This is a genomic window from Pseudomonas entomophila L48 (assembly GCF_000026105.1).
Taxonomy (GTDB): domain Bacteria; phylum Pseudomonadota; class Gammaproteobacteria; order Pseudomonadales; family Pseudomonadaceae; genus Aquipseudomonas; species Aquipseudomonas entomophila.
On sequence record NC_008027.1, the window covers coordinates 1,436,029 to 1,493,234 of the forward strand.

Genomic DNA, 57,206 nt, shown 5'->3' on the forward strand with positions numbered 1-57,206 from the left:
AGGTTGCCCGCAACAAGCTCAAGCCAGGCGACCTGCTGTTCTTCAGCACCAACGGCCGTGGCCGCGTGAGCCACGCCGGCATCTACCTGGGTGACAACCAGTTCATCCACTCCAGCAGCCGCCGCAGCGGTGGCGTGCGTATCGACAGCCTGGGCGATCGCTACTGGAGCAAAACCTTCATCGAGGCCAAACGCGCGCTCGCCATGGCGCCGACCACGATCTCGCGCAATTGATTTGATATCAAAATGCTGTACTCTCGCACGGCGGCGTAGCTGAAAAAAGCTCGCCGCCGTGCGCATTTACAGAAAGCGTCTAATCTAAATTCTCAACTCTTTTTACCTTCGGCTGCGGCCGGAGGGTTCCTGACAGGACGTTCACATCATGGCGATGTTGGCGCGCTTCGCACTGCTCTCCTTCCTGGCCCTGCTCGCGGCCTGCTCCGGCCGTGCGCCTGCTCCGGCGCCCATGGCCAAGCCTCCCATGGTGTTCAATCAATCAGTTTCGTCGCCAGCGGCGGACGATGTCCTGTTCCGGGCCATCGGGCTGGTGGGCACGCCCTACCGCTGGGGCGGCAATACACCGGATTCCGGGTTCGATTGCAGTGGGCTGATCGGCTATGTCTACCGTGATGCGGCGGGTATCAGCCTGCCGCGCTCGACCCGGGAGATGATCGTCATGCGCGCACCCAACGTGGACATCAATGCGCTGCAGTCCGGAGACCTGGTGTTCTTCGCCACCAGTGGCGGTTCGCAGGTCAGCCATGCCGGCATCTATGTCGGTGAGGGGCGTTTCGTACACGCACCCTCAACCGGTGGGACCGTGCGCCTGGACTACCTCTCCAACAGCTACTGGGCCAAATCCTACCTGCAGGCCAAGCGTGTCTTGCCGCCAGGGCATCTGGCGCAGAATCCCTGATACCCGATGGCATTCCACTGCGTTTGTAGGAGCGGCTTTAGCCGCGATGAAGGCAGCGCGGTGTCCGGCGCCCGTTTCATGGGTGATCGCGGCTAAAGCCGCTCCTACAGAAGTCGTATCAGAGAATGGGTTTGATCTTGCTCAATGAGAGCGGGTAACCCCACAAACATCTACCGCGTCTTCTGCTGCCCACATAGCCAGGATGTCCGTCTCATAACGACATCCTGGGAGTACTCATGAGCAGCATCAAGGACCGCGTGGCGCGCAGCCTCGACGCATTGGAAGCAGGGCGGCCACTGGTTCGCCTGGTGGATGAGATCATTCGCGAATACCCAGACCCGTATGTGCTGGCCACCCAGCATGCGCAGCGCATCGTGCGCAAGCATACGGGCAAGGCGATCGATCCGCGCTTCATCTGGTGGCATCAGTTCGAAACGGCCAGCACCAGTCATCGCAGTTTCACCGGCTGGCAGCACAGTGGCCCGCCGCAGAAATCGCTGCACCTGGTCGAGTTGGTGATCAAGCGCTTCGATGCCAGGTTCCAGGAAGCGCCCGATGAACTCGACCTGTATGGCGGCTTTTATCGCCAAGGGCGGCAAGCCAAGCATTTCGACGAGCGCAACGAAGTGGCCATGCTTGGCAGCAAGGTCCAGGAAGATTTGTGGGCATTGGATTTCGCGGTGGCCTATCGCGCCGATATCGTCCGCTTCTGGAATGCCTACTCGCAACATTTTCGCGTATTGGCCAAGATCAACATGCTGGGGCAGGGCGCGATGGCCGCTCGCTCCGCTCGAATCAGCCGGAGTGACTGGGAGCAGTTGCGGGCGATGGTCGCCGACGGCCTGGTCGATGGTGTGCTGCCGACACTGGCCAAGCTCAAGCAGGACAGCACCGCAAGCCCGTTGCCTGTCAGCCGTTATGTACTCGATCAAGGTGATCGGGGCTGTCTCTACAGTTTTGCGATGGCCGGTGGTCGAATCCTGTTATATCGGCCCTGGGCCAGTGAAGCGTTCAAGAGCTTTGCCTCGGAGCGGGTCATGGCCGGGTGGTTGCGTGAGCAACTGCAGGATGCGGATACCCTGAACAGTTATGTCAAGGCAGCCCATACCGATGCTCGCGACCCTTCACGTGCCCACTCGGTCCGGACCCACCTGAAAAGTCTGGCTGACAGTGCCTCCGAAGAGGCGGCGCTGGTCCTGCTCGATTACCTGAAACGATCGATCACAGTCGATATATTCACTCACTTGGCCAGCCAGGCCACTACCGAGATGAACGACAACGCCACGGCGATGCTGGGCAACGCCGAGTTACGCAAGGCGATGTGGAGCGGTTATCTCTCGGCGTTCATCAAGGTCTTTGGCGGCTTCGCGCCGATCGGCTGGCCAATGACGCTGATGCTGCTGGGGGCCAGCCTCGGCAAGGTGGGCCTGGATATCGAGGCGGCCATGCATGCTGCGGACGAACAGAGCCGCAAGAGCGCATTGCGCGAAGCCATGCTCGACAGTCTTTTCGCCGCCCTGAACATGACTGACCTGGGATTTGAGTCGAGCTTTGCCTCGCTGGCCTACAAGGCACCGCCCGACGAGGTGGGGGCCAATCTGAGTCAATGGGAAGTATCCACGTCCACCACGCTTGCGGTTGAGGGTGGCGAGAGCAATCAGTTGATCACTGGCGATTTGGGGCGCTCCGGACGTCTGCGAGGCATCAGGGTCGGCTCCGACGGCAGTTGCTGGATTGTCCTCGACGGTTTGTCGTATCGGGTGCGCTACAACCATGACTTGCAGGTCTGGCAGGTTGTGCCGGCCCACAATCCGTTCGCCTTCGGGCCCCTGTATCCGGTGCGTCTGAGCGAATCCAACGAGTGGAAGTTGCTGGTGCCGCCACGTCTGGTCGGTGGCGCACCACCGGTGGTAGAGCACATGCCCAGCACCATGTCGCGGTTCTGGAACCGTCACCTTACCGTCGATTCTGCTCGCAGCGGAGCGTCTGCCGCCAATGCGCTGCGCCGCCAGAAAGCGTTGCTGGAGTCACGCTCGATTCCGCAGCTGGCGCGTGATCAGGTGCCTGACCTGGATGAGCGCGGCCTGGATTGTGTGCAGGTCGATGGCGTGGCGCAATACTCGTACCGCTACGACCGGCAGTACTTCAACTCCTTGATCGAGTACTACACCAGCGATGAGTCGAAGGTTAACGACGTGTTCCGCTCTGGTACCTATCGATACGATGACGAGGACGAATACATCGTTGATCTCGTCGATACCCTGGACCAGTTGCCCAAAAGCAACGAAGTGAATCTCTATCGCGCAGGCAATGGTACGCGGGGCACAAGCGGTCAGCACTTTCGTACCGGCCGCCTAAAGCTGGGTGATGTGCTGGTCAACACCGACCTGACTTCATTCACGGAGAATCCCTACAAAGTCGCCGAATTTGCGTCCGCGCCTTCCTTGAATGCGCCCGGGAATCTGCCAGGCGTGTTCGATGACACATCGGTGGTGTTCGAGCTACCCATGAGTCATTACCAGGACGGTACCCCGATCAGTGCGTTTTCCCTTTATTGGGATGAGGGCGAGACACTATTCCAGCCAGGTCATTACTTCCGGATCGATAACTTGGAGCAGGTCTACGGCGAGCACTACCGTTTCATTCACGTCACCCTGCGCCAAGTGCCCAAGCCGGCCTCGGGGCCTGTCTACGATCTGCGCACAGGCTTGCTGTTCGACAGTGAGGTGTTCAAGGCGCGTTTGCATACGCCAGAACTGGCGGAGCGCTTCTTCCCGGCGGTTGAGCCGCAAGCCGCGCCCGTTGACTCTGCGGTGGTCAGGCCTGCTTGAGTAACAGCGCCACCCCGGGATAGTACTGCCCCAGTTCGTTGTGCAACTTGCGGTAGGCGTAGGGGAAATACCAAGCCAGGGCGCAGGCCGTGTGTTTCTGCAGGTCGTCCACCAGGTCCTGCAGTTCTTCAGGGCTGGCGTGCTGGCCGGCCTTCCAGGGGGTGACGAATAGCGCGCCAGCCTTGAGCTGGCTGGCATAGGCAATAGGCTTGGCCAGGGTGGCGGTCTCCTGCAGGGCTGCCGTCAGGTCCAGGCGGGCGATACGGGGCCAGCGTTGGCTGGCGTGCAGGTGCACGGTTGCGTCGGCGCTGCTGATCGACAGGTCACAGCGCCCCTCGCGTTCACCCTCGTCGCGTTGCTTCTTGCTCGCATACTGCTCCAGCGCCACCAGCTCCCCTTGCCAGGCAGCCGCCGCGAGCACGCCGACGTTGGCGGCCGCGCCATGCCAGTAGGGCGCTTCGTTGTCACCCTGGATCTGGTTGAAGCGGTCGATGCAGTCGACCCAGCGTTCGAGGGCCGGGCGCAGGAACTCCAGGCTCGGGTTGTTGATGATCAGGCCTTGCATGCTGCGCTCTCCTTGTCATTGTGATCGAGGTCAGCCCAAATGGTGGCTATGTGATATCACTGCTTTGATTGTGGCACAAGCTGGCGGATCGGCCATTGATCCATGCCAGATCGGCCCTCGTTCGATTGACGCTCCCAGTACAACCCTCTAACCTTCGCGGCGTGTTTCAGGTGCCCTGTGAACCCAGGTTCGGCAGGGTGAAACTGGGAAGCCGGTGGGCGCCAGCAAGGTGCGATTCCGGCGCTGCCCCCGCAACGGTAGATGAGTCGACGGCTGCGCAAGGCCACTGGATTTCGTGATCCGGGAAGGCGCACGGCCCGGGCATGGCCCCACTCATGAGCCCGGAGACCGGCCTGTCACTGCCAACGGCATCACGGAGGGTGATGCGCGGAGCGATGTGGCCTGCGCCACGGTCCCTGCGCGTTCTCCGTCTGCCCGCCTATTACCTGTCACCCGCTGGTGGCAGCCTGCGGAGAACCCTGATGAGCGAATCCACCGACCGCGACGAACGCCACCTGGCGCGCATGCAGCGCAAGAAGGCGATCATCGACGAGCGCATTGCCAATTCCCCCAACGAGTGCGGCCTGCTGCTGGTGCTGACCGGCAATGGCAAGGGCAAGAGCAGTTCGGCCTTCGGCATGCTTGCCCGTGCCTTGGGCCACGGCATGCAGTGTGGCGTGGTGCAGTTCATCAAGGGCCGCAACAGCACCGGCGAGGAGTTGTTCTTCCGCCGTTTCCCCGAGCAGGTGCGCTACCACGTGATGGGCGAGGGTTTCACCTGGGAGACCCAGGACCGCCAGCGCGACATCGCCGCCGCCGAGGCCGCCTGGGCCGTGTCGCGCCAACTGCTGCAGGATCCAACGATCCAGTTCGTCGTGCTCGATGAATTGAATATCGCCCTCAAGCACGGTTACCTCGACCTCGACCAGGTACTTTCGGATATCCAGGCGCGCCCGCCGATGCAGCATGTGATCGTCACCGGCCGCGCAGCCAAGCCCGAGATGATCGAACTGGCCGATACCGTGACCGAGATGGGCATGCTCAAGCATGCGTTCCAGGCCGGTATCCGCGCGCAGAAGGGCGTCGAACTGTGAGTGACGCTCGCCACTGCCCGGCGGTACTGATTGCCGCGCCGGCTTCCGGCCAGGGCAAGACCACGGTCACCGCCGCCCTGGCCCGCCTGCACCGCAACCTTGGGCGCAAGGTGCGGGTGTTCAAGTGTGGGCCGGACTTCCTCGACCCGATGATCCTCGAACGTGCCAGCGGCGCGCCGGTCTACCAGTTGGACCTGTGGATGATCGGCGCCGATGAGAGTCGCCGCTTGCTGTGGGAGGCGGCCGGTGAGGCCGACCTGATCCTGATCGAAGGCGTGATGGGGCTGTTCGACGGCACCCCGTCGAGCGCCGACCTGGCGCGCCACTTCGGTGTGCCGGTGCTGGCGGTGATCGACGGCACGGCGATGGCCCAGACCTTCGGTGCCCTGGCCCTGGGGCTGGCGCGTTACCAGCCCGACCTGCCGTTCGCCGGCGTGTTGGCCAACCGGGTCGGCAGCCTGCGTCATGCGCAGTTGCTCCAAGGCAGCCTGACCGAGGGGTTGCGCTGGTACGGCGGGCTGTCCCGCGAGCGCGGCATCGAATTGCCCAGCCGTCATCTCGGCTTGGTGCAGGCCAGCGAGCTGAATGACCTGGATACGCGCCTGGATGCCGCCGCCGAGGCACTGGGTGCCAGTTGCGATGCGGCCTTGCCGCCACCGGTGGGGTTTGCCGCGCCGGAGCGGGCAGGTAGCGAGGCTTCACTGGCCGGAGTGCGCGTTGGCGTGGCCCGCGACGAAGCCTTCGCCTTCACCTATGGCGCCAACCTTGAGCTATTGCGCAATCTTGGCGCACAGATCGAATTCTTCTCGCCGCTGCATGACCGTGAGCTGCCAGTAGTGGACAGCCTGTACCTGCCAGGCGGCTACCCGGAGCTGCATCATCATGCCCTGGCGGCCAATGCGCCCATGCTTGAGGCGATCCGCAGCCACCATGGGCAAGGCAAGCCCTTGCTGGCCGAATGCGGTGGCATGCTTTATCTGCTCGACGCGCTGACTGACGTGGCGGGCGAGCGGGCCCCGCTGCTCGGCCTGCTGCCGGGCGAGGCGACCATGCAGAAACGCCTGGCGGCGCTGGCCCTGCAAGCGGTCGAGCTGCCGGAAGGCACCCTGCGCGGGCATACCTACCACCACTCGCTGACCGAGACGGTGCTCGAACCGATTGCCCGTGGCCTGAGCCCCAATGGCGGGCGCGGCAACGAAGCGGTCTACCGCCTGGGGCGCTTGACCGCGTCCTACGTGCATTTCTACTTCCCTTCTAACCCCGATGCGGCGGCGGCGCTGCTGCGACCATGAACGAACATGCCTACAGCGAGGCCGAGCGCGCGGCCATCTACCGCGCCATCGGCGAGCGTCGCGACATGCGCCATTTCGCCGGTGGCGAGGTCGCGCCGGAGCTGCTCGGCCGGCTGCTGGCCGCCGCTCACCAGGCCCCCAGCGTCGGCTTGATGCAGCCATGGCGTTTCATCCGTATCAGCCAGCGCGACCTGCGCACGCGCATACAGGCGCTGGTGGAAGAGGAGCGCGTGCGTACCGCCGAGGCGCTGGGCGAGCGCGCCGATGAGTTCATGAAGCTCAAGGTCGAAGGGATCAGCGACTGCGCCGAGGTGCTGGTAGCCGCGTTGATGGACAACCGCGAGCCGCATATCTTCGGGCGCCGCACCCTGCCCGAGATGGACCTGGCCTCGCTGGCCTGCGCCATCCAGAACCTGTGGCTGGCGGCCCGTGCCGAAGGGCTGGGCATGGGCTGGGTTTCACTGTTCGATCCGCAGGCTTTGGCTGAGCTGCTGGGCATGCCGGCAGGCGCCAAGCCGGTGGCGGTGCTGTGCCTGGGGCCGGTGAGCGAATTCTACCCAGTGCCGATGCTGGTGCTGGAAGACTGGGCTGAGCAACGGCCGTTGCATGAAATGCTCTACGAGAACCAATGGGGAGACCGGCCATGAGCGTGGCCCTGCTGACGGTCGCAGGCGTGGCCCTGGATGCCTTGCTCGGCGAGCCGAAACGGCGGCATCCGCTGGTGGGCTTCGGCAACCTGGCCAAGAGCCTGGAGCGGCGCTTCAATGCCGGCGGCCGTGGCTGGCGCAGCCACGGCGTCAGTGCCTGGTTCCTGGCCGTGGTGCCACTGACCCTGGTGGCGTTGATCCTGTCCTGGCTGCCCTATATCGGCTGGATCGTCGATGTGCTGGCACTGTACTGCGCGCTTGGCCTGCGCAGCCTGGGCGAGCATGTACTGCCGGTGGCCCAGGCATTGCGCCAGGGCGATCTCGAAGAAGCGCGGCGACGGGTCGGCTACCTGGTCAGCCGCGAAACCCGCGAGCTGGACGAGCCCGCCGTGGCCCGGGCGGCCACCGAATCGGTGCTGGAGAACGGTAGTGATGCCGTGTTCGCCGCGCTGTTCTGGTTCGTGATCGCCGGAGCACCCGGTGTGGTGCTCTATCGCCTGAGCAACACCCTGGATGCCATGTGGGGCTATCGCAATGAGCGCTTCGAGCGCTTCGGTTGGTGCGCGGCGCGGATCGACGATGGGCTCAACTATATTCCCGCCCGGCTGGTGGCGCTGACCTACGCGCTGCTGGGCAAGACTCGGCTGGCCCTGAGCTGCTGGCGCCGGCAGGGACCGCAATGGGACAGTCCCAACGCCGGCCCGGTGATGGCATCTGGCGCGGGCGCACTGGGCGTGGAACTGGGTGGCCCGGCGGTCTATCACGGCGAGTTGCATGAGCGCCCTCGCCTGGGGGACGGGCCGATGGCCGATGCCGACGCCATCGGGCGTGGCTGGAGCCTGGTGCAGCGCGGTGTGTGGCTGTGGTTGCTGGTGATCTGCCTGGGAGGCTACGTGAATGCTTGAGCACGGTGGGCGCCTGCTGCGTGCGGTAAGACACTACGGGATCGCCCGTGAACACTGGCTCGACCTGTCCAGCGGCATCGCCCCGTGGAGCTACCCGATCCCCGCGATTGCACAGGATGCCTGGGCGCGCCTTCCGGAAACCGAGGACGGCCTGGAAGAGGCGGCGCGGCAGTACTATGGCGTACGCCAGTTGCTGGCGGTAGCCGGCTCCCAGGCGGCGATCCAGGCGCTACCGCATTTACGTGCGGCAGGCCGGGTCGGTGTGCTGTCGCCGTGTTATGCCGAGCATCCGCATGCCTGGCAGCGCGCCGGGCATACGCTCGTCGAACTGGACGAAGCCCAGGTGGAGGACGCGCTCGACAGCCTCGATGTGTTGCTGCTGGTCAACCCCAACAACCCCACCGGGCGCCGTTTCCCCCGCGATCAATTGCTGGCCTGGCACACGCGACTGGCCAACAGGGGTGGCTGGTTGCTGGTCGATGAAGCGTTCATGGACAACACGCCTGAACACAGCATCGTCGACTGCGCCGAGTGCCCCGGGCTGATCGTGTTGCGCTCGTTCGGCAAGTTTTTCGGGCTCGCTGGCGTGAGGCTTGGCTTCGTGGCCGCCGAAACGGCACTGTTGCAACAGCTGGCCGACCTGCTGGGGCCCTGGACGGTCAGCGGCCCGACGCGGATGATCGGCCAGGCCTGCTTCGCCGACATCGTCGCGCATCAAGGGCAGATCGAACGGTGTGCGCGGGCCAGCCAGCGCCTGGCCGCCATGCTGCAAAGCGCCGGCCTGGCGCCGAGCGGTGGTTGCGACCTGTTCCAGTACGTGCGCAGCGAACGCGCCGCGCATCTGCATGATTTTCTCGCCCGGCGTGGCATCCTCGTCCGCTTGTTCGAGCAGCCTCCCGCCGTGCGCCTGGGCCTGCCCGCCAGCGCGGCGGACGAACAACGCCTGGCCCAGGCCCTGGCGGACTACCAGAAGGATTCGGCATGACCACCCTCATGGTGCAAGGCACCACCTCCGATGCCGGCAAGAGCACGCTGGTCACCGCCCTGTGCCGCTGGCTGTTGCGCCAGGGTGTCGCCGTGGTGCCGTTCAAGCCGCAGAACATGGCACTCAACAGCGCGGTGACCGCCGACGGCGGCGAGATCGGCCGGGCCCAGGCGGTGCAGGCCCAGGCCTGTCGGCTGGCGCCGCATACCGACATGAACCCGGTGCTGCTCAAGCCCAACAGCGACACCGGCGCCCAGGTGATCGTGCACGGGCGCGCGGTCACCAGCATGAACGCCGTGGCCTATCACGACTACAAGGTCATCGCCATGCAGGCGGTGCTGGCTTCCCATGAACGCCTGCGCCAGGCCTATCCGGTGGTGATGGTGGAGGGGGCCGGCTCGCCCGCCGAAATCAATTTGCGCGCCGGTGATATCGCCAACATGGGTTTCGCCGAGGCCGTCGACTGCCCGGTGATCCTGATCGCCGATATCAACCGGGGTGGCGTGTTCGCCCATCTGGTCGGCACCCTGGAGCTGCTGTCGCCGAGCGAGCAGGCGCGGGTCAAGGGCTTTGTCATCAACCGTTTCCGGGGCGATATCGCCTTGCTGCAACCGGGCCTGGACTGGCTGGAACAGCGCACCGGCAAGCCGGTGCTGGGCGTGCTGCCCTATGTCACCGACCTGCACCTGGAGGCCGAGGACGCCATCGACGTGCGCCAGGCGGTCAAGGGCGAGCGTGTGCTCAAGGTGATCGTCCCGGTGTTGCCACGCATCAGCAACCACACCGACTTCGACCCCTTGCGCCTGCACCCGCAGGTGGACCTGCAGTTCATCGGCCCGGGCCAGCCGATCCCGCCCGCCGACCTGATCATCCTGCCCGGCTCCAAGAGCGTACGCGCCGACCTGTCGCAGCTGCGCGAGCGGGGCTGGGACAGTGCCATTGCCCGGCACCTTCGCTATGGCGGCAAGCTGATCGGCATCTGCGGCGGGTTGCAGATGCTCGGTCATGAAGTGCATGACCCGCTGGGCCTGGAAGGGGCGGCAGGCTCCAGCGCGGGGCTCGGCCTGCTCGACTACAGCACCGTGCTGGAAGCCGAGAAGCAGCTGCGCAATGTCGCCGGCACCCTCGGCCTGGAGCAGGCGCCGGTGTCCGGCTATGAGATCCATGCCGGTGTCACCCACGGCCCAGGCCTGGAGCATCCGGCCGTCCAGCTGGACGATGGCCGCAACGATGGCGCCATCAGCGCCGACGGCCAGATCCTCGCCACCTACCTGCACGGGCTGTTCGAAGGCAGCCAGTCGTGCGCCGCGCTGCTGCGCTGGGCCGGGCTCGCGGATGCCCAGGCCATCGACTACGAGGCCCTGCGCGAGCGCGATATCGAGCGCCTGGCCGACCTGGTGGAGCAGCACCTGGATACTGAACGCCTGCGCCAACTGTGCGGGGTGACCGCCGATGCGTAGCCTGATCCTCGGCGGTGCCCGCTCCGGCAAGAGCCGCCTGGCCGAACAGTTGGCCACGGACAGCCGCTTGCCGGTGACCTATATCGCCACCAGCGAACCCCAGGACGGCGAGATGAGCGAGCGTGTGCGCCTGCACCGCGAACGCCGCCCGACCGACTGGGGGTTGATCGAGGAGCCCCTGGCCCTGGCCACCGTGCTGCGCGCCGAGGCCGCTGAAGGGCGCTGCCTGCTGGTGGATTGCCTCACCTTGTGGTTGACCAACCTGCTGATGCTCGAAGATGACCAGCGCCTGGCCCAGGAGCGCGATGCGCTGCTCGACTGCCTGGAGCAACTGCCCGGCACGATCATCCTGGTCAGCAATGAAACCGGCCTGGGCGTGGTACCCATGGGCGAACTGACGCGACGCTATGTCGACCATTCCGGCCTGCTGCACCAGGCCGTGGCCGCGCGCTGCCAGCGCGTGGTGCTCACCGTGGCCGGCCTCCCTCTCATGCTCAAAGGACCTGCTCTATGACCCAGATGTGGTGGCGCGATGCCTGCCAACCCCTCGACACCGCCGCCATGGACCAGGCCCGTGCCCGTCAGCAGCAGCTGACCAAACCCACCGGCTCCCTCGGCCAGCTCGAAGGCCTGGCGATTCGCCTGGCCGGGTTGCAAGGGCGGGAGCGCCCCACCGTGGAACAGGTGGCAATCACGATATTCGCCGGTGACCATGGCGTGGTGGAGGAGGGCATCTCTGCCTATCCCCAAGCCGTGACCGGGCAGATGCTGCGTAACTTCGTCTCGGGTGGTGCGGCGATCAGCGTGCTGGCCCGCCAGTTGGAAGCAAGCCTGGAAGTGGTCGACCTCGGCACGGTCGACCCGTCGCTGGACCTGCCGGGCGTGCGCCATCTGCGCTTGGGCGCGGGGACTGGCAACTTTGCCCGTCAAGCAGCAATGACCGACGCCCAGTTGGCTGCCGCCTTGCAAGCGGGTCGCGACAGCGCCCTGCGTGCGCTCGAGCGGGGTGCCCAGCTGTTCATCGGCGGCGAGATGGGCATTGGCAACACCACGGCCGCCGCCGCCCTGGCCTGTACGCTGATGGGGTGCCCGGCGCGTGAGCTGAGCGGGCCAGGTACCGGCCTGGACAGCGCCGGTGTGCGGCACAAGGCCGAAGTGATCGAACGTGCCCTGGTGCTGCACGGCCTGCGTGCCGACGAGCCGCTGCGTGCCTTGGGCCATGTCGGCGGTTTCGAGATCGCCGCGCTGGTGGGCGCCTACCTGGCCTGTGCCCAGCACGGGCTGGCGGTGCTGGTCGATGGCTTCATCTGCAGCGTCGCTGCCCTGGTGGCGGTGCGCCTCAACCCGCAGTGCCAGCCTTGGCTGCTGTTCGCCCATCAGGGGGCTGAGCCTGGGCACAAGGCCTTGCTTGCCGCCTTGCACGCCGAGCCGCTGCTGGCCTTGGGGCTGCGCTTGGGCGAGGGCAGTGGCGCTGCCCTGGCCGTGCCGCTGATTCGCCTGGCCTGTGCCCTGCACGGGCAGATGGCGACCTTCGCCGAAGCCGCGGTGGCGGATCGCCCGGCATGATCCTCGACCTGCTGCGCCACGGCGAGACAGTGCTTGGTGGTGGCCTGCGTGGCAGCCTGGACGATGCCCTGACACCGCTAGGCTGGGCGCAGATGCGCCAGGCGGTGGCCGAGGCCGGCCCTTGGGATGTGCTGGTCAGCTCGCCGCTGCAACGCTGCGGGTTGTTCGCTGATGAGCTGGGCGCACGCCTGGGGCTGGCGGTGCAGCGTGAGGCGGATGTGCGCGAGCTGCATTTCGGTGACTGGGAAGGGCGCAGCGCCGCGCAGATCATGCAGGCCGAAGCCGATGCCCTTGGCCTGTTCTGGAGTGACCCCTATGCGTTCACGCCGCCCGGCGGCGAGCCGGTGCTGGCGTTTGCCGAACGGGTACAGGCGGCAGTCGCCAGGCTGGCGCGTCAGCATGCGGGCAGGCGTGTGTTGCTGGTCACCCATGGTGGCGTGATGCGCCTGCTGCTGGCACAGGCCCGTGGTTTGCCACGAGAGCAACTGCTGCAAGTCGAAGTCGGGCATGGCGCGTTGAAACGGCTGGTCTGCGAAGGCGACCAGTTGCGCGAGGTGGATTGAGATGCTGCCGTTCTGGATCGCCTTGCAGTTCCTCAGCAGCTTGCCGGTACGCCTGCCAGGCATGCCAACACCGAATGAGATGGGCCGCTCGCTGCTGTTCTATCCCGTGGTCGGGCTGCTGTTCGGCTTGCTGCTGTGGCTGGCCAGCCATCTGCTTCAGGGGGCGCCGGCGCCGCTGCATGCGGCATTGCTGCTGGCGCTGTGGGTGCTGCTCAGTGGTGCCTTGCACCTGGATGGCTTGGCCGACAGCGCCGATGCCTGGCTGGGCGGATTCGGTGATCGCGAGCGCACCCTGCAGATCATGAAGGATCCGCGCAGCGGGCCGATTGCCGTGGTCGTCCTGGTGCTGGTGCTGTTGCTGAAGTTTTGTGCGCTGTGGGTGCTGGTCGAGCGTGGTACGGGGGGCTGGTTGGTGCTGGCGCCTGTGGTCGGGCGGGCGGCGATGTTGGGTTTGTTCATGGGCACGCCCTATGTGCGCAAGGGTGGATTGGGGGCGGCCTTGGCCGAGCACCTGCCGCGCCGGGCCGCTGGGTGGGTGCTGCTGGGCAGCGTGCTGGGTTGCGTTGTGCTGGGGGGCTCGCCCGGGCTTTGGATGCTGCTGCTGTCGCTTGGGGTGTTCTTGTGGCTGCGGCGGCTGATGTGCAAGCGATTGGGCGGTACCACCGGTGACACGGCCGGGGCGATGGTGGAGTTGCTGGAGCTGGCGGTGTTAGTGGGCTTGGCGTTGATGGTCTGAGCTTGGTGGGGCAGTACCGGCCCTTTCGCCGGCAAGCCGGCTCCTACAGGTGATATGCACTTGCCGGCGAAAGGGGCGTTGCCTGCTGATACTTCGGAAGTTTCCGTGGGTAGCCTGGCTTATCCTCGGACGTCTCTTCTTTTTGCCTGGAGTACTGCATGCGCCACTGGATCTTCGCCTGCTTGCTGGCCCTCGGCGCGTCTCCGCTGAATGCCGCAGACCTCATCGACTTCTGGAGCACGCCACGCCACGGCGGCAACAGCTTCAATCGCCTGCCGCCCGACCAAGCCTATTTCGATGCGCTCAAGGGTTATGGCGCCAGTTGGGTGCGGCTCTCCTACGACAAGTGGCGCCCGGCCCGGCGTGATTTTCTGCTGGGCGATGCCGACGATTACCAGGGGCTGGTCGAGGCCGATCTGAAGCAACTGGTTGCTGTGCTCGACCGCGCCCATGCTGCTGGCCTCAAGGTCGTGATCACACCACTGTCGCTGCCCGGCATGCGCTGGGCGCAGAACAACCACGGCCAGTTCGACGATCGTCTGTGGCAGGACAAGCGCTTCTGGGAACAGTCCGCGCGCTTCTGGCGTGACCTGGCTCGGGCATTGAAAGACCATCCCGCCATCGCTGCCTACAACTTGGTGAATGAGCCGGCTCCGGAGAAGCAGGGCGGCCTGGTCGAGCATGCCGATCCTGGGCAGATGAAACGGTGGTATGCCCAGCACAAGGGCAGTGCACGTGACCTGCCGGCCTTGTACCGGGAACTGCTGGCGGCGGTGCGTGAAGCTGACAGCAAGACTCCGGTGATGCTCGATGCGGGCTGGTACGCCGCCGCCGATGCCTTCAATTACTGGCCCGAGGCCCTGGACGATCCTCGTGTGCTGTACAGCGTGCACATGTACGAGCCCTATGCCGCGACCAGTGCGCCGAACCTGGCCCGTGAACACCCCTATAGATATCCCGGGGCGGTGCCCTTTGCCGGGCAGACGCAGCAGTGGGGGGCGAAACGGGTCGCGGACTACCTGCGCCAGCCCCTGGCCTGGGCTGACGAGGCCAAGCTGCCGCGTTCACGGCTGGTGGTCGGCGAGTTCGGCTGCATGAGGCGGCTCCCCGGCTGCAGGCAGTACCTGGAGGATGTGCTCACGGTGCTCGACCGTGAACAGCTGCACTGGGCGTTTTACAGCTTCCGTGAGGACAGCTGGGATGGCATGGACTATGAGCTGGGCACGGCCAAGGTACCTTGGCGCTATTGGCAGGCCGTCGAGCAGGGCCTGCCTGATCCTGTCGAACGCGAGGCCACAACGGCATTCGAGCCGATTGCCCGACGCTTGCGGCCTTGATTGCCATTCTGAAACTTCTTGCAACATGCAAATAGCGGGTATATACACGTATTTATGCTGACCAGTGAATGCATCTGCACCCATCTGCGCCGTGCCGCCCGTGGGGTGAGCCGCCACTATGACGAAGCCCTTGCCGGCTTCGGCATCAATGTTGCCCAGTTTTCGCTGCTGCGGCACCTGCAGCGGCTCGACCGCCCCAGTATCACCAGCCTGGCCGAAGCCATGGGGCTGGAGCGCAGCACCCTTGGGCGCAACTTGCGGGTGCTCGAGGCTGATGGGCTGGTGCAGCTGGCTGAAGGTGACGACCAGCGTAACCGCGTGGTCCTGCTCAGCGAACTAGGCAGGGCGCGGTTGGAAGCAGCGCACCCGGCCTGGGCGCAGGCCCAGGCACAGCTGGTCGAGCAGTTGGGCGAGGGGCAGCGTGACGCGTTGGTACGGATGTTGGAACACCTGGCGTGATTCATCATGATTAAAAGCGGGTATATACCCGCATAAACCTTGCGATGTGCTGGAGAAAACGACAATGACTTCCGTGTGGCGGACCAGCGGGTGGGTGTTACTGGGGGCGGCGCTGATCCTGGCGTTGTCACTGGGTGTGCGGCATGGTTTCGGCCTGTTCCTGGCGCCGATGAGTGCCGACTTTGGCTGGGGGCGTGGCGTATTCGCCTTTGCCATCGCCTTGCAGAACCTGATCTGGGGTCTCGCCCAGCCATTCTCCGGGGCCCTTGCCGACCGCCTTGGCGCGGCGAAGGTAGTGATCATCGGCGGTATTCTCTATGCTGCTGGGCTGTTGCTGATGGCCGTGTCCGACTCGCCTTGGTCGCTGTCCCTGAGCGCCGGCCTGCTGATCGGTATCGGCCTGTCCGGCACTTCATTTTCGGTGATTCTCGGTGTGGTGGGGCGCGCGGTGGCGCCGGAAAAGCGCAGCATGGCCATGGGGATCGCCAGCGCGGCGGGGTCGTTCGGCCAGTTCGCCATGTTGCCGGGTACCCAGGGGCTGATCCAGTGGTTGGGCTGGTCGGCGGCCCTGCTGGTGCTGGGCTTGCTGGTGGCGTTGATCGTGCCGTTCGTCAGCCTGCTGCGTGATCGTCCGCTGCCCAGCCAGGGTGTTGAGCAGACCCTTGGCCAGGCGCTGCGCGAGGCCTGCACGCATTCCGGTTTCTGGTTGCTGGCCCTGGGCTTCTTCGTCTGTGGTTTCCAGGTGGTGTTCATCGGGGTGCACCTGCCGGCCTACCTGGTCGACCAGCACCTGGCGGCGACCACTGGCACCACGGTGCTGGCGCTGGTGGGGTTGTTCAATATCGTCGGTACCTACACGGCGGGCTGGCTCGGCGGGCGCATGTCCAAGCCGCGCCTGCTGACGGGGCTTTATTTGCTGCGTGCGGTGGTGATCGTGCTGTTCCTCTGGGCACCGGTCACTCAGTTCAGCGCCTACTTGTTCGGTATCGCCATGGGCCTGCTGTGGTTGTCCACGGTGCCGTTGACCAATGGCACCGTGGCCACGCTGTTTGGTGTGCGCAACCTGTCCATGTTGGGCGGCATCGTGTTCCTGTTCCATCAGTTGGGCGCGTTCCTGGGCGGCTGGTTGGGGGGCGTGGTGTATGACCGGACTGGCAACTACGACCTGGTCTGGCAGATCTCGATATTGCTCAGCTTGCTGGCGGCCGCTTTGAATTGGCCGGTGCGCGAGCGCCCGGTGGCGCGCTTGCAGGCCCAGGCGGTATGAACCGTTTGCTGGGGCGGGCACTGCTGGCCCTTGCCGCGCTGCTGGTGTTGGCCTTGGTCTGGTGGGGCTGGCAGAAGGGCGGGTTGGCGTTGATGCAGTTGGGCATGAGCCTGTGTTAGGCGCTACCCTGCACCTTCAGGGATTGTCTTGCAGGAGAACTTCATGATGCGTGCATGCTGGCTGACGATACCCGTGCTGGCCCTGATGGCCGCCACCTCGAGCTGGGCGGCGGATTGCCCGGCACTGCTCCAGGGCAGCCTGCCAGAGTTGCGGGGCAAGGAGCAGATCGACTTGTGCGAGCGCTTTGCCGGCAAGCCGCTGGTGGTGATCAACACTGCCAGCTATTGCGGGTTTGCCCCGCAGTTCGAGGGGCTCGAGGCGACGTACAAGGATTACCACGGCAAAGGGCTGGAAATGCTCGGGGTGCCGTCCAACGATTTCAAGCAGGAAGATGCCGATAGCGACAAGACGGCCAAGGTCTGTTACGCCAATTATGGTGTGACCTTTACCATGACCAAGGCGCAGCCGGTGCGGGGTAAGGATGCGATTCCGTTGTTCGTCGAGTTGGCTCGGCAGAGCAGTGCGCCTAAGTGGAATTTCTACAAGTATGTGGTGGATCGGCGGGGGAAGGTGATTGGGAGTTTTTCCAGTTTGACCAAGCCGGATGATCCGGCGTTCAGGGCGGCCATCGAGAAGGCGATCGCTTCGCCGCTTTGATTGTTTGGCTGTTTGGCTGTTTGGCTGTTTGGGTTTTGGGCTTGTTGAGCATATCCATTGGCGATGGCGACGCTGAGTCACCTTTCCGCCCTTACGGCGGGTTACTTTGGTCTTGGCCAAAGTAACCAAAGCCGCTCGCTCCATCATACGGCCCCTACGCTACGCTTCGGGGTCCCTTCGCTCCGGCGCCTTCCGGGCCCGCGCGGCCTACGACTTGCTGCGCAAGTCTACATCTCGCGCCTTCGGCTAACGCCGAAGGGTGCTGCGCACCTGGCCCTCCAGACGCCTGCGCTCAGCCTCCTGAAGTCGCGAAGTTACGGGCGGCGCCTGGGCAGGCGCAGCTGTCGCTAGTTGTTTATTCGTGACCTCAAGTACGCATTCGCCGGCAAAGCCGGCTCCTACCGGACGGTGCACGCCGCTCCATTGTAGGAGCCGGCTTTGCCGGCGAACCAATGGTACAAACACCCCATCCATTGCAGCATTACGTAGCTATCAAGCTCTTTGCTCTTTGCTCTTTACTTCTGCGAGCGCGTAGCGCCTCGCCCGGCTTTTGATCTTGATGCGCGGTAGTCCAGGCGCCGCCCATTGCGACTTCAGGAGGCCGAGCGGAGTTCTTGCGTAGTGGGGCGACGGCCATGGATGGCCGTCGAGCGCTGCGCCCCAGGATGGGGCGTTCAGCGCGGTACCCACGGGAGCAACAAAGGCATGAGGGGATCCCGCAGTGCGCGGGACGGATGATGGAGCAAGCGGTTTTGGTTACTTTGGCCAAGACCAAAGTAACCCGCCGTAAGGGCGGAAAGGTGAATCAGCGTCTCCATCGCCAATGGATATGCTCACAAACCTCCAAACCCACACTCTGAAAGCCGAAGCCCCTCAACGCAAATCCACCGTCAACGCCACCAACCGAACCACCACCGGCCGCACCACCAGCACACAGGCAAACGCCACCGGCATCGCCAGCTGATAAGCCTTGAGCACACTCCCCAGGTAATCGCCATCGACCCCGCCGTTGGCCGCCGTGATCACAAAGCACATCAACATCGCCATGATCGCCGACATGTAGAAGGCGAACACATAGGGCATGGCCCCCGGCCGCAGCTTGCGCCGGCTACGTGGTGCAGACAGTTCGTTCATGGAAACCCCGTTCGATTGAGTGGAGGCGCAGGTTAGCAATGGCCGCCCGGCCCGCTGTAGACCTCGTTCGATGAGTTCTTTATAAAGAAAATCTTACGAATGCTCAGGAAAAAGCGATGGACCTGCTCAACGCTATCCGTAGCTTCATCAAGGTGGTCGAGGCCGGCAGCATCGCAGGCGGTGCCCGTGCGCTCGGGATCAGCCCGGCCGCGGTCAGCCAGACGCTGGCCCGGCTCGAGACGCACCTGCAGGCCCGCCTGCTGTCGCGCACCACCCGCAGTATGGCCTTGACCGCCGCTGGCAGCCTCTACTATGAGCGCGTCCGTGAAATCGATCGCGACCTCGCAAGGGCCGAACAGGCATTGAGCACGCCCGACAGCGAGCCCCAAGGTCGCCTGTGCATCGCATCGACCTCGGCATTTGGTCGACACATACTGGCGCCAATGATTCCGGCCTTTGCCGCACGCTATCCGCAGCTTTCAATAGAGTTGGTAACGACTGATCGCAAGGTCAACCACGCCCGCGAGGATGTCGATGTCAGCCTGCGCATCACGCCGCAGCTGGAGGACAACCTGCTGGCCCGGCACATCGCACGCATTCCCTTCATCTGCTGCGCATCGCCCGGCTACCTGGCCAGTGCCGGCTGGCCGGACAGCCCCGAAGCCTTGCGCGATCACCGATGCCTGGTGTTCCGCTACCCCGTGGACGGGCGCTTCCTGCCCTGGGGTTTCGTACGTGATGGACTGCGCTTCGAAGCGCCCTTCGGCCCGGTGCTGATCAGTGACGATATCGACGCCCTGACCCAGATGGCCCTGAACGACGGCGGCATCACCCGCCTGGCCGAGTTCATCGTTCGCCCGCACCTGGATGCCGGTCGCCTGGTGCCATTGTTCGAATTCAGTGCGCTCAGCCAACAGGCCTATGCCCAGACCGAACCCATGGATGTGTACCTGTGCCTGGCCGATCGCCACGCAATGACGATCAAGGTCCGAGCGTTCATGGCGTACCTGGAGCAACAGCTCGGCGATACCTGGCGCGTGCAGGCATGAAAAAACCGCCCGAAGGCGGCTTTTTCATGCAGCGCGAGCGAATCAGAAGCGGTAGGTGAGGGAAGCACCGAGGCCGTGAGCGCTGTTTTCGTACTTGGCCTGGTAAGTACCCTTGGTCGGGCTTGCCAGGTTGACCTTGGTGTCTTCTTCCCACAGGTAGGAGTAAGCCACGTCGATGGTCATGTCGTCGTTCGGGCTCCAGCCGGCACCCAGGCTGAAGATCTTGCGATCGCCAGTAGGGATGCGTGGTGAACGATCCTGGTTGTTGGTCGGCGACTGGTCAACGGAGAAGCCCGTGCGCAGGGTCCACTCCTTGTTCACCTTGTACGAGGCACCGATGGCGCCAGCCCAGGTGTCGTGCCAGTTCTGTTCTTCGGTGATGGTGCCGAACTGTGCGCGCAGCGCTGCCGGAACATCGTTGTTCACCGTGATGTCCTTCAGGCGGCTCCAGCGCGTCCAGGTGGTGCCTGCGTACAGGGTCCACTGGTCGTCGAGCTCGTGGGTCACCGAGAAGTCCACCGACTCAGGGGTCTTGATCTTCAGGTCGGCATCGAACTTGCTGCCGCTGTAGGGACCGATGAGCGCGTTGTTGACCTTGGTCTTGCCTTCGAGCTTGTAGTCCACCATAGAGTGGTAGGTCAGGCCGAGGCGGGTGTGATCGGTGGCCTGTACCAGGATACCGATGTTGTAGCCGACCGCAGTGTCATCGCCCTTGATCTTCACTTCACCATCATTGCGACCAGGGGTGCGCGGGTTGATGGTGTTCGAGCTCAGCTCGCCCTTGATGCGGTTGATGGTCGGACCGAAGCCGATCGAAACCTTGTCGTTGAAGGCGTAGCTGACGGTGGGCTGGAAGGTGACCACTTCGACGTGGCTCTTCTTGCCCCAGTAACGTGCGGCGTCTCCACTGCCGTAGTCGGTCACCAGGCCGAACGGAACGTACACACCGAAGCCGACGCTCCAGTTGTTGTCCAGCGGCTTGACGTAGTAGCCCATCGGCACCCCGACCAGCGGAACCATGTCACCATCGGTTTCCCCCCCGAGGTTGCTTCCACGGCCCGAAATATCGGATTTGGCAATGATGGCTGCGCCACCCACGGTGATTTGCTCGCGCTTGAGGCGCGACATGCCCGCCGGGTTTCCAAAGACCGTACTGGCATCATCGGCAGATGAAGAACGACCCGCGAAACCTGTCCCCATACCGCTGACACTCTGTTCGTTCAGCGCGAAACCGCTGGCAAGCAGGTGGCTGGAAGCGAGGGCAACGGCAATACCGAGGGAGGTTTTGAGCATTGCTTTTTTCATTATTAGAAACTCCTTGGGATCTCCGGGGCGAAAAGCTACCAACAAATCTCGCTCCACGCTATAGCCTGTAACACAGGAGATAGAGCGGTTTTGTAGGACAATCCGACCAAAATTGCCTTTTTTCCGGTTTTCCAGGGAGGTGAGGCTCAGGATGTCTGGGCCAGCATCGGGTCGATGCAGTGGTGCCAGGCGAGGGCGAAATCGCGCAGCCGCCCTTGAGGGTTGAAAGTCTGTCGCCAGATTCTCGCCAGCCCCAACAGGTCGTCGGCGGGCGGCAGGGGGGAGGCTTGCTCTTCGATCAGCATCCAGGCGATTGCCGTGGCGTAGCGCAGGTTGACGGTCAGCTCCAGGTGCGGGCCGCCGAGGAAGGCGTGCTGGCTCGCCAGGCCGCGGACCAGGCTGGCGAGTTCGGGGTCGCGGGCGAGAAAGTCGTCCCACACCGATTGATGGCGCTGTTCACCGATGCGGTACAAGCCATGGCCACGGCGATCATGCAGTGCCGAGCCTAGCGCCGACTGGCTTGCGGCAACGCCCAGTAACAAAGCTTCGGCGCTTTCGGAGTGGCGGTTCAGGTAGATCAGGGTTGGCCGGATCACATACCGGCTCAACTCGGTCGCAGCGATGCCCATGATGCCCTCGCCCAGGATGCCCTTGTTATGGAAAGGGCCGACGGGCGCTGGAGCTTGGCAGCTGGTGATTGGTCAGGCCCGCCGGAAGCGACCAAGGCCGCTCGAGTTGAAGTGTAGTGTGATAATCGTGGTGTAAAGGGCTGTTTTTAAATCGATTGCTGCCTGAGGGTGCGGGGCATATGCCCGCAGGCAATTAAGCCAGGCACCTTCAGGCAGTTTGGCGGGGCATGTATTCATGGGGTGAATCTGCCGCCATTCGTTCATGCGGTCAGCGATTGGCGGGTGCGCTCGATCACGGCCTGGAGCGGTTCAGCCCGGGTGTATTGGTCCGGGTAGAGGCGCTCGGAGTGACAGGCGATGCCATGTTCATCGACCAGGGTGAAGCTGAAGCTGCCCTTGCGTGGGGCAACGATAAGGCACTTCAGGGGAGCGAAGGCTTTGGAAAGGGTGCCGAAGGCAACCTGGATCTGTTGATGGTTACTCATATTGTTGGATGTTCCTGCGTAAGACACGGCTTTTGATCCGTGCACAATAGAAACGTTCCAGTGACATCTTTATTAAGGAGATGCAGAACCTGACTGGAACAGGGCAGCCAGAGGGGCGCATGCAATAGGTGGCGCTGGGCTGACTGGTAGGTACGACAGAAGGCAGGCAGCACACCGGGGCCAGGGTTCGAGGCGCCGGGGAAGATCCTGATCAATCTGAAACGTGATTCGTGCTTGAGCAGCTTGAGCCGCCGAGTGAATCATCGAATGGGCCGGTCCTGATGGGGCAGCGTTGGGCTGCGAGGACTGAATGGCCAGAATTGACTTTCAGCTGGGTACTAACAGGGCGCAACCCTACACGAATGATTCAGGGGTTGCAAGTTTTTGATGTTTATTGCGCGAAGCCGAACATTATGTCCCTTCCAGCGGCTGCTGTGAAGAGGGGCGAATACCCCGGTAATCCCTCGAATGTGCCGATTTCGTGCATCGGCGTGCCGTTTGATGGTGCACTTGTACACATTCGGGCGAGGACTTGTAACCCCCTTGCAACAGGTTGTGGATGACTCGCCAATGCCTTGACTGGGGGCTTAAGTCAATGAAAAAAAACACTAATTTTTGCTGGTGAAAAAATCGACAGTTTGACTGAAAGCCCCATTTCACAGGGGTTTGCGGGCTGTGTAGAGTGGTTGTCCACCGAGTTATCCACAGCTTCTGTGGATTGTCCCGTGCGCTTGCTCTAGGACGGGCGTGCCAGCAGTTTCATGAACTGTCCGACAATCGGGTTCCATGCTGGAAGTCGCACGTGGGCAGCTGTAAAACGTCAAGAAAAAAACATTGATTATTTTTCTGCGTGGCCAAAAGTCGAGCACGTCACGAACGTGAAAAAGGAGTAGAGTGGCGCGCCTCACGAGTCACCATCGCTGTCGGTCATGAAGCTTCGCGGTAAACACCTCGCCAGTCCTGCTGCATCCCCTGTGCTGCCCTCCCCAAAACAGTTTTCCCTGAAAGTGGCCTTGTGGCTGCTCGACAACCCGCGTCTTGGCGACAAGCCCAGCGTCAAGCACCTGGCCGGGCGCATGCTCAAGCAGCCGGCGCGCCAGGGCGTGGTGGTGGCCCAGAGCCGTCTGGGGCAGATGCTTTGCCGTGACTGTGGCAATGCCCGGGACCGGCGTATCGGCCATGAACTGTTGCGCCAGGCCGCGCGTGCCGGTGACCGCCGTGCGCAACTGGAATACGGCCGGTTGTGCCAGGCGCAGGCGCCTGAGCAGGCCCGTTACTGGCTGGAGCTGGCGGCGGGGCAGGGTTCTCAAGAGGCACGGCGGTTGTTGCGCCAATGGTTCGGCTGCTAGCTGTTGTATTGATGGTCGGGATTACGCGTTCCTCTGTAGGAGCGGCCTTGTGTCGCGAATGGGCCGCATGGCGGCCCCGGCGATCTTTGCGTCAACACTGTAATCCCGGGGGGCTGCTACGCAGCCCTTTCGCGACACAAGGCCGCTCCCACAGGGAATGCGCATGGCTTGAGATTCTCGCTGGGCGCTGAACAGGCAACCCTGCCAGCAGGCTGATAAGCTGCGCAGCAATCGTCAACGTTGGATCGGGGTAAGCATGACAGTGGATCTGACCAGCATTCTGCTGGGTTTGGTGGCCGGCGCGGTACCCTGCCTGGGTTGGGTCATGCAGGTGCAGCGTGGTCAGGGCGCGCGCAGGGCTGAGCAGGCGTTGCTTGAGGAGCGCCTGAACGCTGCGCAGATGGCCCAGGCGGGGTTGCAGGCGCAGCTCGAGGCCGGTCGTGACGAGATCAGCGACCTCAGTGAGGCCAACACCGTCAAGCAGACCCAGCTCGCTGCTCAGGGCCGTGAACTCGAATTGCTGCAGATCGACCGTGACAACGCCCGCGATGCCGCCCACGCCTGGAGCCTTGAGCGCGCCAACCGTGAAGCTGAATTGCGCCGCCTGGAGGCGCAGGCCGCACGCCTGGAGGCCGAGTTGCGCGAGCAGCAGGAGAGCCACCAGCAACGCCTTGAAGACCTGCAGGAAGCGCGTGACACCCTGCGCGCCCAGTTCGCCGAGATGGCGACGAAGATTTTCGACGAGCGCGAGCAGCGTTTCGCCCAGACCAGCCAGCAGCACTTGGGCCAACTGCTCGACCCGCTCAAGGAGCGTATCCAGGCCTTCGAGAAGCGCGTCGAGGAAAGCTACCAGCAGGAGGCCCGCGAGCGCTTTTCCCTGGGCAAGGAGCTCGAGCGCCTGCAGCAGCTCAACCTGCGTCTCTCCGACGAAGCCACCAACCTCACCCAGGCGCTCAAGGGCCAGAAGACTCAGGGCAACTGGGGCGAGCTGATCCTTGAGCGGGTGCTGGAGCATGCTGGCCTGGAGAAGGGGCGCGAGTACCAGACCCAGGTCAGCCTGAAGAGCGCCGACGGTGAGCGCTTCCAGCCCGATGTGCTGATCATGCTGCCCGGCGACAAGCAGGTGGTGGTCGACGCCAAAGTGAGCCTCACGGCCTACCAGCAATTCGTCGGCAACAACGACGAGACCGCGCTCAAGCAGCACGTGCAGTCCCTGCGCAACCATGTCAAAGGGTTGTCGAGCAAGGACTACAACCGCCTGGACGGGGTGCACAGCCTGGATTTCGTCTTGCTCTTCGTGCCGATAGAAGCGGCTTTCTCGGCGGCGCTGCAGGCCGAGCCCAACCTGTTCCAGGAAGCCTTCGACCGGCAGATCGTGATCGTCAGCCCGACCACCCTGCTGGCCACCCTGCGGGTCATCGACAGCCTGTGGAAGCAGGAACGCCAGAGCCAGAACGCCCGCGAGATCGCCGAGCGTGCCGGCTGGTTGTATGACAAGTTCGTGCTGTTCATCCAGGACCTGGACGAACTGGGTGCTCGTCTCACCCAGGTGGACAAGGCCTATGCCGCAGCGCGCAACAAACTGTGCGAAGGGCGCGGCAACCTGGTCAGCCGCAGCGAGCAGCTCAAGTTGCTCGGCGCCCGCGCCAGCAAGAGCCTGCCCAGCGAACTGATCGAGCGGGCGCTGGCGGATGAGGCGGTTACTGAACCAGGCTCAGATGCCGATTGAGCAGGGCGCGCAGGGCTGCCGGCTTGACCGGCTTGGCCAGGTAGTCGAGGCCGGCGGCGTGTACCATGGCGATTGTTTCGTTGCGCCCGTCGGCACTGATCACCACGCCTGGCACAGGTTCGCCCAGGCGCGCACGTAGCCAGCCCATCAAGCCGGTACCGGTCTCGCCGTCGTCCAGGTGATAGTCCACCAGGGCCAGGTGCGGGCGTAGCCCTTCGGCCAGCAGTGCCTCGCATTCAGCCTGGTTGCGCGCGGTCCATACCTGGCAACCCCAGCGCCCGAGCAGGCTGTTCATGCCGATCAGGATGCTGTCCTCGTTGTCGACACACAGCACCTGCAACCCGGCCAGGGGCTGGCCGGCCTGCTCCACGGGGGCCGCGACGGCGGGCGCCGGGCTGCGGGCGATCGGCACGCTGACGCGGAACACGCTGCCTTTGCCTGGCCATGAGCGCACTTCCAGCTGATGCCCCAGCACCCGGCACAGGCCATCGGCAATCGCCAGGCCCAGGCCCAGGCCTTTCTCGGCGCGGGTCTGGTGGCTGTCCAGGCGCTTGAACTCCTGGAAGATCACCTGCAGCTTGTCGTCGGCGATACCCGGGCCACGGTCCCACACCTCCAGCCACAGGCGCTCGCCCTGGCGCCGCGCGCCGAGCAGCAGCGGGCTCTTGCCGTAGCGCAGGGCGTTGGTGAGGAAGTTCTGCAGGATCCGGCGCAGCAGCTTCATGTCGCTGTCGACCCGCAGCCGGCTGCCGCGCAGGCGGAACTCCAGGCCTTTCTCGGCGGCCAGCACCTTGAACTCGGCGCCCAGGGTGTCGAACAGTTCGTTGAGGGCGAAGGGCTTGACGTCCGGGGTGACCTTGCCGTTTTCCAGGCGCGAGATGTCCAGCAGGTCGCTGATCAGCTCTTCGGCTGAACGCAGCGAGCTGTCCATATGCTGCACCAGTTGCTGGGCTTCATCGTTCATGCCCTCAGCCTGCTGCGACAGCGCCGCCGAGAACAGCCGCGCGGCATTGAGCGGTTGCATCAGGTCGTGGCTGACGGCGGCGAGGAAGCGGGTCTTGGACTGGCTGACGGCTTCGGCGCGGCTCTTGGCCTCGGTCAGCGCCTGGTTGAGTTGCGACAGTTCGTGGGTACGCTCGGCGACCCGCTGCTCCAGGCTTTCGTTGGAGTCGCGCAGGGCCTGTTCGGCTTCACGGAACGGGGTGATGTCGGTGAAGCTCATGACAAAGCCCCCACCGGGCATCGGGTTGCCGATCAGCTCGATCACCCGGCCATTGGGGAACAGCCGTTCGGAGGAGTGGGCGCGGCCCTGGCGCATCCAGTGCAAGCGCCGGGCGACATGCACCTGGGCCTCGCCCGGGCCGCACAGGCCGCGCTCGGCGTTGTAGCGGATGATGTCGGCGATCGGCCGGCCGACGCTGATCAGGCCGTCGGGGTAGTTGAACAGTTCCAGGTAGCGGCGGTTCCAGGCCACCAGGCGCAGGTTCTGGTCGACCACGCTGATGCCCTGGTTGATGTTCTCGATGGCACCCTGCAGCAAGGCGCGGTTGAACTGCAGCACCTCGCTGGCTTCGTCGGCGATGCGCACCACGTCCTCGAGCTGCATTTCGCGGCCTTCGATGGCAGCCTTGACCACCGCGCGGGTGGAGGAGGTGCCGAGCACCCCGGCGAGCAGGCGCTCGGTGTGTTCGATCCAGTCGCCGTCGGCGTTCTGGTTGGGGTTGAAGCCCTTGCCCTGGCGGTAGGCGAAGCGGATGAAGCTCTGCCGCGCCCGCTCTTCACCGACGAAGCGCGCGGCGAGCTTGAGCAGGTCGTCGATTTGCACGGCCAGCAGCGGCTTGCTGGAGGGGCGGGCGCTGGTCTGCTGGCCGATGAAGCGACCGGCCTGCCAGTGTTCGGATACCCGCGTGCGCGACAGGATCGACACCCAGGCGAACAGGGTGAAGTTGCCCGCCAGCGACAGCACCACACCTTGGGTGAGCGGTGTGATCGGCAGGTTCAGCGGGTTGCCGTGCAGCCAGGCCAGGCCCGGGAACAGCGACAGCGACCAGCCCAGGCTATGGGCGGTGATCGGCAGGACCAGGGTGTAGAACCACAGGAAGATGCCGGCGGCGAGGCCGGCGAACACACCGCGGCGGTTGGCCTGTTTCCAGTACAGCGCGCCCAGCATGGCGGGCGTCAGCTGGGTGACCGCGGCGAAGGCGATCTGGCCGATGGTCGCCAGGCTCGCAGTGGAACCCAGCAGGCGGTAGCTGACGTAGGCCAGCAGCAGGATCACTACGATGGTCACCCGGCGCACCGAGAGCATCCAGTGGCGGAACGCCTCGAACGGCCGCTCGGCGTTGTTGCGCCGCAGCAACCACGGCAGCAGCATGTCGTTGGAAACCATGGTCGACAGTGCCACCGCCTCGACGATGACCATGCCGGTGGCCGCCGAGGCGCCACCGATGAAGGCCAGCAGCGCCAGGCTCGGGTGCGCTTCAGCCAGCGGCAGGCTGATGACGAACGAGTCGGAGATCACTGTGCCCGGCAACAGCATCTGCCCGGCCAGGGCAATGGGCACCACGAACAGCGCGGCCAGCGCCAGGTACAGCGGGAACACCCAGCGCGCCAGGCGCATGTCCTGGGGCTCGATGTTCTCCACCACGGTGACGTGGAACTGCCGTGGCAGACAGATGATCGCCATCATCGCCACGGCGGTCTGCACCACCATCGAAGGCCAGTTGATGGTCTCCTGCCAGTAGCTTTCCAGGTGCACCGACTGGCGCGCCTGGGTGAACAGGTCGTCGAAGCCGTCATACAGGTTGAACACCACGAAGGCACCCACGGCGAGGAACGCCAGCAGCTTGACCAGCGACTCGAAGGCGATGGCCAGGACCATGCCGCGGTGGTGCTCGGTAACGTCCAGGCTGCGGGTGCCGAAGACGATGGCGAACAGCGCCAGCACCAGCGAGATCACCAGTGCGGTGTCCTGCACCCGGCTGCCAGTGGCGTCGGCGTTTGCGCCGATCAGCAGGTTCACCCCCAGCACGATGCCCTTGAGCTGCAGGGCGATGTAGGGCAGCACGCCGACCAGGCAGATCAGCGCCACCACCACCGCAAGCGTCTGCGACTTGCCGTAGCGGGCGGCGATGAAGTCGGCGATGGAGGTGATGTTCTGCTGCTTGCTGATCAGCACCATCTTCTGCACCACCCAGGGTGCGAAGATCAGCAGCAGCATCGGCCCGAGATAGATGGGCAGGAACGCCCACAACTGCTCGGCGGCCTGGCCGACCGCGCCGAAGAAGGTCCAGCTGGTGCAGTACACCGCCAGCGACAGGCTGTACACCCAGGCGCGCAGGCGCGGCGGCAGCGGGGTGCTGCGGCGGTCGCCGTAGAAGGCGATGGCGAACATGATGGCCATATAGGCCAGGGCGACCACGGCGATCAGCCCGCTGGACAACGACATGCAAACTCCGGAGCAAAAAATAGAACGCGGTCCCGATCAATCAGTCTGGCACGCGGGGGCGGGTTCGTCAGCGCAGACCATGGTCGCAGTGGCAGGACGTCGCAGGGGGAGGGCATGGCACATCCTGTAGGAGCGGGTTTACCCGCGATCACCGGCGGAGCCGGTGCCATGCCCTGTGCAGGCTGCATCGCGGGTAAACCCGCTCCTGCAATCGTTACCGCCTATTGCACCACGCTTCGCGTACCCAACCAATAGAACACTGCCGCCAGTATCACCGACCCGATCAACAGATAGAACACCGCCCCCGGCACCAGGTACCCCAGCGCCGCCCCCACCAGCACCGGCCCCAGCGCCGCGCCTAGGTTGCCCAGGTTCTGCGCGCCGTAATAGACACCCCGCAGGTGCTCCGGCGCAATCAGGTCGATGAACATGTATTCGGCCGGGATGACGATGATCTCGCCCAGGGTGAACACCAGCATGGCGACGCACCAGGCCAGCGCCGTGCCGGCCAGGGAGAAGCCCAGCAACCCGGCGACGAACATCGCCATGCCGGCCATCAGCCAGGGCATCAGGCGGCGCCGGTTGATACGGCGGCCGATCAGGTACTGCAGGGCGATCACCGTCACGGCGTTGGTGGTCACCAGGTATCCAACCAGCCGCGCCGCCTCCTCGGGGCTGCTGGTGACCACCAGGTACTGCGACAGGTAGGCGGTGAACTGGCCGAACACCACGGCGCTGAGCACACCGCCCAAGGTGAAGCACACCAGGCGCCGGTCGCGGGCCAGGCCCAATGCCACCTGGGCGAAGCCGGCGCTGGCCTGAACCTCGGCGCGGGCCTCCAGGCCACGAGCGCCCAGGCGGTGGTAGGTCAGGCACATGCCTGCGCCGATCAGCGCGGACGCCACGAATGGCAGGTGACCGTCCACCTCGATCATGGCGACCCCGAGCATGGGGCCCACGGCATAACCGATGTTGCTCAGGGTGTACTTGATCGCGAACACCTCCGCGCGCGCTTCCACCGGCAGCAGGGCGCAGAAGCCCGCCTTGGCAGCGATGTCGACCATGGCCAGGGTCAGGTTGATCAGCACCAGGCAAAGGAAGAACAGCGCCGCCGACGGGCTGGCGATGGCGCCGGCGAAGGCCAGCGCGAAGATCAGCAGGCTGGCGATGACCAGCGTATGGTTGCGCACGGTGTCGACCAGGTGCCCGCCGTACAGGCTCAGCAGCGAAGCGACGATCAGCGCGCCGCCGATCAGCAGGCCGATGCGGCCGACCGAGAGCTGGAAGTTGTCGGCAAGGTAGACCACCAGGTAGGGCAGGGTGATCGCTCGGGCGAGTGTCAGGGTGAAGGTGGTGAGCAACAGCAGGCGTACCGGCTTCGGATAGCCTTTGAGAGCGGCAAGCATTGCGACGTCCTGGTCTGGGTGGGGCGGTCGCCAAGCATATTCCAAGGGGTGTAGGTCGCGCTATATCTGCAAAATAGATAACAGATAGAGAAATTACCCGTTATATGGATATTCTTTGTAGGCATAAGATAACTCCACCTTACACAAGGCCAGGAGACATCCCATGCCATGCACCCAGACCCGCGCACCGTCGTGGCGCCCCTTCAGCCAATTGGCCCATCCCCGCGAGGTGATCCGCCAGTTCACCCCCAACTGGTTCGCCGCGACCATGGGGACTGGCGTGCTGGCGCTGGCCTTGCATCAAGTCCAGGTGCCATTGCTCGATACCGTGGCCCAGGGGCTGTGGTGGTCGACCATCGGCCTGTTCGTCCTGTTCTGTGTCCTGTATGGCGCGCGCTGGCTGTTGTTCTTTGATGAGGCGCGACGGATCTTCGCCCATTCCACCGTGTCGATGTTCTTCGGCACCATCCCCATGGGCCTCGCCACCATCCTCAACGGCGCACTGGTATTCGGCCTGGCGCGTTGGGGGGACGTCGTGGTGCCGTGGGTCGAAATGCTCTGGTGGCTGGACGTGGGCCTGGCGCTGCTCTGCGGCGTGGCGATTCCCTACCTGATGTTCACCCGCCAGGAACACAGCATCGACCAGATGACCGCGGTGTGGCTGCTGCCGGTGGTGGCGGCGGAGGTCGCCGCGGCCAGTGGCGGGCTGCTGGCGCCGCACCTGGTGGACGCGCACCGGCAGTTCCTGGTGGTGATCACCAGCTACGTGATGTGGGCGGTGTCGTTGCCGGTGGCCTTCAGCATCCTGACCATCCTCATGCTGCGCATGGCCCTGCACAAGCTGCCACCGGCCAACATGGCGGCCTCCAGCTGGCTGGCATTGGGGCCGATCGGCACCGGCGCACTGGGGATGCTGGTGCTCGGTGGCGATGCCCCGGCGGTGTTCGCCGCCAATGGCCTGGGCGGTCTGGGTGAAGTGGCCCGGGGGCTGGGGCTGGTGGCCGGTATCGTGCTCTGGGGCGCCGGTTTGTGGTGGTTGCTGACGGCGGTGCTGATTACCTTGCGCTACATGCGTCAAGGCATGCCGTTCAACCTGGGCTGGTGGGGCTTCACCTTCCCGCTGGGCGTTTACTGCCTGGCCACCCTGAAGCTGGCGGCCTGGTTGGAGCTTGGCTTCTTCACCGTGTTTGGCCAGGTACTGGTGGTGGCGCTGGCGCTGCTGTGGCTGCTGGTGGCCAGCCGGACTGTGCGCGGGGCATGGCGTGGCGAGCTGTTCGTGTCGCCGTGCATCGCGCAGGCGTGAGGGTGTCTCGGTAGCAGATCGCTCAGGAAGCGAAGTCGCCAGCACAACCGGCGTGGGATCAACGGTCTAGCAGTTTACGTTTGCCTTTGTGGGAGCGGCCTTGCCGAGGCGTCGGACCGGTCGGAAAGGGCTGCGTAGCGGCCCCAGGATCTCATTTCGATGCAATGATCGCCGGGGCCGCTTTGCGGCCCTTTCGCGACACAAGGCCGCTCCCACAAGGATCGCGCAAGGCTTGAGGTGGGCAAGCCCGCTTCCACTAGTGCCTTGTGCCAGCGGGCATTCCCGTGCAGATTTGTGGCTTGGCACGCCCGGCGTGCCTCCAATAACAAAGCCCAACCAGGTACAAGGACGATGAGTCACCCCTCGCAATTCACCCTGCTCGGCAAGCGGCGCTTCCTGCCGTTCTTCATCACCCAGTCGCTGGGCGCCTTCAACGACAACCTGTTCAAGCAATCGTTGATCCTGGCGATCCTCTACAAGCTGAGCCTGGAAGGCGACCGCTCGATCTGGGTCAACCTCTGTGCACTGCTGTTCATCCTGCCGTTCTTCCTGTTCTCGGCGCTGGCCGGGCAGTTTGGCGAGAAATTCGCCAAGGACCGCTTGATCCGCGCGATCAAGCTGGCCGAGATCGTCATCATGGCCATCGGCGCGACCGGTTTCGTCACCCACCATCTGGAGCTGATGCTGGTGGCCCTGTTCGCCATGGGCACCCACTCGGCGCTGTTCGGCCCGGTCAAGTATTCGATCCTGCCCCAGGCCCTGCGTGAAGAGGAGCTGGTGGGGGGCAATGGCCTGGTGGAGATGGGCACGTTCCTGGCGATCCTGGCCGGTACCATCGGCGCCGGAGTGTTGATGTCCTCCAGTCAGTACGCAGTGTTAGCCGCCGCCGGAGTGGTGGGCACCGCGGTGCTGGGTTACCTGGCCAGCCGCTGGATCCCTCGCGCCGCCGCCGCCGCGCCGCAGATGAAGCTGGACTGGAACATCTTCAAACAGTCCTGGCTGACCCTGCGCCTGGGCCTTGGTCAGACCCCGGCGGTGTCGCGCTCGATCGTCGGCAACTCGTGGTTCTGGTTCGTCGGTGCCATCTACCTCACGCAGATCCCGGCCTATGCCAAGGACTGGCTGCACGGTGACGAGACCGTCGTCACCCTGGTGCTGACCCTGTTCTCGGTGGGCATCGCGATCGGCTCGCTGCTGTGTGAGCGGCTCAGCGGACGCAAGGTCGAGATTGGCCTGGTTCCGTTCGGCTCGTTTGGCCTGACTGTGTTCGGCTTGCTCTGGTGGTGGCATTCGGGCGATGTGCCGGCCGGTGCCGTGCCCCATGACTGGCTGGCGTTGCTGGGCATGAGCCAGGCCTGGTGGATCATGCTGTCCATCGTCGGGCTGGGTATCTTTGGTGGTTTCTACATCGTGCCGCTATACGCGCTGATCCAGGCGCGTACCCCGGAAGATCAGCGGGCCCGGGTGATCGCCGCCAACAACATTCTCAACGCCCTGTTCATGGTGGTTTCGGCGATCGTCACCATCGTTCTGCTGAGCGTTGCAAAACTGAGCATCCCGCAGCTGTTCCTGGTGGTGTCGCTGCTCAACATCGCGGTGAACACCTACATCTTCAGGATCGTGCCCGAGTTCACCATGCGCTTCCTGATCTGGCTGCTCAGCCATTCGATGTACCGGGTCGAGCACCGCGAGCTCGAGCGCATCCCCGACGAGGGCGCGGCCTTGCTGGTGTGCAACCACGTGTCGTTCGTCGATGCGCTGCTGATCGGCGGCGCCATTCGCCGTCCGGTGCGCTTTGTCATGTACTACAAGATCTACAACCTGCCGGTGCTCAACTTCGTGTTCCGTACCGCTGGCGCGATCCCCATTGCCGGGCGCGGTGAAGACGAGGCTACCTACGAGCGCGCCTTCGCCCGAATTGCCCAGTACCTGGCCGACGGCGAGCTGGTGTGCATCTTCCCCGAAGGCAAGCTCAGTGCCGACGGTGAGATCGATGTGTTCAAGGGTGGGGTGAATCGCATCCTGCAGGAGACGCCGGTGCCGGTGATTCCACTGGCGTTGCAGGGGCTGTGGGGCAGTTTCTTCAGTCGTGACCCGAACAAGGGCTTCTTCAAGCGCTTGTGGTCGCGGGTAACCCTCGTGGCCGGCGCCGCCATCCCGGTGGAGGCGGCGCAGCCCGAGGCGCTGCGCGAGCAGGTCAGCCTGCTGCGTGGCGATATGCGTTGAAGGGGAGGGAAGTGAAGGTCAGCTGGCGCTGACCTTCAGGCCGACCAGGCCAGTGATGATCAGCGCGACGCTGGCCAGGCGCACCAAAGCCATCGATTCGCCGAACAGGATGATCCCGGCGATCACCGTGCCGACCGCGCCGACGCCGGTCCAGATGGCATAGGCGGTGCCCAGCGGCAGCTCTTTCATGGCCAGGCCCAGCAAGCCGAGGCTGATGACCATCGCGCCGACGGTAAGAATAGTGGGGAGTGGGCGGGTGAAGCCGTCGGTGTACTTGAGGCCGACAGCCCAGCCGACTTCGAACAGGCCGGCGAAGAACAGGATGATCCAGGACATGGTGAGTCTCCATCGTTTCAATGATGGGGCCGTCCCCGTAGCGATCACGCACTGCGTCGTGAGGTCGTCCTCACAGTGCGCACTATAGTGCACATTAATTGCAGGGGCGGCAAGCCCGAGGGATCGATGGTATCGGGTGGTTCGCCGGCAAGCCGGCGAACAGGCTTCAATATCTGGCGGATACAGCGCTTTCATCTGCCACCGGCTTTTCCATCCGCCTGAACCAGGTCGACAGCAGCGCGCCGGAAATGTTGTGCCACACGCTGAACAGCGCGCTGGGCACTGCCGCCAAGGGTGAGAAGTGCGCCGCCGCCAGCGCCGCGCCCAGCCCAGAGTTCTGCATGCCCACCTCCAGTGCCAGCGACTTGCGCTGGGCCAGCGGCAGCTTGCACAGCTTGCCGGTGAGGTAGCCGAGCAGGAAGCCAAAGCTGTTGTGCAGGATCACCACCGCCATGATCAGCAGGCCCGACTCGGCGATCTTCGCCTGGCTGGCCGCCACCACCGCGCAGACGATCATCACGATGCTCACCACCGATACCAGCGGCAGCACCTGAACCGCCAGCTGCACCCGGGCACCCAGCAGGCGTTGGGCAAGCACGCCCAGCACGATCGGCAGCATCACCAGTTGCAGGATCGACCAGAACATGTCCATGAACGAGACCGGCAACCAAGCCGAGGCCAGGAACCAGATCAGGGCAGGGGTGAGCAGCGGGGCGAGCAGGGTGGTCACCGCGGCGATCGCCACTGCCAGCGCCAGGTCGCCCTTCGACAGCCAGACCATGACGTTCGACGCCGTGCCGCTTGGGCAGCAGCCGACCAGGATCACGCCCACGGCGATCTGTGCCGGCAGCTGGAACAGTTGGCACAGCAGCCAGGCCATGCCGGGCATGATCACGAAGTGCGCCACCACCCCCAGCGCCACCCGCCAGGGCTGGCGGGCGAGGGCGGCGAAGTCGTCGAGCTTGAGCGTAAGGCCCATGCCGAACATCACCAGGCCCAGCAGCGGCACGATGGCGACCTTGAGGGCGATGAACCACTGCGGCATGAGGAAGGCCAGGCAGGCGAACAGCAGCACCCATAGGGCGAAGGTGTTGCCGACGAAGCGGCTGAGGGCGGCGAGGGCGCGCATGGGGCAGGTCCTTTTCTGTCTATTGTCTTGAAATTTTCATGGGCCCATTCGCGAGTAAACCCGCTCCCACAAGGGCAACGAGATCCCTGTAGGAGCGGGTTTACCCGCGAATGGCCGGTGCTGGCTCCCCAAAATTCAGGGCAACACCGGCAGATAACGCCCCTCAGACCCCTTGCGGAATCTCCTCGCCCCCCAGCGCCTCGAACAGCGCCGGCAGGAACTCGGTGAAGGTCATCATCATCAGGGTGAAGCTGGCGTCGAACTGCTGCTGGGCTTCATCGCCGCCGTCCTGCTCGGCCTGCTCTTGCAGCAGCTCCTCGAACTTCAGGCGCTTGATCACGGTCTTGTCGTCGAGCACGAACGACAGCTTGTCCTGCCAGGCCAGGGCCAGTTGCGTGACCACCTTGCCGGTGCTCAGGTGCAGCTGGATTTCTTCACCGGTCAGGTCCTGGCGCTTGCAGCGCACGATGCCGCCGTCTTCGCCGGTGTCGCGCAGCTCGCACTCGTCCAGCACATAGAAGCCTTCGGCGGCGTGCTGCGACTTGACCCAGTCGGTCATGGTCGCGGCCGGGGCGATCTTGACGGTCACCGGGCGCACCGGCAGCGACCCCATGACTTCGCGCAGGGTCGACAGCAGGTCCTCGGCGCGCTTGGCGCTGGCCGAGTTGACCAGGATCAGGCCCAGGCGCGGGGCAATGGCGGCGAAGATCATCGAGCGGCGGATGAACGCGCGCGGCAGGAAGGCCTGGATGATCTCGTCCTTGATCTGGTCGCGCTCCTTCTTGTAGACCTTGCGCATCTGCTCGGTCTCGATCTCCTCGACCTTCTCCTTGACCGCGTCGTTGACCACGCTGCTGGGCAGGATACGTTCTTCTTTACGCGCGGCGATCAGCAGGAATTCACCGCTGACGTGCACCAGGGGAGCGTCGGCGCCCTTGCCGAACGGGGCGACGAAACCGTAGGTGGTCAGCTCCTGGCTGGCGCAGGGGCGCGCCGGTTTGCTGGCCAGGGCGGCTTCCAGCGCTTCAGGCTCGAACGGGACATCCTGGGTCAGGCGGTAGGTCAGCAGGTTCTTGAACCACATGAGGGGGAATCTCTCCTTAATGCATAAGGCGGGCATTATTCTCCGAGCGGTGGTTCGAGGCCAGCCCTGTCAGAGGGCCAGCAGGCATATATAAGGAGGGAAAAGCCCGGCGCAGCTAGGTCTTTGAAAGGCCTGGCATTTTTTTTTGATTTTTTTGAAAAAAGTGCTTGCCAGGGTACAGGGTCCTCCGTAGAATGCGCGCCACACCGAGACGAAGGGTGATTAGCTCAGCCGGGAGAGCATCTGCCTTACAAGCAGAGGGTCGGCGGTTCGATCCCGTCATCACCCACCACTCGATGTATAGCGCGGCGGTAGTTCAGTCGGTTAGAATACCGGCCTGTCACGCCGGGGGTCGCGGGTTCGAGTCCCGTCCGCCGCGCCATATTCAGCTTCAAGGGCCCACTGAACACCCTGAAGCTACAGAGAAAGCGACCTTAGGGTCGCTTTTTTTGTTTCTGGCTTTGCACCAGAATGCCCCTGTCCGCCGCACGTGGCCAGCAGGCCCTGCGCCGGTTCTTATCGCAAGCAAGAGACCGACCATGCAGGATGCCAGCCTCTCTACGCCTTCTACACAATCCACCCCGCTCCTGGGCATCGACCTGGGCACCACCAACAGCCTGATCGCGGTCTGGCAGGATGGCGAAGCGCGCCTGATCGCCAACGCCCTGGGCGAAGTGCTGACCCCTTCGGTGGTCAGTGTCGATGACGATGGCAGCATCCTGGTCGGCCAGGCTGCCCGGGCCCGGCTGACCACCCACCCGCAGCGCACGGCGGGCGCCTTCAAGCGGTTCATGGGCAGTGACAAGCTCTACTCGCTGGGTGAGCACCGTTTCACCCCTGAAGAGCTGTCGGCCCTGGTGCTGGGCGCGTTGAAGCAGGACGCCGAGGCCTACCTGGGCTGCCCGGTGAGTGAAGCGGTGATTTCGGTGCCCGCCTATTTCAGTGACGAGCAGCGCAAGCGCACGGTGTTTGCCGCCGAGCTGGCCGGGCTGAAGGTACAACGGCTGATCAACGAGCCCACCGCGGCGGCCATGGCCTATGGCCTGCATGAACAGAAGTTCGAGCGCACCCTGGTCTTCGACCTGGGCGGCGGTACCTTCGACGTCACGGTACTCGAATACGCCCTGCCGCTGATCGAGGTACACGCCTCCACCGGTGACAACTACCTGGGCGGCGAAGACTTCACCGACGCGCTGCTGCAAGCCTGCCTGCACGACTGGCGGCTCAAGGTCGAAGACCTCGAGCCCCAGTCCCTGGCCAGCCTTCACGATGCTGTCGAGCAGCTCAAGCGCGAGGCAGGCGAGGGTAGTCGCACGTTGAACTGGAATGGCGATGGCCAGGCCCGCGAATGGGTACTGGACGACCTGAAGCTGCAAGCGATCTGGGCGCCGTTGCTGGCACGGGTGCGCACCCCTATCGAACAGGCCTTGCGTGATGCCCGGCTCAGCCCCCGCGAGCTGGACAGCCTGGTGCTGGTAGGGGGCGCCACGCGCATGCCGCAGGTACAGCAACTGGTGGCCAAGCTGTTCGGCCGCTTGCCCTACCGGCACCTGGACCCGGACACCATCGTCGCCCTGGGCGCCGCCAGCCAGGCAGCCTGCAAGGCGCGCGACGCGGCCATCGACGAGCTGATCCTGACCGATGTCTGCCCCTACACCCTGGGCATTGCCTCCTCGCGCGGCGAAGACGTCACCGGGGCTTTTTCGCCGATCATCGAGCGCAACACGGTGATTCCGACCTCGAAGGTCCAGCGCTTCTACAGCAGCCACCCCGAACAGGCGTCCATTCGCATTGCCGTGTACCAGGGCGAGCGCCCCTGGGTGCGTGACAATATCCTGGTCGACAGTTTCGTGGTGCCGTTGCAGCAGACCGGTGCGATCCAGTCGCTGGACGTGCGCTTCAGCTACGACATCAACGGCCTGTTGGAAGTGGACGTGACCTTCCTCGAAAGTGGCCAGAAACACAGCCACAGCATTGACCGCAGCCCCACCGGGCTGGATGTCGAGGCGCGCCAGGCCAGCCAGCAGCGCCTGGCACGGCTCAAGATCCATCCACGCGACACCCTGCCCAACCGCACCCTGCTGGCCCGTCTGGAGCGGGCCTGGATGCAGAGCCTGGGCGATGAGCGCGAGTTGATCGGCAGTTGGCTGGATGCGTTCAACGTGGTGCTGGCCAGGCAGCAGTCCGCCGAGATCGGCCGCGAGCGCCTGGCGTTGAGCCAAGCGCTCGATGAGCTGCGCTACTGACCGTTCAGGCGCCGCAAGGTGGCCTGCAGGCCACCTTCCATCGGCATGGCCTTGCCTGGCGGCGGCCCGTACAGGTTCGGCAGCTTGTTGCCAGGCAGGCCCAGCAGCACCAGGGTTGCGAACGGCAGCACACGGCTGATCAGCAGTAGCAGCAACAGGGTCGGTACGCCACGGCCGAGGTCGCGCAGGCGGCGCAGGCTGGCGCTGATCATCAGCACCGCGACCACCGCGATCAGTGCCGGGAACTTCAGGGCCATGGCGCTGCATGGCACGGCGGCCACCAGATGCAAGGCGAAGCCGGTGCGGTTCAGGCGACTGTTGAGCTTCCAGAATGCCCAGAAGGGGGCGGGTGGCTGTTTCAGGTCGTTGCCCAGCATGCGCTCCGCCCAGGACAACACCGCCATGCTTGCGCAGCGCAGGCCGGGGTACTGCCGGGTATCGTCCTTGATCTTCTGCAGGGCGCACAGCGCCCGGGGCTTGGGTGGCGTGCAGTCGTTGAGCAGGCCGTTCAGCGCGTCCATCACATCCTTGAACGCATGGCTGTCGATGCCCTGGCTGCGCAGGACTTCGGCCGGCGGCCGTCCGGCCTTGCCGTTCACCAGCCCACGACGCAGTGGCTCGAACCAGGCGCCGTGCAGCGCCATGGCTTCAAGACGGTTGCGCAGGCGCGTGCGTTGTTCCTCGCCCAGCGAGCGGTCGTGGTACAGCACCGCGCAGAACAGCAGGTAGCTCAGCGGGCTCTCGTCGAGCAGGCGGCCATCCTCTTTGTCCAGGCAGGCGGCCATCTGCGCGGCGCTGGGCAGGCGTGCGCTGTCGAGGGCCTGTTGCAGGGTCTGCAGGGGCGCGGACAAGGTGAGCGCTGGCAGGCTGTTGTCGCCTTCGGGATTATCGAGCGCCTGCAGGAGCTGCGCGTGCTGCTCGGCGAAGGGGTGGTCGGCGGGATACTGCATCTGCCCGGCCAATGTCGGGTCGATCAGCGTCAACCAGCGTGATTGCTGCTCCATCAGGGCGAGCATGAACAGCTGCTGGCGATGCCAGCCCCACAAGGCCTCGCCGTCAGGCATCGGAGGCAGCAGCACGCCGTCCTCGGCCAGGCGGCCCTGCAATGGCAGGGCGAATGGCGTGGTGAACAGGCGGCTTATCTCGAACTGGTTGTTGAGTGCGATCAGGGCTTGGGCCGAATAGACGCGCATGCGCCGCAACCATTCCCGGCATACCGGGCGAATGGCATCCTCGGTCAGTGCTTCGGGCAGCTCGAGCGCTGGGTCTTCGCTGGCGCAGAACCGCACCAGGGCCTGCACCACGGGCGATTGCTCGAGCCAGTGCAGGTGTTGCGCGGCCTGACGTTGGAAGCCTTCCAGGATCAGCGCGTCGAGCGGGTCCGCGCTCGGTGGGTGTGACAGGATCTGGCGCAACAGGCCTGCTTCGCCGCGTTGCAGGGCCCAGGCTTGCCAGTACAGGTGGTGCAGTTCGCGGTCGTGCTGCTCGTGCAGCAACCACGCCAGCAGCGGCAGCTCGTCATCACCGTCCAGGCGCCAATCGACAAAGGTGCCGGCAATCCCGCCAAGCTCCAGGCGCGCGGCTTCTGCCCAGCGTGCCAAGGTCTGCGGCGTCTGCGCCGGGCTGCCCCAGGCCTGGGCCGGATCGGCCAGGTCGGTGGGCCAGGAGGCGGGCATGTGCAGGTGGTCGAAGGCTTGGATCAATAACGGCAGGCGCTGCGGTTGATGGCGTGCGCACAGGTCGATCAGCCAACGCTCGGCCTCGGGGTGCTGGTGTTCGCGGTACAGTCGCAGCCAACAGTCCAGGGCTTGCTGTTCGGCGTCCAGGGCATGAGCCTGGCGCGCCAGCAGGTAAAGCAGGTCGATGTCGTTGGGCGCCTGCTGCAGGCGCTCCTGCAGTTGGCCATGGAAGGCGCGGCTGCCGATGCCCGCCTGGCTGAACTGCACCAGCAGGCGCTGCATCAGGGCGGGGTCGTCGGGGATGGCCAGGCAGGTGTGCACGTTGACGAACTGCTTGTATTCGAACAGCGGGTGCTGTTGGTAGCAATATTCCAGGCTTCGGAAATACCACAGGCTTTCCAGCTGTGCGCTGGGCGGCCAATCGCGCATCAGTGCGGTGTCGTAGGGGTCGGGCTCGTCCAGGCGGTCGAGGAAGGCTTCCACCTCATGTGGGTTGTCCAGGCGCAGCAATTGTTGCGCCCAACCCAGGCGATGGGCCAGCAGGCTGGCGCAGCGATGGGAAAGCGGACCGGCGTCGCGAAGGGTGGCGAGCAGTTGCCAGCTCAGGTCCTCCAGTTCGTCCAGTGGCAGTGTGTCCAGTTCGTCGATGTAGCGCTGCCAGGCTGGCGGATCGAAACGGGTAGCCGGCGCTTCGAGCAGGCTGTGGAAGGCGTGCAACGCAGGATGCACGGCGGCGTGCTCGGCCTCGGGTTCCAGGTCGTCAGGCGCTGGCGCGGCGCGTTCGCGGGCCAGGCGCTGGGCTTGCTCGTAGGCCTCGCGCAGTGCCTTGAAACCTTCCGGGTCGGTCTCGGGGTGGTGCGAGGGCAGCTGGCTGCGGTAAGCCAGGCGGATGGCATCGAGGTCCTGGGTTGGTTCGATCCCCAGGCGAATCCAGCAACTCATGACCAGCAGTCCTCTTCCAGCGTTATGGGGCGTTGTGGCTCGGGTAGGGGAAGGTCCCAGGGCAGCTCGGCGAACAAGGCGTGGGCACCATGACGCAGGTTGAGCAGGATGCAGCGGTTCCAGTGCTCGTAGCCCTGACGCTCGAGGTTGGCGGCCAGGGCTTCATCGCTGCTGCCGCTGGCGTTCCACAGTGCCTTTCCGAACAGGTAACCGGCCAGGTAGCTGTCCCAGCGGTTGTAGTAATGGCGGGCGCGCAAGGCCAGGCGGTAGTGCAGATAGAGGCTTTCCTCGCGGCTGACCAGGCCTTTCTTGACCCCGGCACGGAGCAGGTAGCTCATGCGCCCCAGGTCCCAGGCGCGGGTGCCGCCGGGGCCGCAGTCGGGGAAGGTGCGCGCGGCGTACTGGTGGCGGATGCGTTCACGTGGGGGCAGGGTTTCGAGCAGGGCCTGCCATTGGCTGGGCAGGCAGCGCTGGTACTGCCAGTAGGCTTCGCTCAGTTCGGTGGCGTGACCGTTGTCGGCCATGCTGAGCATGTCGAGCAACTGGGCGCGGGTGCTGATGCCCCACCAGCGCTCCAGGTCGGCCTGGTCTTCGCCTTCGAAGTAGTCGGGGGCGGTGTAGCTGGCGCCGTTCAGGGCGGCCATGGGGGCGGAAAGGGCATGCAGCCAGTGCTGGGCGGCTTCGTCCATGAGGGGTCCTGAGGTAGCTTTGGGCTGGCGCGGATTGTAATGCAATAGTCTTGCTGCGCGCTTGAGATCGAGCGCCGCCTGCGCGGCGCATCGCGGATGAATCCGCTCCTACATCGGTTGCAACGTGCCGCACCTGTGAGGCCATGGTCGCCAGCCTTGGCGCATGGCTTGAGCCAGGCGGGACGGCTTCAGCGCCAGCCGAAAAAACGCGCCGGACAAACAAGGCGAACAACTATGGCCTGTCTGGCATGGCCACGTTGCAACGGATGTAGGAGCGGATTCATCCGCGATGCGCCGCGCGGGCGGCGCTCGATTTCCCTGGCGCTGCAACTTCCTCGGCGAACATCCCGAAAGGGCTGGCAGAGGAAAATCAGCGTCCGAATGCCAATCCGTCAGCCCCGAACCTCCTCCCCCCGAAGCGTCAGCACCTCGTACCCACTCTCGGTCACCGCCACGGTATGCTCCCACTGCGCCGAAAGTGTGTGATCCCGGGTGATCACCGTCCAGCCATCGCGCAGCCCCCGGGTCCCGCGGCCGCCCTGGTTGATCATCGGCTCGATGGTGAACACCATCCCCGGTTGCAGCTTTATGCCCATCCCACGATGGCCGTAATGCAGCACCTCGGGCGCCTCGTGCATCTGCGTGCCGATACCATGCCCGCAGTACTCGCGGACCACGCTGTAGCCGGCCGCCTCTGCATGCGCCTGGATCGCATGGCCAATGTCACCGAGGGTGGCGCCGGGGCGTACCTGCTCGATGCCCTTCCACAACGCGTCGTAGGTGGTGTCGACCAGCCGCCGGGCCTCGTCGCTGATCTGCCCGATGCAGTACATCTTCGACGAGTCGGCGATATAGCCGCCCTGTTCCAGGGTGATGTCGACGTTGACGATCGAGCCTTCGTTCAGCACCTCACCCACCTTGGGCATGCCATGGCACACCACATGGTCCACCGAGGTGTTCAGCGCATAGGGGAAGCCGTACTGGCCCTTGCTCGCCGGACGCGCCTTGAGCGTTTCGACGATGAAGGCCTCGGCGCGGTCGTTGATCTGCATCGTCGTCACGCCCGGGCGGATGAAGCCGTCGAGGTGGGCGAACACCTGGGCCAGCAGTTGCCCGGCACGGCGCATCAGTGCCAGTTGGGCGGCGTCCTTGTGAATGACCTGGCTCATTGCAGCAGTTCCTTGAGATTGGCCTGTTCCTGGCGCAGCAACTGGCGCAGCAGGTCCTGGTAGGTGGCTTGCGGATGCAGCTCGGCGAGCATGCCGAGGCGGATCCAGTGTTCGGCCTGGGCGTTGATCGAGCGCGACAGCGCGGCACTGGCCACGCGCAGGTCTTCGTGGAGGTCGTCGGAGATCTTGACGATGCCCATGGTGGGATACCCGTATATATGAAACGTATACGAAGCATATCGCCTTGCCAGGCCTGAACGCCACCCAATGGTGCAACAGGCCCACTACGGTGCGACAAGACGCGATCCCGCGTAGGAGCCGGCCTTGCCGGCGAACACCGGCAAAGCCGGTGCCAAGCGCCACGGTACCTGATTCGCCAGCAGGCGCCGGTCATGGCCCGGCTTTTGCTGTCGCTCACTCATCAGGCCATCAACGTCGATGGCCGACTTTCATCACGACGAAGGCGCCGTGTTGCCCCGCTTGCCAGTGCAGGCCGGGGCAGCCGGCGCCTTTGTCGTTTCATCAGCAGGAGATCGCCGATGAGCAGCAGCGAGGTCCGCAGTGTTTGCCCTTATTGTGGCGTGGGGTGCGGCACCGTCATGAGCGTGGCCGACGGCAAGGTGGTCAAGGTCAGTGGCGACAAGCAGCACCCGAGCAACTTCGGCCGCCTGTGCACCAAGGGCCTGACCGCCCACATCCCCCTGACCACCGGACGCATGGCCCACGCCTGGCTGCGCCGCCAGCGCGACCAGGAACCGGTGCGCGACGGGTTGGACGAGGCCATCGCCGAAACTGCGTCCCGCCTGCGCGCGATCATCGACCGGCACGGGGCGGACGCCGTGGCCTTGTACGTGTCGGGGCAGATGTCGCTGGAGGCCCAGTACCTGGCCAACAAGCTGGCCAAAGGGTACATCCGCACCCGCCATATCGAATCCAACTCGCGCCTGTGCATGGCCAGCGCCGGCAGCGGCTACAAGCAGTCGCTGGGCGCCGATGGGCCGCCCGGCAGCTACCAGGACTTCGAACACGCCGAGGTATTCCTGGTGATCGGCGCGAACATGGCTGATTGCCATCCTATCCTCTTCCTGCGCCTGTTAGACCGGGTCAAGGCCGGCGCCCGGCTGATCGTCGTCGATCCCCGGCGCACGGCCACCGCCGACAAGGCCGACCTGTTCCTGCAAGTGCGCCCGGGCACCGACCTGGCGCTGCTCAATGGTCTGTTGCACCTGCTGCACGCCAACGGCCACACCGCCCCTGATTTCATCGCCCGCCACACCGAAGGCTGGGAGGCGCTGCCGGCGTTTCTCGCCGACTACACCCCTGAACGCGTCGCCACCATCACTGGCCTGCCCGAGGCCGATATCCGCCAGGCCGCCACCTGGATCGGCCAGTCGAAAAACTGGATGAGCTGCTGGACCATGGGCCTGAACCAGAGCATCCATGGCACCTGGCACAGCAATGCGCTGTGCAACCTGCACCTGGCCACCGGCGCCATCTGCCGCCTGGGCAGCGGGCCGTTTTCCCTGACCGGCCAGCCCAATGCCATGGGCGGGCGCGAGATGGGCTACATGGGGCCGGGCTTGCCGGGCCAGCGTTCGGCGCAGGTCGACGCCGACCGTGCCTTCGTCGAGCGGCAATGGCAGTTGGCGCCGGGCACGCTGCGCAGCGACGGCGGCGAGGGCACGGTGGCGCTGTTCGAGCAGATGAAGCAAGGCGAGGTGAAGGCCTGCTGGATCATCTGCAGCAACCCGGTGGCCAGTGTCGCCAACCGCCAGCAGGTGATCGACGGCCTGCGCCAGGCGGAACTGGTGATTTGCCAGGACGCGTTCCTCGACACCGAGACCAACCGCCATGCCGACATCCTCCTGCCCGCTGCACTGTGGGCCGAAGGCGAGGGGGTGATGGTCAACAGCGAGCGCAACCTCACCCTGATGCCGCGTGCAGTGGAACCGCCCGGTGAAAGCCTGGAGGATTGGCGCCTCATCGCCCGGGTGGCCAGCGCCATGGGCTATGGGCAGGCCTTCGACTATCCCGATGCCGAGGCGGTGTACGAGGAGATCCGCCGTTTCTGGAACCCCGCCACCGGTTACGACCTGCGTGGCATCGGCTACCCCGAACTGCGTGAGCGCCCACGGCAGTGGCCTTGTGCGCCGGGTCGGGAAGACGCCCGCAGCCCGCTGCGCTACCGCAACGATGGGGTCAGCCAGCAGGTGTTGCACGATGAGCAGGGCGCTCGCCCCGCATTGGCCTTTCCCACGCCCAGCGGCAAGGCGCGGTTCCTGGCACGGCCCTGGTTGCCAGCGGCCGAACAGGCCGACGAGGCGTATCCCTTCGTGCTCAACACCGGGCGTGTGCAGCACCAGTGGCACACCCTGACCAAGACCGGCCAGGTGCCCAGCCTGAACAAGCTGGAGCCGGGCCCCTTCGTCGAGATCAACCCTGAGGACGCCCAGCGCCTGGGCATTCGTGACCGGGACACGGTGGCGATCCGCTCGCGGCGCGGCCTGGCGCAGCTGCCCGCGCGGATCAGCGCTCGTGTGTTGCCTGGCGGTTGCTTCGCGCCGTTTCACTGGAATGATCTGTACGGCGAGCAGTTGGCGATCAACGCCGTCACCTGCGACGCAGTCGACCCGACTTCCCTGCAACCGGCTTTCAAGTATTGCGCCGTGGCCCTGGAGCGGGTCGCGGGCGAACGTATCGACGCCATCGACCTTGTTTCGGAGCCCGCCCGCATGCCCACCGCCACCTTGTCTCGCCTGCTTGGCCTGGATGTTCTGCCAGCACCGGAGCTGGCAGAAGACGAGCGTCATTACCTGCAAGGCTTCCTGCTCGGCCTGGGCCAGGCCCGTGCCGAAGGGGTTCCGCGCTTGCCGGCCGACGCGCCCCTGGCCCCCGCCCGACGGCTGTTCGTCGAGGGTCTGCTGGCGGCCTTGTTCAGCCAACCGCCGGCGGCCAATGAGGTCCCCAGCCATCACGTGGTATGGGCCTCGCAGACCGGCAACAGCGAAACCCTGGCCGAACGTTGTGCACAGCACCTGCGCGAAGCAGGGTTGCCCGTGCGCCTCAGTTGCATGGATGCGCTCGGCCCGGCGCAGTTGCAGGGGGCCGCCAGTGTGTTGCTGATCGCCAGCACCTTCGGCGACGGTGACGCCCCGGATTGCGCCACGGCGTTCTGGCAGGCCCTGCAAGGCGAGGAGGGCGGGCACTGCGCCACTTTGCCCTACGCGGTGTTGGCCCTAGGCGATTCGAGCTATGACCAGTTCTGTGGTTTCGGGCGCAAGCTCGACCAGCGCCTGGCCGAGCTGGGGGCTCGGCGCCTGCTGGCGCGGGTCGATTGCGAAGGGGATATCGACGAGGCCTTCAGCGGTTGGCTGGATGCCTTGATGAAGCAGTTGGGCAGTGCCATGCCGACACCCGTCGAGCCCAAGCCGGTAACGGGTTGTGGCAAGCAGCAACCGTGGTGCGCGGCAGTGTTGGAAAACCGCTTGCTCAATACTCCCGGGTCGGCCAAGGAAACACGTCAGCTGGTGTTTGACCTGCGCGATAGCGGCTTCACCTATCAACCGGGCGACGCGTTGGGTGTGTGGCCACGCAATTGCCCGGTGTTGATCGAGGAATTGTTGCTGCTGATGCAACTCGATGGGCAGGCCGCGGTCGAGCTCAAGGGGCATGCGCCAATGCCGCTCTCGGTCGCGCTGGAACACCACCTGGACATCACCCGGGTCACCTCGCAGCAGCTTGAGCGCTTCAGCCAAGGCAGCGACGACCTGCGCCGTCTGCTGCAACCTGAACGCAAGACCGAATTAAAGGGCTGGCTATGGGGGCGGCAACTGGCCGATGTGTTGCGTGCCTTTCCACAGCGCTTGTCGCTGACGGACTGGTTGGGCTTGCTCAAGCCCTTGCAGCCACGCCTTTACTCGATCAGCTCCAGCCCCAGCGCGCACCCCGACCAGGTGCACCTGACCGTCTCGACCGTGCGCTACGGGGCGCGCAAAGGTGTCTGCTCAAGCTTTCTCGCCGACCGTGCCGGTGCGCTGAAGGTGGCGATCTTCCCGCAGCCGTCGAAGCACTTCCGCCTGCCCGAGGATGACGCCACGCCGATCATCATGATTGGCCCGGGCACCGGTATCGCGCCGTTTCGCGCCTTTCTGGAGGAGCGCGAGGTGCGTGGGGCGAGCGGGCGCAACTGGCTGTTCTTCGGCGAGCAGCATGCGGCCAGCGATTTTTACTACCGCGAGCAGTTGCTGGCTTGGGAGGGCAGTGGGCATGTGCGGTTGAGTACCGCGTTCTCCCGTGACCAGCCAGAGAAGATCTATGTGCAGCAGCGCTTGCTGGAACAGGGCGCCGAGTTGTGGCGTTGGCTGGAGGAGGGCGCATTTATCTATGTCTGCGGCGACGCCCAGCGCATGGCCAGGGATGTGGACGCGGCGCTGCGCCAGGTGGTGGCGGTGCAGGGCGGGATGAACGATGAGGCAGCGGCTGCCTGGGTCGAGGCGCTGGGCAAGGCTGGGCGCTATCGGCGGGATGTGTACTGAGCGCCCCGTGATGGTGAGCCCTGCACCCAAGCGGTGCATCTGAACGGGCACGACCTCTGTAGGAGCGGCTTCAGCCGCGATCATCCGCGCAGCGGATACCAGGCACCGCGCCGCCTGCATCGCGGCTGAAGCCGCTCCTACAGGCACATTGGCACACTCCCTGCTTCAACCCTTGCACAAATGCCCCGCTGATCAACGGCGATCATCCAGGGGCCTCACACTGATGAGTACAGGCAAAGGCGCCTGGAGCTTCGGCTCCAGGCGCCTTTTTGTTTTCCGTGATCGAGGATCGGCTATGAAGGCAACAGCGAACGGCGCACCACGTGCGCGACTGGTCATCGTCGGCAACGGCATGGTTGGCCACCACTGCGTCGAGCAACTGCTCGAGCGGGGTGCCCAGGACCGTTTCGAGCTGCATGTGTTCGGCGAGGAACGCCAGCGCGCCTACGACCGGGTGCACCTGTCCGAGTACTTCACCGGTAGCTGTGCCGAAACCCTGGCGCTGTGCGAGCAGGACTTCTACACGCGCCATGGGGTGCACCTGCACCTGGGCGAAGCGGTGCTGGAGATCGACCGCGAGCGCTGCGAAGTGGTCACCGGCGAAGGCCGCTACGGCTATGACCAGCTCATCCTGGCCACCGGCTCCTATCCCTTCGTGCCGCCGATCGAAGGTTCCAGCGGCAACGCCCGGCTGGTCTACCGCACGCTTGATGACCTCGACGCCATCCGCCATGCGGCTGCCGACGCCCGCCGTGGCGTGGTGGTGGGTGGCGGCTTGCTGGGGCTGGAGGCCGCCAACGCACTGAAGTCGCTGGGCCTGGAAGCGCATGTGGTGGAGTTCGCCCCGCGGCTGATGCCGGTACAGCTCGACGCTGAAGGCGGCGCGGCGCTCAAGGCACAGATCGAAGCCCTTGGCGTGGGCGTGCACCTGTCCCGCGCCACCCAGTCGATCGGCGCGGGCGACGACTATTGCTACCGCATGCAGTTCGACGGTGGCGAGTACCTGGAGACCGACCTGATCGTGTTCTCCGCCGGCATCCGCCCCCAGGACGCCCTGGGCCGTGCCTGCGGCCTGGACATCGCCGCGCGCGGCGGCGTGGTGATCGACAACGAGTGCCGCAGCAGCGACCCGCGTATTTTCGCCATCGGTGAGTGCGCCTCTTGGAACGGCAGCGTGTTCGGCCTGGTCGCGCCGGGCTATGCCATGGCACGCAACCTCGCGGCGCTGCTGGTCGGCGACACGGCAGTCGCGTTCACTGGCGCCGACATGTCGACCAAGCTCAAGCTGCTGGGCGTCGATGTCGGCTCCATCGGCGACGCCCACGGCGCCACGCCGGGTTCGCGCAGCTACCGCTTCATCGACGAGGCCAACGCCGCCTACCGCCGCCTGGTGGTGGATGCCAGCGGCAAGCATGTGCTCGGCGCGGTGCTGGTCGGCGACAACAGCTACTACGACACCCTGCTGCAATACGCCCAGAACGGTATCGCGCTACCGGCCGACCCGGCTGCGCTGATTCTGCCGCAAAGCGGCGGCGCACCGGCCCTTGGTGCCGATGCACTGCCCGACAGTGCGACCATCTGCTCGTGCCACAACGTCAGCAAGGGCGCGGTATGCGCGGCCATCGACAGCGGTTGTGCCGACCTCGCCGCCGTGAAGGGCTGCACCAAGGCGGCCACCGGCTGCGGTGGCTGCGCGGCGCTGCTCAAGCAGGTGTTCGAGCACGAACTCACCGCCCGTGGCGTGACGGTGGACAAAAGCCTGTGCGAACACTTCGCCTACACCCGCCAGGAGCTCTACGCCATGGTGCGGGTCGAGGGCATCCGCAGCTTCGACGAATTGCTCGCGCGCCATGGTCGCGGCCCTGTCGGTTGCGACATCTGCAAGCCGACAGTGGGCTCGATCCTCGCCTCGTGCTGGAACCAGCCGATCATGGACCCCTCGCTGGTGCCCCTGCAGGACACCAACGACACCTTCATGGCCAACATGCAGAAGAACGGCACCTACTCGGTGGTGCCGCGCATTCCTGGTGGCGAGATCACCCCGGACAAGCTGATCGTGATCGGCCAGGTGGCGAAGAAATACGACCTCTACACCAAGATCACCGGCGGCCAGCGCATCGACCTGTTCGGCGCCCAGCTGCACGAACTGCCGCTGATCTGGGGCGAGCTGATCGAGGCTGGCTTCGAGACCGGGCACGCCTACGGCAAGTCGACGCGCACGGTGAAGTCCTGCGTGGGCAGCACCTGGTGCCGCTACGGCGTGCAGGACAGCGTGGCCATGGCCTTGCGCCTGGAGGACCGCTACAAGGGCCTGCGCTCGCCGCACAAGCTCAAGTTCGCGGTGTCGGGCTGCACCCGCGAATGCGCCGAGGCGCAGAGCAAGGATATCGGCGTGATCGCCACCGACAAGGGGTGGAACCTGTACGTCTGCGGCAACGGCGGCATGCGCCCGCGCCATGCCGAACTGTTCGCCACCGACCTGGACGACGAAACCCTGGTGCGCCTGATCGACCGGGTGCTGATGTTCTACATCCGCACCGCCGACAAGCTGCAGCGCACCTCGGTGTGGCGCGAAAGCCTGGAAGGTGGGCTGGATTACCTCAAGGCGGTGATCATCGACGACAGTCTGGGCCTTGGCCACGAGCTGGAGGCGCAGATGCAGCAGGTGGTCGACCGCTACGAATGCGAATGGGCCAACGCCCTGAAAGATCCGGAAAAGCTCAAGCGCTTCCGCACCTTCGTCAACGACCAGCGCCCTGACCCCGATGTGCATTTCGTTCGTGAGCGCGAACAGCGCAGGCCCGCTGCGCCGCTGCACCTGATCCCCACCATCACCGAGGAGGCTGTCTGATGAACCGTTCCAATGTTGCCGTGACACAGCCCTTGCACTGGCAGTCGGTTTGCCAGGTCCGGGACCTGGTGGCCGATTCGGGCGTTGTGGCCTGGCTCGACGGCGAGCAGGTGGCGCTGTTCTACCTGCCGGGGCTCGGGCAGGCGCTGTATGCCGTCGACAACCGCGATCCGCGGTCGGGGGCCAATGTCATCGGCCGCGGCCTGGTCGGCAGCCTGGGCGGCGAGCTGGTAGTGGCGGCGCCGTTGTACAAGCAACATTTCAGCTTGCAGGACGGGCGTTGCCTGGAGGATCCGGCGCAGCGGTTGCGGGTGTGGCCGGTGCGGGTGACGGGGGAGTACGTGGAGATCGCCCAGGGCTGAGCACCGGCCCATTCACCAGCATAACCAGCACCACATAACTCATTGACATAGCACGACCTCCGTAGGAGCCAGCCTTGCTGGCGAAGGCCACACCGCGGTCCCACGTCGAACCCGGTTCGCCAGCAAAGCTGGCTCCTACAGAGGTCGGCGCGGTCCCTGTAGGAGCCGGCTTGCCGGCGAAAGGGCCGGAACTGTCACCCATGGCCCCGCGCATTCCCACACCCACCTCAGGGTTTCCCTCATGGCCGAACCGCCCCCGCATTAGTATCATTTCGCCCTCACGGACCACCCGGGGCCTCAACGTCCCCCGCCTAGGAAGGCCCTTTCACGATGTCTGCCGCACCCGCCGATGCCGCGCTCACCACGCGCGAAATCCAGGTCGCCATTGCCCCCCTCGACACCCTCCTCAGCGAAGACCTCGGCGCCGCCGCCGCTTCCGTCGACCACTGGCTGCGGGAAATCAGCTACGGCCTGGTCGACCTGCAACTGCTGCGCCAGGCCGCCGAAAGCGTGCCGGTGATGGCCAACGCCCTGTCCTGCATGGACGCGCTGATCGACATCCTCGAACTGGTCGAAAGCCCTTCCCCCGACCCGCTGGTGTGGGTCAGCCTGGGCATCAACCTGATCGGCATCGTCCCCTATCCACCCGGCCTGTCCCGCGCCCGCACGGTGCTGCGCCCGGTGCTGCAGCTGACCCGCCAGACCTTGCGCCGCCGCCCCGGCGCGCACATCGGCGCGGTGATCCTGGAAATCATCGACGGCCACCTGCACGCCAATATCCGCGGCGCCCTGGAGCACTACGTGCGAGAGGCCCTGGCCCAGCTGCCGGCCATGCTCAGCGCTGCCGCCGACACTGCGCGCCTGTTGTTCACCTCCTTGGCCAAGACCATCGACGCCGCCGCCCGTGGCAAGCTGGATGCCGCCAGCAGCCACCGCCTGGCCCGCGCGCAGATGGCCCAGGTGGCGCTGTACGATTCGGCCCTGGAAACCGACGCCTGGCGCCTGGCCCTGTCGGCCCTGGCCAACGCCACCGAGGGCAGCCTCAAGGACGGTTACAACAGCGTCGCCCGCCACTTCAGCGGCGAGCTGGACACCCTGCTCGGGCCGCTGGTGCGCACCCTCGAGGACCTGGCCAAAGTCGTGCCCCGCCGCCTGGAAGCGCTGGGCAGCGCCGGTATGGAAAACAGCATCGCCTGGCTGCTGACCCGCTTGCTCGACACCGTGTTGGCCAACCCACGCCGCCCGGGTATGGCCGTCGCCATTCGCCCCGGCGTCACCCACCAGGCCCGGCATATCCACCCCGAAGGGCCGACCGAAGTGGTACGCAGCCAAGTTCGCGCCAACAAGCAGCCCAAGCCTACGAAGAACGGACCCTGTGCCTGCACCGGGTTCAGCATTGGTCATGTGCTCGGTGACGAGACGCTGGCCCATCAGGATTTCAGTCTGTCCGGGCCGTTCCCGGTCAACTGGACGCGGGTGTACAACTCGCGACTGGCGGCGCTCGATCAAGGTTCGCTCGGCGCCCGCTGGATCACCGAATTCACCACCTGCCTCGATGTCGTGGACAAGGGCGTGGTGTTCCACGACAGCGACGGCCGCAGCCACGATTACCCACTGCCCAAGGTCGGCAAGCCGCACTACGATCCGATCGAGTACCTCAGCCTGGTGCGCACCGCCGAGCAGCAACTGGTGTTGCTGCGTGGCCTGGACCGCCGTGAAACCTATGCCCGCCAGGGTGACCGCTTCTACCTGACGCATATCCAGCTGCGCAGCGGCGCCGGGGCAATGCTGCACTACGAGCACAGCCACAACGGTCGCCCGGTGCTGTCGGACATCAACACCTATTCCGACAACGACTCCGAAAAAGTCCACCTGCAACTGGGCACCCTGCTCGACGACCAGGGGCATATCCAGGGCCTGTGGCAAGTGGTCGACGGCACGCCGCTGCGCCAGCTGTGCGGCTACCACTACGACACCCACGGCGACCTGATCGCCGCCCAGGACGAACACGGCGCCGCCTGGCAGTACCAGTACCGCCAGCACCTGATCACCCGCTACACCGACCGCACCGGGCGCGGCATCAACCTCGAGTGGGACGGCAGCGGCCCGCAGGCCAAGGCCATCCACGAATGGGCCGACGACGGCAGCTTCGAGACCCGCCTGGCCTGGGACCCGAACATCCGCCTGACCTATGTCACCGACGCCCACGGCCAGGAAACCTGGCACTACTACGACGCCCTGGGCTACACCTACCGCCTGATCCACCCGGACGGCCGTGAGGAATGGCTGTTCCGCGATAAGCGCAAGAACGTCATCCGCCACGTCCACCCCGACGGCAGCCAGGACCGCTACACCTACGATGAACGCAGCAACCTGCTGCAGCACATCCGCGCCGACCACAGCACGGTGCACTACGCCTACGACGATCATGACCAACCGATCAAGCTGCGCGATGCCGAAGGTGGCTTGTGGCTACGGGACTATGACGAACGCGGCAACCTGGTCGAGAGCGTCGATCCGCTGGGCCACAAGACCGAGTTCGCTTACACACCGGCCGGGCTGGTCAAGGCGATCAAGGATGCACTGGGCAACGAGAAGACACTCGCCTACAACGCTGCCGGGCAGTTGCTCGAATACACCGACTGCTCGGGCAAGACCAGCCAATGGGCGTACAACGCCTTCGGCCAGCTGACCGAATTCGCCGATGCCGCCGGCAACAAGACCGCCTACGAATACCAGGCCGGGCAACTGGCCAAGGTCACCCACCCGGACAAGACCGAGGAGCGTTTCAACTACGACGCCGAAGGGCGTCTGCTGGCGCATGTCGATGCGCTTGATCGCTGTACCACCTGGACCTACAACGCGGTCGGCCTGCTGAGCGAACGCGTCGACGCCAACGAGCACACCCTGCGCTACCGCTGGGACAAGCTCGGCCGCTTGATCGGGCTGGAAAACGAGAACACCAGCAAGGCCACCTTCATCTACGACCCGGTCGGTCGGCTGCTGCAAGAAACTGGCTTCGATGGCCTGGTCACGCGCTACCAGTACGACCCGTACAGCGGCCGCCTCGCCTCGACCCAAGTCGGCCAGCGCCGGATCGAGCTGACCTTCGACCCGATGGGCCGATTGAGTGAGCGCACGGCCCGCCTGGGCAACCAGAGCCAAAGCGAAAGCTTCGCCTACGACGGCAACGGCCAGTTGATCCAGGCGGTCAACGCCGCCAGCAAGCTGCAATGGTTCCACGATGAAGCCGGCAACCTGACCCGCGAGCATCAGCACTACTTGGCCACGGGCACGCCAATGGTCGCGGTGTGGCAGCACGAATACGACGCGCTCAACCAGCGCACCGCGACGATTCGCCCGGACGGCCACAAGGTCAGCTGGCTGACCTACGGCAGCGGCCACCTGCTCGGCATGACCCTCGACCAGCACGAGATGCTGGCCTACGAGCGGGATGACCTGCACCGCGAAGTGGTGCGGCATCAGGGCAACAAGCTGATGCAGACCCAGGCCTGGGACCCGGCTGGGCGCTTGCAGGAACAGCTGCTGGGCAACCACGACGGCCAGTCCACGCTGCTCAAGCGTCAGTACCGTTATGACGCGGCCGGGCAACTGACCAACATCCATGACAGCCGTCGTGGCCCGTTGGAGTACCAGTACGACCCCGTCGGCCGCCTGCTCAAGGCCACCAGCCGCCTGGGCGTGGAAACCTTCGCCTTCGACCCGGCCGGTAACCTGCTGGACCAGAAAACCCAGGAGCTGAACCGCCCGCTGGAAGCCGACCCACGGCGCAACAAGCTGATGGACAACCTGCTGCGTGAGTACGCCGGAACCCACTACAAATACGACGAGCGCGGCAACCTGGTGCACCGCCTACACAACGGCGCCCATGCCCATTTCACCTGGGACCTGTTCGACCGGCTGGCCAGCTACAACGACGACCAGCTCAAGGTCGACTACAGCTACGACGCCTTGGGCCGGCGTTTGCACAAGCATTCGGTGGCGCATTTCTGGGATCGCCCGGAAGCGGGGACCGGCTGGAACCAGTTGCAACGAGCGAAGCGCCAACGTGAACTCGGCTGTGGCTTCACCCTGTTTGGTTGGGATGGCGACACCCTGGCATGGGAAAGCTCACCGCCACGCGACGAAGGCGACACCGGTCGTACCGTGCATTACCTGTACGAACCGGGCAGCTTCGTGCCGGTCGCCCAGGCCCTGCGCAACAGCCCGATCCGCCTGCACAAGCAACCGGATTGGAGCCAGCGTGAGTACGACTTCGATCAGGATCCGCTGTGGCACACCGAGGTGAAACCACAGGCGTTCGAGGCGATCGCCTGGTACCACTGCGATCACCTCGGTACGCCGATGGAGCTGACCGATGAACAGGGCAATGTCGCTTGGGCGGGGCAGTACAAGGCGTGGGGCGAAGTCCGTGAGGAGCGCTCGGCGTGGGCGAAACAGCAGGGCCTGGGCAACCCGATTCGCTTCCAGGGTCAATACCACGATCAGGAAACTGGGCTGCACTACAACCGCTATCGATACTATGACCCCCATCTCGGCCGTTTCGTAAATCAAGACATCATTCAGTATTCAGGAGGTATTAACCTTTATGTTTACTCACCTAACCCAATAGGATGGTGCGACCCGCTAGGCTTAGCCAAACGTAACGAGCACAAAGTTACGGGCAACACAGCTGGAGGGGATGTGATGAATCGAGGCGTTCATGTAAACATCCAAGGCCCTGGCCTCCCCAAAAAAGGACATATCGGGTTGACTCCCGATGCGTCCGGTGAGCGTATTGAGTTTGTACCGGTTGACCCAGCTACTCGCAACATGAAGCCTGGCGAATGGAAAAAAGCATGCGAGTGCATTGTTGAGTATCTTGAAGAGCCCAGCAACGTCAAGAAAATGGCATCCGCTGCCCAAGCTGGAATCGATGCCAACCCGAAATCCAATAGAGTGGAAGAACTTGCTAAGACCAGGGATATCTTGAATAAGCATCATGCTTCGAAAACGAATCCTGCACGATGAGGCGAATCATGGAACTATTTGAACTTGTCGATGTTTTTTTGCGCGATGGCTGCGTAGAAAAACCCGAATTTCTTGGCATTTCCGACTTCTCCCCGGAAACACTGGAGAATGCCGGATATTACTTGACTGGCGAGACCTGTGATTTTCACTCCTATGAAAATTACATAGATATATTTCATAAAAAAAATCCACTCTGGATACTCCACAAGCAATATTTCAACAAAAAACTCCCCATTGGCAATGCATTCGAAATAGGGCCTCGCGCCAGGCTGACAACACTCATAAAGAACCTGCCAGCATCAAGATCGCTAAAGTTCTTCTTTGATGAAACTCGAAAAGAAGGAGCAATGATGATAGATGATTATTACGTTATCAGGTTTAACGAGACTTGCTCGCGAGGCGCTTATCTTATCGAGACACTAGAAAGCTCTCTTGATAAATCTGGAGAGTATGAGCGCTTGGCAATTCGGATGGTGGTCAGCACACTAACTGAAAGTGATATGTACTCCCCCTTAAATAGAAAAGACGCCCCGAAGCCCTATAGAAAGCTGAAAATTGCACTTTGCAAACGATCCCAAGTCACACCAGAATCTGAGCATCAAGAAATTAGATGAACGAAGGAAATGCTAAATTAAAACCAAGCATTTCCAGGTTGCTTTACGGGAAGCACCGAGCAAAAATTTGGCAATTTCCGACCGAACTCTCATTCCTAGCAAGCTCAAGACTGACTACCGTTGCGACGTCTTGGGCGGCACCTACACATTCGGCGACGTAGTTCTGAGACGGCATCCGAACACAGCCTCAGCAGGCTAAATAACAGTGCAATCGGGGCGGCACCCGCCGCCCCACGATGTATGCATTGCATAATCGACCCAGCCCGTCTGGCCGCAAGGCACCCAGAACGAACCGATCCAGCCTCAGTGCCTCATACCCAGCTCTGCATCATCCATCAGCGCCTTGGCCAGCGCGCTCAGGTAATACGACGCCCAGAGCAGTTGCGGCTTTTCTTCCATGATCCCGGCAATGGTCAGGTCGCGCACGCAGCCCATCAGTTCCGAGGCTTGTTCGCGGGCGTGCTGGCAGGGGATACCGGGTTCGATGCAGAACAGCGGGGCGGTCTGGCCTTCGCCCTGGTAGAACTTGGTTTTGCCGGCAGTTGTGTTGGGGATGGTGTCGTCTGTGGTCATTGTTCAATCTCCCTGAAGTTGTTGGTGGCAGGGCGGGCCCTTTCGCCGGCAAGCCGGCTCCTACAGGTGAACGCAGCCCCCGGTAGGAGCCGGCTTGCCGGCGAACAGGGCCGGGCGCCACCTAATGCAGCGTCTGCGGAGCCTTGGGCATCTGCACCTGGATCAACGCCGATTCGAGCAGCACGCGCAGCGATTCGACTTCGTGGATCGACGCCATCATCAGGATTGTGGCCGGTGACCTGGGCTGGGCATGCACGGCCTGATGGGCCACGGTCAATGCGCACAGGGCGTATTCGCTGGCCTGGAGGAGGGTGTCTTCAAGGGAGTGAGGATGGGGTGGGTCGGGGACGATCTTTAACATGACGACCTCTTGCTGATGAGTGGGACCACCACCGTCTGCTGTCAAACAAGAGGGTGGCAGCTGTACATGGGTTGACAGACCGGTCAGCAAGAGCAAAACCCCGGCGCACACGAAGTGCCCCACATACAGCCGCCATATAAAGCAAAGCCGTTGAAGTTGCTCTTGGAAGTCGGCCTGTCAAAGCCGGTCGCTGATTCAAGCGA

Annotated in this window: 45 protein-coding genes, 2 tRNA genes and 1 riboswitch (1 of these 48 running past the window's edge); of the genes, 31 read left to right on the forward strand and 16 right to left on the reverse strand. The window is 64.4% G+C overall.

Features of this window, described 5'->3' with window-relative positions:
* From PSEEN_RS06385 to PSEEN_RS06395, 3 genes are all read left to right on the forward strand, one after another.
* On the forward strand, positions 1-233 hold the 3' portion of the coding sequence (locus PSEEN_RS06385; protein WP_044487806.1) for a C40 family peptidase. 403 nt of this gene lie to the left of the window's left edge; only the last 233 of its 636 coding nucleotides appear in the window; its start codon lies off the left edge, out of view; its stop codon occupies positions 231-233.
* Positions 234-381: 148 nt separating this feature from the next.
* A complete protein-coding gene (locus PSEEN_RS06390; protein ID WP_011532668.1) occupies positions 382-915 on the forward strand; it encodes a C40 family peptidase in 534 nt (177 codons plus the stop codon).
* A 236-nt stretch (positions 916-1,151) separates the two neighbouring features.
* On the forward strand, positions 1,152-3,746 hold the full coding sequence (locus PSEEN_RS06395) for a dermonecrotic toxin domain-containing protein (protein WP_011532669.1): 2,595 nt from the start codon (positions 1,152-1,154) through the stop codon (positions 3,744-3,746).
* On the opposite strand, the gene PSEEN_RS06400 is transcribed toward PSEEN_RS06395, so the two are convergent.
* Positions 3,733-4,311 carry a hypothetical protein gene (locus PSEEN_RS06400; protein WP_011532670.1) on the reverse strand — a complete coding sequence of 193 codons (579 nt, stop codon included), beginning with the start codon at positions 4,309-4,311 and terminating at the stop codon, positions 3,733-3,735. The genes PSEEN_RS06395 and PSEEN_RS06400 overlap by 14 nt on opposite strands.
* 151 nt (positions 4,312-4,462) lie before the next feature.
* Positions 4,463-4,682: riboswitch (cobalamin riboswitch) on the forward strand.
* 111 nt (positions 4,683-4,793) lie between these two features.
* On the opposite strand from PSEEN_RS06400, the gene cobO reads away from it, so the two are divergent.
* The 15 genes from cobO (at position 4,794) to PSEEN_RS06470 (ending at position 17,339) form a co-directional block, all read left to right on the forward strand.
* On the forward strand, positions 4,794-5,405 hold the full coding sequence (gene cobO, locus PSEEN_RS06405) for a cob(I)yrinic acid a,c-diamide adenosyltransferase (protein ID WP_011532671.1): 612 nt from the start codon (positions 4,794-4,796) through the stop codon (positions 5,403-5,405).
* On the forward strand, positions 5,402-6,697 hold the full coding sequence (locus PSEEN_RS06410) for a cobyrinic acid a,c-diamide synthase CobB (RefSeq protein ID WP_011532672.1): 1,296 nt from the start codon (positions 5,402-5,404) through the stop codon (positions 6,695-6,697). The genes cobO and PSEEN_RS06410 overlap by 4 nt, the downstream gene beginning before the upstream one ends.
* A complete protein-coding gene (bluB, locus tag PSEEN_RS06415; RefSeq protein WP_044487808.1) occupies positions 6,694-7,344 on the forward strand; it encodes a 5,6-dimethylbenzimidazole synthase in 651 nt (216 codons plus the stop codon). Before PSEEN_RS06410 ends, bluB begins: the two co-directional genes overlap by 4 nt.
* Positions 7,341-8,249 carry an adenosylcobinamide-phosphate synthase CbiB gene (gene cbiB, locus PSEEN_RS06420; RefSeq protein ID WP_011532674.1) on the forward strand — a complete coding sequence of 303 codons (909 nt, stop codon included), beginning with the start codon at positions 7,341-7,343 and terminating at the stop codon, positions 8,247-8,249. The genes bluB and cbiB overlap by 4 nt, the downstream gene beginning before the upstream one ends.
* Positions 8,242-9,234: a threonine-phosphate decarboxylase CobD gene (gene cobD / locus PSEEN_RS06425; protein ID WP_011532675.1), complete on the forward strand. Its 993-nt coding sequence runs from the start codon at positions 8,242-8,244 to the stop codon at positions 9,232-9,234. Before cbiB ends, cobD begins: the two co-directional genes overlap by 8 nt.
* Positions 9,231-10,694: a cobyric acid synthase gene (locus PSEEN_RS06430; protein ID WP_011532676.1), complete on the forward strand. Its 1,464-nt coding sequence runs from the start codon at positions 9,231-9,233 to the stop codon at positions 10,692-10,694. Before cobD ends, PSEEN_RS06430 begins: the two co-directional genes overlap by 4 nt.
* Positions 10,687-11,208, forward strand: a complete 522-nt coding sequence (gene cobU / locus PSEEN_RS06435; RefSeq protein WP_011532677.1) for a bifunctional adenosylcobinamide kinase/adenosylcobinamide-phosphate guanylyltransferase — start codon at positions 10,687-10,689, stop codon at positions 11,206-11,208. The genes PSEEN_RS06430 and cobU overlap by 8 nt, the downstream gene beginning before the upstream one ends.
* Positions 11,205-12,260 (forward strand): nicotinate-nucleotide--dimethylbenzimidazole phosphoribosyltransferase, encoded by a 1,056-nt coding sequence (gene cobT / locus PSEEN_RS06440; protein ID WP_011532678.1) that lies wholly within the window; start codon positions 11,205-11,207, stop codon positions 12,258-12,260. The genes cobU and cobT overlap by 4 nt, the downstream gene beginning before the upstream one ends.
* Complete coding sequence (locus PSEEN_RS06445) at positions 12,257-12,823, forward strand: histidine phosphatase family protein (protein WP_011532679.1); 567 nt, start codon at positions 12,257-12,259, stop codon at positions 12,821-12,823. The genes cobT and PSEEN_RS06445 overlap by 4 nt, the downstream gene beginning before the upstream one ends.
* Before the next feature lies 1 nt (position 12,824).
* Positions 12,825-13,559, forward strand: a complete 735-nt coding sequence (locus PSEEN_RS06450) for an adenosylcobinamide-GDP ribazoletransferase (RefSeq protein WP_011532680.1) — start codon at positions 12,825-12,827, stop codon at positions 13,557-13,559.
* Positions 13,560-13,717: 158 nt separating this feature from the next.
* Positions 13,718-14,896, forward strand: coding sequence for a glycoside hydrolase family 5 protein (locus tag PSEEN_RS06455; RefSeq protein WP_011532681.1), 1,179 nt, complete (start codon positions 13,718-13,720; stop codon positions 14,894-14,896).
* Between the two features lie 54 nt (positions 14,897-14,950).
* Positions 14,951-15,355, forward strand: coding sequence for a MarR family winged helix-turn-helix transcriptional regulator (locus PSEEN_RS06460; RefSeq protein ID WP_011532682.1), 405 nt, complete (start codon positions 14,951-14,953; stop codon positions 15,353-15,355).
* 64 nt (positions 15,356-15,419) lie between these two features.
* Positions 15,420-16,622, forward strand: a complete 1,203-nt coding sequence (locus PSEEN_RS06465) for an MFS transporter (protein WP_011532683.1) — start codon at positions 15,420-15,422, stop codon at positions 16,620-16,622.
* Positions 16,619-16,741 carry a hypothetical protein gene (locus PSEEN_RS27085; RefSeq protein WP_011532684.1) on the forward strand — a complete coding sequence of 41 codons (123 nt, stop codon included), beginning with the start codon at positions 16,619-16,621 and terminating at the stop codon, positions 16,739-16,741. Before PSEEN_RS06465 ends, PSEEN_RS27085 begins: the two co-directional genes overlap by 4 nt.
* A 46-nt stretch (positions 16,742-16,787) precedes the next feature.
* A complete protein-coding gene (locus PSEEN_RS06470) occupies positions 16,788-17,339 on the forward strand; it encodes a glutathione peroxidase (protein WP_011532685.1) in 552 nt (183 codons plus the stop codon).
* A gap of 873 nt (positions 17,340-18,212) precedes the next feature.
* Here PSEEN_RS06470 and PSEEN_RS06475 read toward each other — a convergent pair.
* On the reverse strand, positions 18,213-18,473 hold the full coding sequence (locus PSEEN_RS06475; protein ID WP_011532686.1) for a DUF2798 domain-containing protein: 261 nt from the start codon (positions 18,471-18,473) through the stop codon (positions 18,213-18,215).
* A 116-nt stretch (positions 18,474-18,589) separates the two neighbouring features.
* Here PSEEN_RS06475 and PSEEN_RS06480 point away from each other — a divergent pair, with 116 nt between their 5' ends.
* Positions 18,590-19,522: a LysR family transcriptional regulator gene (locus PSEEN_RS06480; protein ID WP_011532687.1), complete on the forward strand. Its 933-nt coding sequence runs from the start codon at positions 18,590-18,592 to the stop codon at positions 19,520-19,522.
* A 42-nt stretch (positions 19,523-19,564) separates the two neighbouring features.
* Here PSEEN_RS06480 and PSEEN_RS06485 read toward each other — a convergent pair whose 3' ends face one another.
* The 3 genes from PSEEN_RS06485 to PSEEN_RS06495 all read right to left on the reverse strand — a co-directional run bounded on the left by PSEEN_RS06485 (position 19,565) and on the right by PSEEN_RS06495 (position 21,941).
* Entirely contained in the window at positions 19,565-20,827 is a 1,263-nt protein-coding gene (locus tag PSEEN_RS06485; protein WP_011532688.1) for an OmpP1/FadL family transporter, read from the reverse strand.
* Positions 20,828-20,973: 146 nt separating this feature from the next.
* Complete coding sequence (locus PSEEN_RS06490; RefSeq protein WP_011532689.1) at positions 20,974-21,456, reverse strand: hypothetical protein; 483 nt, start codon at positions 21,454-21,456, stop codon at positions 20,974-20,976.
* Positions 21,457-21,716: 260 nt separating this feature from the next.
* On the reverse strand, positions 21,717-21,941 hold the full coding sequence (locus tag PSEEN_RS06495; RefSeq protein WP_011532690.1) for a hypothetical protein: 225 nt from the start codon (positions 21,939-21,941) through the stop codon (positions 21,717-21,719).
* A 929-nt stretch (positions 21,942-22,870) separates the two neighbouring features.
* Here PSEEN_RS06495 and PSEEN_RS06500 point away from each other — a divergent pair.
* Together PSEEN_RS06500 and PSEEN_RS06505 are read left to right on the forward strand one after the other, a co-directional pair.
* A complete protein-coding gene (locus PSEEN_RS06500; RefSeq protein ID WP_011532691.1) occupies positions 22,871-23,290 on the forward strand; it encodes a tetratricopeptide repeat protein in 420 nt (139 codons plus the stop codon).
* Positions 23,291-23,660: 370 nt separating this feature from the next.
* A complete protein-coding gene (locus PSEEN_RS06505; protein ID WP_162042945.1) occupies positions 23,661-25,019 on the forward strand; it encodes a DNA recombination protein RmuC in 1,359 nt (452 codons plus the stop codon).
* Here the strand turns inward: PSEEN_RS06505 and PSEEN_RS06510 are convergent.
* Together PSEEN_RS06510 and PSEEN_RS06515 are read right to left on the reverse strand one after the other, a co-directional pair.
* The gene (locus tag PSEEN_RS06510) at positions 24,991-28,467 is read right to left on the reverse strand and encodes a hybrid sensor histidine kinase/response regulator (RefSeq protein ID WP_011532693.1); all 3,477 of its coding nucleotides are present in this window, start codon (positions 28,465-28,467) and stop codon (positions 24,991-24,993) included. The two genes, PSEEN_RS06505 and PSEEN_RS06510, sit on opposite strands and share 29 nt — an antisense overlap.
* Positions 28,468-28,688: 221 nt before the next feature.
* Complete coding sequence (locus PSEEN_RS06515; protein ID WP_011532694.1) at positions 28,689-29,873, reverse strand: MFS transporter; 1,185 nt, start codon at positions 29,871-29,873, stop codon at positions 28,689-28,691.
* 163 nt (positions 29,874-30,036) lie between these two features.
* On the opposite strand from PSEEN_RS06515, the gene PSEEN_RS06520 reads away from it, so the two are divergent.
* Both PSEEN_RS06520 and PSEEN_RS06525 read left to right on the forward strand, forming a co-directional pair.
* Complete coding sequence (locus PSEEN_RS06520) at positions 30,037-31,176, forward strand: TDT family transporter (protein WP_011532695.1); 1,140 nt, start codon at positions 30,037-30,039, stop codon at positions 31,174-31,176.
* Positions 31,177-31,527: 351 nt separating this feature from the next.
* Complete coding sequence (locus PSEEN_RS06525) at positions 31,528-33,402, forward strand: MFS transporter (RefSeq protein WP_011532696.1); 1,875 nt, start codon at positions 31,528-31,530, stop codon at positions 33,400-33,402.
* An 18-nt stretch (positions 33,403-33,420) separates the two neighbouring features.
* Here the strand turns inward: PSEEN_RS06525 and sugE are convergent, their stop codons facing one another.
* The 3 genes from sugE to rdgC all read right to left on the reverse strand — a co-directional run bounded on the left by sugE (position 33,421) and on the right by rdgC (position 35,951).
* Positions 33,421-33,738, reverse strand: a complete 318-nt coding sequence (gene sugE / locus PSEEN_RS06530; protein ID WP_011532697.1) for a quaternary ammonium compound efflux SMR transporter SugE — start codon at positions 33,736-33,738, stop codon at positions 33,421-33,423.
* Positions 33,739-33,904: 166 nt separating this feature from the next.
* Positions 33,905-34,867: a bile acid:sodium symporter family protein gene (locus PSEEN_RS06535; RefSeq protein WP_011532698.1), complete on the reverse strand. Its 963-nt coding sequence runs from the start codon at positions 34,865-34,867 to the stop codon at positions 33,905-33,907.
* A 163-nt stretch (positions 34,868-35,030) separates the two neighbouring features.
* Positions 35,031-35,951, reverse strand: a complete 921-nt coding sequence (gene rdgC, locus PSEEN_RS06540) for a recombination-associated protein RdgC (RefSeq protein ID WP_011532699.1) — start codon at positions 35,949-35,951, stop codon at positions 35,031-35,033.
* Between the two features lie 216 nt (positions 35,952-36,167).
* Between rdgC and PSEEN_RS06545 the strand changes: the two genes are divergently transcribed.
* From PSEEN_RS06545 to PSEEN_RS06555, 3 genes are all read left to right on the forward strand, one after another.
* Positions 36,168-36,243, forward strand: a tRNA-Val gene (locus tag PSEEN_RS06545).
* Positions 36,244-36,256: 13 nt separating this feature from the next.
* A tRNA-Asp gene (locus PSEEN_RS06550) sits at positions 36,257-36,333 on the forward strand.
* Positions 36,334-36,490: 157 nt separating this feature from the next.
* On the forward strand, positions 36,491-38,197 hold the full coding sequence (locus PSEEN_RS06555) for a molecular chaperone HscC (protein ID WP_011532700.1): 1,707 nt from the start codon (positions 36,491-36,493) through the stop codon (positions 38,195-38,197).
* Here PSEEN_RS06555 and PSEEN_RS06560 read toward each other — a convergent pair.
* The 4 genes from PSEEN_RS06560 to PSEEN_RS06575 all read right to left on the reverse strand — a co-directional run bounded on the left by PSEEN_RS06560 (position 38,191) and on the right by PSEEN_RS06575 (position 42,876).
* Positions 38,191-40,818 (reverse strand): DUF805 domain-containing protein, encoded by a 2,628-nt coding sequence (locus PSEEN_RS06560; RefSeq protein WP_011532701.1) that lies wholly within the window; start codon positions 40,816-40,818, stop codon positions 38,191-38,193. The genes PSEEN_RS06555 and PSEEN_RS06560 overlap by 7 nt on opposite strands.
* Positions 40,815-41,507: a DUF1266 domain-containing protein gene (locus PSEEN_RS06565; protein WP_011532702.1), complete on the reverse strand. Its 693-nt coding sequence runs from the start codon at positions 41,505-41,507 to the stop codon at positions 40,815-40,817. The genes PSEEN_RS06560 and PSEEN_RS06565 overlap by 4 nt, the downstream gene beginning before the upstream one ends.
* Before the next feature lie 392 nt (positions 41,508-41,899).
* The gene (gene map / locus PSEEN_RS06570; protein WP_011532703.1) at positions 41,900-42,676 is read right to left on the reverse strand and encodes a type I methionyl aminopeptidase; all 777 of its coding nucleotides are present in this window, start codon (positions 42,674-42,676) and stop codon (positions 41,900-41,902) included.
* On the reverse strand, positions 42,673-42,876 hold the full coding sequence (locus PSEEN_RS06575) for a ParD-like family protein (protein ID WP_011532704.1): 204 nt from the start codon (positions 42,874-42,876) through the stop codon (positions 42,673-42,675). The genes map and PSEEN_RS06575 overlap by 4 nt, the downstream gene beginning before the upstream one ends.
* 339 nt (positions 42,877-43,215) lie before the next feature.
* Between PSEEN_RS06575 and PSEEN_RS06580 the strand changes: the two genes are divergently transcribed.
* From PSEEN_RS06580 to PSEEN_RS26580, 5 genes are all read left to right on the forward strand, one after another.
* Positions 43,216-47,211 carry a bifunctional nitrate reductase/sulfite reductase flavoprotein subunit alpha gene (locus PSEEN_RS06580; RefSeq protein WP_011532705.1) on the forward strand — a complete coding sequence of 1,332 codons (3,996 nt, stop codon included), beginning with the start codon at positions 43,216-43,218 and terminating at the stop codon, positions 47,209-47,211.
* 295 nt (positions 47,212-47,506) lie between these two features.
* Positions 47,507-50,062, forward strand: a complete 2,556-nt coding sequence (gene nirB, locus PSEEN_RS06585; RefSeq protein WP_011532706.1) for a nitrite reductase large subunit NirB — start codon at positions 47,507-47,509, stop codon at positions 50,060-50,062.
* Entirely contained in the window at positions 50,062-50,424 is a 363-nt protein-coding gene (nirD, locus tag PSEEN_RS06590) for a nitrite reductase small subunit NirD (protein ID WP_011532707.1), read from the forward strand. The genes nirB and nirD overlap by 1 nt, the downstream gene beginning before the upstream one ends.
* 330 nt (positions 50,425-50,754) lie before the next feature.
* A complete protein-coding gene (locus PSEEN_RS06595; RefSeq protein ID WP_011532708.1) occupies positions 50,755-55,455 on the forward strand; it encodes an RHS repeat-associated core domain-containing protein in 4,701 nt (1,566 codons plus the stop codon).
* An 8-nt stretch (positions 55,456-55,463) separates the two neighbouring features.
* Positions 55,464-56,069 carry a hypothetical protein gene (locus PSEEN_RS26580; RefSeq protein ID WP_011532709.1) on the forward strand — a complete coding sequence of 202 codons (606 nt, stop codon included), beginning with the start codon at positions 55,464-55,466 and terminating at the stop codon, positions 56,067-56,069.
* A gap of 303 nt (positions 56,070-56,372) precedes the next feature.
* Here the strand turns inward: PSEEN_RS26580 and PSEEN_RS06600 are convergent, their stop codons facing one another.
* Entirely contained in the window at positions 56,373-56,642 is a 270-nt protein-coding gene (locus PSEEN_RS06600; RefSeq protein WP_011532710.1) for a DUF3077 domain-containing protein, read from the reverse strand.
* Positions 56,643-56,763: 121 nt separating this feature from the next.
* A complete protein-coding gene (locus tag PSEEN_RS06605) occupies positions 56,764-57,003 on the reverse strand; it encodes a hypothetical protein (protein ID WP_011532711.1) in 240 nt (79 codons plus the stop codon).
* Between the last annotated feature and the right edge of the window lie 203 nt (positions 57,004-57,206).

What these genes read in the sequence shown, in the direction of transcription:
- PSEEN_RS06475 (WP_011532686.1), bottom strand. Translation starts at nt 18,473, where the DNA reads ATGAACGAACTGTCTGCACCACGTAGCCGGCGCAAGCTGCGGCCGGGG.
- PSEEN_RS06560 (WP_011532701.1), bottom strand. Translation starts at nt 40,818, where the DNA reads ATGAGTTGCTGGATTCGCCTGGGGATCGAACCAACCCAGGACCTCGAT.
- PSEEN_RS06390 (WP_011532668.1), top strand. Translation starts at nt 382, where the DNA reads ATGGCGATGTTGGCGCGCTTCGCACTGCTCTCCTTCCTGGCCCTGCTC.
- cobD (WP_011532675.1), top strand. Translation starts at nt 8,242, where the DNA reads ATGCTTGAGCACGGTGGGCGCCTGCTGCGTGCGGTAAGACACTACGGG.
- PSEEN_RS06395 (WP_011532669.1), top strand. Translation starts at nt 1,152, where the DNA reads ATGAGCAGCATCAAGGACCGCGTGGCGCGCAGCCTCGACGCATTGGAA.
- nirB (WP_011532706.1), top strand. Translation starts at nt 47,507, where the DNA reads ATGAAGGCAACAGCGAACGGCGCACCACGTGCGCGACTGGTCATCGTC.
- map (WP_011532703.1), bottom strand. Translation starts at nt 42,676, where the DNA reads ATGAGCCAGGTCATTCACAAGGACGCCGCCCAACTGGCACTGATGCGC.
- PSEEN_RS06515 (WP_011532694.1), bottom strand. Translation starts at nt 29,873, where the DNA reads ATGCTTGCCGCTCTCAAAGGCTATCCGAAGCCGGTACGCCTGCTGTTG.
- PSEEN_RS06535 (WP_011532698.1), bottom strand. Translation starts at nt 34,867, where the DNA reads ATGCGCGCCCTCGCCGCCCTCAGCCGCTTCGTCGGCAACACCTTCGCC.
- PSEEN_RS06465 (WP_011532683.1), top strand. Translation starts at nt 15,420, where the DNA reads ATGACTTCCGTGTGGCGGACCAGCGGGTGGGTGTTACTGGGGGCGGCG.
- PSEEN_RS06455 (WP_011532681.1), top strand. Translation starts at nt 13,718, where the DNA reads ATGCGCCACTGGATCTTCGCCTGCTTGCTGGCCCTCGGCGCGTCTCCG.
- PSEEN_RS06485 (WP_011532688.1), bottom strand. Translation starts at nt 20,827, where the DNA reads ATGAAAAAAGCAATGCTCAAAACCTCCCTCGGTATTGCCGTTGCCCTC.
- cbiB (WP_011532674.1), top strand. Translation starts at nt 7,341, where the DNA reads ATGAGCGTGGCCCTGCTGACGGTCGCAGGCGTGGCCCTGGATGCCTTG.
- PSEEN_RS26580 (WP_011532709.1), top strand. Translation starts at nt 55,464, where the DNA reads ATGGAACTATTTGAACTTGTCGATGTTTTTTTGCGCGATGGCTGCGTA.
- PSEEN_RS06565 (WP_011532702.1), bottom strand. Translation starts at nt 41,507, where the DNA reads ATGGACGAAGCCGCCCAGCACTGGCTGCATGCCCTTTCCGCCCCCATG.
- PSEEN_RS06555 (WP_011532700.1), top strand. Translation starts at nt 36,491, where the DNA reads ATGCAGGATGCCAGCCTCTCTACGCCTTCTACACAATCCACCCCGCTC.
- PSEEN_RS06525 (WP_011532696.1), top strand. Translation starts at nt 31,528, where the DNA reads ATGAGTCACCCCTCGCAATTCACCCTGCTCGGCAAGCGGCGCTTCCTG.
- PSEEN_RS27085 (WP_011532684.1), top strand. Translation starts at nt 16,619, where the DNA reads ATGAACCGTTTGCTGGGGCGGGCACTGCTGGCCCTTGCCGCGCTGCTG.
- PSEEN_RS06605 (WP_011532711.1), bottom strand. Translation starts at nt 57,003, where the DNA reads ATGTTAAAGATCGTCCCCGACCCACCCCATCCTCACTCCCTTGAAGAC.
- PSEEN_RS06490 (WP_011532689.1), bottom strand. Translation starts at nt 21,456, where the DNA reads ATGGGCATCGCTGCGACCGAGTTGAGCCGGTATGTGATCCGGCCAACC.
- PSEEN_RS06400 (WP_011532670.1), bottom strand. Translation starts at nt 4,311, where the DNA reads ATGCAAGGCCTGATCATCAACAACCCGAGCCTGGAGTTCCTGCGCCCG.
- rdgC (WP_011532699.1), bottom strand. Translation starts at nt 35,951, where the DNA reads ATGTGGTTCAAGAACCTGCTGACCTACCGCCTGACCCAGGATGTCCCG.
- PSEEN_RS06500 (WP_011532691.1), top strand. Translation starts at nt 22,871, where the DNA reads ATGAAGCTTCGCGGTAAACACCTCGCCAGTCCTGCTGCATCCCCTGTG.
- PSEEN_RS06470 (WP_011532685.1), top strand. Translation starts at nt 16,788, where the DNA reads ATGCGTGCATGCTGGCTGACGATACCCGTGCTGGCCCTGATGGCCGCC.
- PSEEN_RS06600 (WP_011532710.1), bottom strand. Translation starts at nt 56,642, where the DNA reads ATGACCACAGACGACACCATCCCCAACACAACTGCCGGCAAAACCAAG.
- PSEEN_RS06595 (WP_011532708.1), top strand. Translation starts at nt 50,755, where the DNA reads ATGTCTGCCGCACCCGCCGATGCCGCGCTCACCACGCGCGAAATCCAG.
- PSEEN_RS06575 (WP_011532704.1), bottom strand. Translation starts at nt 42,876, where the DNA reads ATGGGCATCGTCAAGATCTCCGACGACCTCCACGAAGACCTGCGCGTG.
- PSEEN_RS06460 (WP_011532682.1), top strand. Translation starts at nt 14,951, where the DNA reads ATGCTGACCAGTGAATGCATCTGCACCCATCTGCGCCGTGCCGCCCGT.
- sugE (WP_011532697.1), bottom strand. Translation starts at nt 33,738, where the DNA reads ATGTCCTGGATCATCCTGTTCTTCGCCGGCCTGTTCGAAGTCGGCTGG.
- PSEEN_RS06430 (WP_011532676.1), top strand. Translation starts at nt 9,231, where the DNA reads ATGACCACCCTCATGGTGCAAGGCACCACCTCCGATGCCGGCAAGAGC.
- cobT (WP_011532678.1), top strand. Translation starts at nt 11,205, where the DNA reads ATGACCCAGATGTGGTGGCGCGATGCCTGCCAACCCCTCGACACCGCC.
- PSEEN_RS06510 (WP_011532693.1), bottom strand. Translation starts at nt 28,467, where the DNA reads ATGTCGTTGTCCAGCGGGCTGATCGCCGTGGTCGCCCTGGCCTATATG.
- PSEEN_RS06580 (WP_011532705.1), top strand. Translation starts at nt 43,216, where the DNA reads ATGAGCAGCAGCGAGGTCCGCAGTGTTTGCCCTTATTGTGGCGTGGGG.
- cobU (WP_011532677.1), top strand. Translation starts at nt 10,687, where the DNA reads ATGCGTAGCCTGATCCTCGGCGGTGCCCGCTCCGGCAAGAGCCGCCTG.
- nirD (WP_011532707.1), top strand. Translation starts at nt 50,062, where the DNA reads ATGAACCGTTCCAATGTTGCCGTGACACAGCCCTTGCACTGGCAGTCG.
- PSEEN_RS06495 (WP_011532690.1), bottom strand. Translation starts at nt 21,941, where the DNA reads ATGAGTAACCATCAACAGATCCAGGTTGCCTTCGGCACCCTTTCCAAA.
- PSEEN_RS06450 (WP_011532680.1), top strand. Translation starts at nt 12,825, where the DNA reads ATGCTGCCGTTCTGGATCGCCTTGCAGTTCCTCAGCAGCTTGCCGGTA.
- bluB (WP_044487808.1), top strand. Translation starts at nt 6,694, where the DNA reads ATGAACGAACATGCCTACAGCGAGGCCGAGCGCGCGGCCATCTACCGC.
- PSEEN_RS06445 (WP_011532679.1), top strand. Translation starts at nt 12,257, where the DNA reads ATGATCCTCGACCTGCTGCGCCACGGCGAGACAGTGCTTGGTGGTGGC.
- PSEEN_RS06520 (WP_011532695.1), top strand. Translation starts at nt 30,037, where the DNA reads ATGCCATGCACCCAGACCCGCGCACCGTCGTGGCGCCCCTTCAGCCAA.
- PSEEN_RS06480 (WP_011532687.1), top strand. Translation starts at nt 18,590, where the DNA reads ATGGACCTGCTCAACGCTATCCGTAGCTTCATCAAGGTGGTCGAGGCC.
- cobO (WP_011532671.1), top strand. Translation starts at nt 4,794, where the DNA reads ATGAGCGAATCCACCGACCGCGACGAACGCCACCTGGCGCGCATGCAG.